Source organism: Streptacidiphilus sp. EB103A (assembly GCF_041261405.1).
Lineage (GTDB): Bacteria > Actinomycetota > Actinomycetes > Streptomycetales > Streptomycetaceae > Streptacidiphilus.
On sequence record NZ_JBGCAQ010000015.1, the window covers coordinates 1 to 57,671 of the forward strand.

48 protein-coding genes, 2 tRNA genes and 1 riboswitch (1 of these 51 running past the window's edge) are annotated in these 57,671 nt (G+C 71.0%); of the genes, 25 read left to right on the forward strand and 25 right to left on the reverse strand.

What is annotated here, in order from left to right; genetic code table 11:
* The 3 genes from cydC to ABH941_RS24140 form a co-directional block, all read left to right on the forward strand.
* On the forward strand, positions 1 to 1,896 hold a 1,896-nt coding region (gene cydC / locus ABH941_RS24130), incomplete at its 5' end, for a thiol reductant ABC exporter subunit CydC (RefSeq protein ID WP_370131550.1).
* Positions 1,897 to 1,938: 42 nt separating this feature from the next.
* Positions 1,939 to 2,205 carry a hypothetical protein gene (locus tag ABH941_RS24135; protein WP_370131551.1) on the forward strand — a complete coding sequence of 89 codons (267 nt, stop codon included), beginning with the start codon at positions 1,939 to 1,941 and terminating at the stop codon, positions 2,203 to 2,205.
* A 127-nt stretch (positions 2,206 to 2,332) separates the two neighbouring features.
* Positions 2,333 to 2,728, forward strand: coding sequence for a hypothetical protein (locus ABH941_RS24140; RefSeq protein ID WP_370131552.1), 396 nt, complete (start codon positions 2,333 to 2,335; stop codon positions 2,726 to 2,728).
* A 60-nt stretch (positions 2,729 to 2,788) separates the two neighbouring features.
* Here ABH941_RS24140 and ABH941_RS24145 read toward each other — a convergent pair whose 3' ends face one another.
* Entirely contained in the window at positions 2,789 to 3,610 is an 822-nt protein-coding gene (locus ABH941_RS24145; RefSeq protein WP_370131553.1) for an HAD family hydrolase, read from the reverse strand.
* The gene (locus ABH941_RS24150) at positions 3,540 to 4,082 is read right to left on the reverse strand and encodes a BTAD domain-containing putative transcriptional regulator (protein ID WP_370131554.1); all 543 of its coding nucleotides are present in this window, start codon (positions 4,080 to 4,082) and stop codon (positions 3,540 to 3,542) included. The genes ABH941_RS24145 and ABH941_RS24150 overlap by 71 nt, the downstream gene beginning before the upstream one ends.
* A gap of 98 nt (positions 4,083 to 4,180) precedes the next feature.
* Between ABH941_RS24150 and ABH941_RS24155 the strand changes: the two genes are divergently transcribed.
* The gene (locus tag ABH941_RS24155; protein WP_370131555.1) at positions 4,181 to 4,372 is read left to right on the forward strand and encodes a hypothetical protein; all 192 of its coding nucleotides are present in this window, start codon (positions 4,181 to 4,183) and stop codon (positions 4,370 to 4,372) included.
* Here the strand turns inward: ABH941_RS24155 and ABH941_RS24160 are convergent.
* Positions 4,362 to 5,252: an LLM class flavin-dependent oxidoreductase gene (locus ABH941_RS24160; protein ID WP_370131556.1), complete on the reverse strand. Its 891-nt coding sequence runs from the start codon at positions 5,250 to 5,252 to the stop codon at positions 4,362 to 4,364. The genes ABH941_RS24155 and ABH941_RS24160 overlap by 11 nt on opposite strands.
* 163 nt (positions 5,253 to 5,415) lie before the next feature.
* Here ABH941_RS24160 and ABH941_RS24165 point away from each other — a divergent pair, with 163 nt between their 5' ends.
* A complete protein-coding gene (locus tag ABH941_RS24165) occupies positions 5,416 to 6,252 on the forward strand; it encodes a heavy metal-binding domain-containing protein (protein WP_370131557.1) in 837 nt (278 codons plus the stop codon).
* A 47-nt stretch (positions 6,253 to 6,299) separates the two neighbouring features.
* Here the strand turns inward: ABH941_RS24165 and ABH941_RS24170 are convergent, their stop codons facing one another.
* Positions 6,300 to 6,707, reverse strand: coding sequence for a winged helix-turn-helix transcriptional regulator (locus ABH941_RS24170; RefSeq protein WP_370131558.1), 408 nt, complete (start codon positions 6,705 to 6,707; stop codon positions 6,300 to 6,302).
* A 163-nt stretch (positions 6,708 to 6,870) separates the two neighbouring features.
* Here ABH941_RS24170 and ABH941_RS24175 point away from each other — a divergent pair, with 163 nt between their 5' ends.
* The 10 genes from ABH941_RS24175 to ABH941_RS24220 all read left to right on the forward strand — a co-directional run bounded on the left by ABH941_RS24175 (position 6,871) and on the right by ABH941_RS24220 (position 17,086).
* Positions 6,871 to 7,746, forward strand: a complete 876-nt coding sequence (locus ABH941_RS24175) for an SDR family oxidoreductase (protein ID WP_370131559.1) — start codon at positions 6,871 to 6,873, stop codon at positions 7,744 to 7,746.
* A 126-nt stretch (positions 7,747 to 7,872) separates the two neighbouring features.
* Positions 7,873 to 9,462, forward strand: coding sequence for a hypothetical protein (locus tag ABH941_RS24180; protein WP_370131560.1), 1,590 nt, complete (start codon positions 7,873 to 7,875; stop codon positions 9,460 to 9,462).
* Between the two features lie 357 nt (positions 9,463 to 9,819).
* Positions 9,820 to 10,533: a hypothetical protein gene (locus ABH941_RS24185; protein WP_370131561.1), complete on the forward strand. Its 714-nt coding sequence runs from the start codon at positions 9,820 to 9,822 to the stop codon at positions 10,531 to 10,533.
* Positions 10,534 to 10,811: 278 nt separating this feature from the next.
* Positions 10,812 to 11,648, forward strand: a complete 837-nt coding sequence (locus ABH941_RS24190) for a hypothetical protein (RefSeq protein WP_370131562.1) — start codon at positions 10,812 to 10,814, stop codon at positions 11,646 to 11,648.
* A complete protein-coding gene (locus ABH941_RS24195) occupies positions 11,645 to 12,484 on the forward strand; it encodes a hypothetical protein (protein ID WP_370131563.1) in 840 nt (279 codons plus the stop codon). The genes ABH941_RS24190 and ABH941_RS24195 overlap by 4 nt, the downstream gene beginning before the upstream one ends.
* Complete coding sequence (locus tag ABH941_RS24200; RefSeq protein WP_370131564.1) at positions 12,481 to 13,356, forward strand: hypothetical protein; 876 nt, start codon at positions 12,481 to 12,483, stop codon at positions 13,354 to 13,356. The genes ABH941_RS24195 and ABH941_RS24200 overlap by 4 nt, the downstream gene beginning before the upstream one ends.
* 152 nt (positions 13,357 to 13,508) lie before the next feature.
* A complete protein-coding gene (locus ABH941_RS24205) occupies positions 13,509 to 14,483 on the forward strand; it encodes an ATP-binding cassette domain-containing protein (RefSeq protein ID WP_370131566.1) in 975 nt (324 codons plus the stop codon).
* Positions 14,476 to 15,414, forward strand: a complete 939-nt coding sequence (locus ABH941_RS24210; RefSeq protein WP_370131567.1) for an ABC transporter permease — start codon at positions 14,476 to 14,478, stop codon at positions 15,412 to 15,414. Before ABH941_RS24205 ends, ABH941_RS24210 begins: the two co-directional genes overlap by 8 nt.
* A 9-nt stretch (positions 15,415 to 15,423) precedes the next feature.
* The gene (locus ABH941_RS24215) at positions 15,424 to 16,347 is read left to right on the forward strand and encodes an ABC transporter ATP-binding protein (protein WP_370131568.1); all 924 of its coding nucleotides are present in this window, start codon (positions 15,424 to 15,426) and stop codon (positions 16,345 to 16,347) included.
* Positions 16,348 to 16,369: 22 nt separating this feature from the next.
* Complete coding sequence (locus ABH941_RS24220) at positions 16,370 to 17,086, forward strand: ABC transporter permease subunit (RefSeq protein ID WP_370131569.1); 717 nt, start codon at positions 16,370 to 16,372, stop codon at positions 17,084 to 17,086.
* 116 nt (positions 17,087 to 17,202) lie between these two features.
* Here the strand turns inward: ABH941_RS24220 and ABH941_RS24225 are convergent, their stop codons facing one another.
* From ABH941_RS24225 to serS, 5 genes are all read right to left on the reverse strand, one after another.
* Positions 17,203 to 18,456, reverse strand: coding sequence for a CynX/NimT family MFS transporter (locus tag ABH941_RS24225; protein ID WP_370131570.1), 1,254 nt, complete (start codon positions 18,454 to 18,456; stop codon positions 17,203 to 17,205).
* A 32-nt stretch (positions 18,457 to 18,488) separates the two neighbouring features.
* A complete protein-coding gene (locus tag ABH941_RS24230) occupies positions 18,489 to 19,199 on the reverse strand; it encodes a FadR/GntR family transcriptional regulator (protein WP_370131571.1) in 711 nt (236 codons plus the stop codon).
* A 97-nt stretch (positions 19,200 to 19,296) separates the two neighbouring features.
* Complete coding sequence (locus ABH941_RS24235; RefSeq protein WP_370131572.1) at positions 19,297 to 20,034, reverse strand: SDR family oxidoreductase; 738 nt, start codon at positions 20,032 to 20,034, stop codon at positions 19,297 to 19,299.
* A gap of 137 nt (positions 20,035 to 20,171) precedes the next feature.
* On the reverse strand, positions 20,172 to 21,002 hold the full coding sequence (locus tag ABH941_RS24240; protein WP_370131573.1) for an HAD family hydrolase: 831 nt from the start codon (positions 21,000 to 21,002) through the stop codon (positions 20,172 to 20,174).
* Positions 20,999 to 22,276, reverse strand: coding sequence for a serine--tRNA ligase (gene serS / locus ABH941_RS24245; protein WP_370131574.1), 1,278 nt, complete (start codon positions 22,274 to 22,276; stop codon positions 20,999 to 21,001). Before serS ends, ABH941_RS24240 begins: the two co-directional genes overlap by 4 nt.
* Positions 22,277 to 22,484: 208 nt before the next feature.
* Here serS and ABH941_RS24250 point away from each other — a divergent pair, with 208 nt between their 5' ends.
* Positions 22,485 to 23,306 (forward strand): polysaccharide deacetylase family protein, encoded by an 822-nt coding sequence (locus ABH941_RS24250; protein ID WP_370131575.1) that lies wholly within the window; start codon positions 22,485 to 22,487, stop codon positions 23,304 to 23,306.
* Positions 23,307 to 23,785: 479 nt separating this feature from the next.
* Here ABH941_RS24250 and pheA read toward each other — a convergent pair whose 3' ends face one another.
* From pheA to ABH941_RS24290, 8 genes are all read right to left on the reverse strand, one after another.
* Complete coding sequence (gene pheA / locus ABH941_RS24255) at positions 23,786 to 24,718, reverse strand: prephenate dehydratase (protein WP_134002813.1); 933 nt, start codon at positions 24,716 to 24,718, stop codon at positions 23,786 to 23,788.
* A 106-nt stretch (positions 24,719 to 24,824) separates the two neighbouring features.
* The gene (locus ABH941_RS24260) at positions 24,825 to 27,677 is read right to left on the reverse strand and encodes a PKD domain-containing protein (protein ID WP_370131576.1); all 2,853 of its coding nucleotides are present in this window, start codon (positions 27,675 to 27,677) and stop codon (positions 24,825 to 24,827) included.
* A 136-nt stretch (positions 27,678 to 27,813) separates the two neighbouring features.
* On the reverse strand, positions 27,814 to 29,094 hold the full coding sequence (gene efeB, locus ABH941_RS24265; RefSeq protein WP_370131577.1) for an iron uptake transporter deferrochelatase/peroxidase subunit: 1,281 nt from the start codon (positions 29,092 to 29,094) through the stop codon (positions 27,814 to 27,816).
* Position 29,095: 1 nt separating this feature from the next.
* Positions 29,096 to 31,156, reverse strand: a complete 2,061-nt coding sequence (locus ABH941_RS24270) for a copper resistance CopC/CopD family protein (protein WP_370131578.1) — start codon at positions 31,154 to 31,156, stop codon at positions 29,096 to 29,098.
* Positions 31,157 to 31,161: 5 nt separating this feature from the next.
* On the reverse strand, positions 31,162 to 31,638 hold the full coding sequence (locus ABH941_RS24275) for a copper chaperone PCu(A)C (RefSeq protein ID WP_370131579.1): 477 nt from the start codon (positions 31,636 to 31,638) through the stop codon (positions 31,162 to 31,164).
* Entirely contained in the window at positions 31,635 to 32,312 is a 678-nt protein-coding gene (locus tag ABH941_RS24280) for an SCO family protein (RefSeq protein WP_370131581.1), read from the reverse strand. The genes ABH941_RS24275 and ABH941_RS24280 overlap by 4 nt, the downstream gene beginning before the upstream one ends.
* Before the next feature lie 122 nt (positions 32,313 to 32,434).
* Positions 32,435 to 33,154 carry a YcnI family protein gene (locus ABH941_RS24285; RefSeq protein ID WP_370131582.1) on the reverse strand — a complete coding sequence of 240 codons (720 nt, stop codon included), beginning with the start codon at positions 33,152 to 33,154 and terminating at the stop codon, positions 32,435 to 32,437.
* A gap of 101 nt (positions 33,155 to 33,255) precedes the next feature.
* A complete protein-coding gene (locus ABH941_RS24290; protein ID WP_370131583.1) occupies positions 33,256 to 34,134 on the reverse strand; it encodes a hypothetical protein in 879 nt (292 codons plus the stop codon).
* Between the two features lie 243 nt (positions 34,135 to 34,377).
* Between ABH941_RS24290 and ABH941_RS24295 the strand changes: the two genes are divergently transcribed.
* The gene (locus tag ABH941_RS24295) at positions 34,378 to 35,061 is read left to right on the forward strand and encodes an ATP-binding protein (protein ID WP_370131584.1); all 684 of its coding nucleotides are present in this window, start codon (positions 34,378 to 34,380) and stop codon (positions 35,059 to 35,061) included.
* 64 nt (positions 35,062 to 35,125) lie between these two features.
* Positions 35,126 to 35,887 (forward strand): MerR family transcriptional regulator, encoded by a 762-nt coding sequence (locus ABH941_RS24300; RefSeq protein ID WP_370131585.1) that lies wholly within the window; start codon positions 35,126 to 35,128, stop codon positions 35,885 to 35,887.
* A 178-nt stretch (positions 35,888 to 36,065) separates the two neighbouring features.
* Here ABH941_RS24300 and ABH941_RS24305 read toward each other — a convergent pair whose 3' ends face one another.
* From ABH941_RS24305 to ABH941_RS24320, 4 genes are all read right to left on the reverse strand, one after another.
* Complete coding sequence (locus ABH941_RS24305) at positions 36,066 to 37,064, reverse strand: helix-turn-helix domain-containing protein (RefSeq protein WP_370131586.1); 999 nt, start codon at positions 37,062 to 37,064, stop codon at positions 36,066 to 36,068.
* Positions 37,064 to 38,557, reverse strand: coding sequence for an aminopeptidase P family protein (locus ABH941_RS24310; protein WP_370131587.1), 1,494 nt, complete (start codon positions 38,555 to 38,557; stop codon positions 37,064 to 37,066). Before ABH941_RS24310 ends, ABH941_RS24305 begins: the two co-directional genes overlap by 1 nt.
* Before the next feature lie 106 nt (positions 38,558 to 38,663).
* Entirely contained in the window at positions 38,664 to 40,256 is a 1,593-nt protein-coding gene (locus tag ABH941_RS24315) for a PP2C family protein-serine/threonine phosphatase (RefSeq protein WP_370131588.1), read from the reverse strand.
* 228 nt (positions 40,257 to 40,484) lie between these two features.
* Complete coding sequence (locus tag ABH941_RS24320; RefSeq protein ID WP_370131589.1) at positions 40,485 to 41,309, reverse strand: glycosyltransferase family 2 protein; 825 nt, start codon at positions 41,307 to 41,309, stop codon at positions 40,485 to 40,487.
* Positions 41,310 to 41,713: 404 nt separating this feature from the next.
* On the opposite strand from ABH941_RS24320, the gene ABH941_RS24325 reads away from it, so the two are divergent.
* Positions 41,714 to 42,412 (forward strand): bifunctional DNA primase/polymerase, encoded by a 699-nt coding sequence (locus ABH941_RS24325; RefSeq protein WP_370131590.1) that lies wholly within the window; start codon positions 41,714 to 41,716, stop codon positions 42,410 to 42,412.
* Between the two features lie 262 nt (positions 42,413 to 42,674).
* Here the strand turns inward: ABH941_RS24325 and ABH941_RS24330 are convergent, their stop codons facing one another.
* From ABH941_RS24330 to ABH941_RS24345, 4 genes are all read right to left on the reverse strand, one after another.
* Positions 42,675 to 43,673 carry a DUF5926 family protein gene (locus tag ABH941_RS24330; RefSeq protein ID WP_370131591.1) on the reverse strand — a complete coding sequence of 333 codons (999 nt, stop codon included), beginning with the start codon at positions 43,671 to 43,673 and terminating at the stop codon, positions 42,675 to 42,677.
* Positions 43,674 to 43,832: 159 nt separating this feature from the next.
* A complete protein-coding gene (locus tag ABH941_RS24335) occupies positions 43,833 to 44,405 on the reverse strand; it encodes an ATP-binding protein (protein ID WP_370131592.1) in 573 nt (190 codons plus the stop codon).
* Positions 44,406 to 44,665: 260 nt separating this feature from the next.
* Entirely contained in the window at positions 44,666 to 45,532 is an 867-nt protein-coding gene (locus tag ABH941_RS24340; protein WP_370131803.1) for a glycerophosphodiester phosphodiesterase family protein, read from the reverse strand.
* A gap of 135 nt (positions 45,533 to 45,667) precedes the next feature.
* A complete protein-coding gene (locus ABH941_RS24345; RefSeq protein ID WP_370131593.1) occupies positions 45,668 to 47,044 on the reverse strand; it encodes a cytosine permease in 1,377 nt (458 codons plus the stop codon).
* Positions 47,037 to 47,152: riboswitch (TPP riboswitch) on the reverse strand. Its footprint overlaps the gene before it by 8 nt.
* A gap of 206 nt (positions 47,153 to 47,358) precedes the next feature.
* On the opposite strand from ABH941_RS24345, the gene ABH941_RS24350 reads away from it, so the two are divergent.
* The 6 genes from ABH941_RS24350 to ABH941_RS24375 form a co-directional block, all read left to right on the forward strand.
* Complete coding sequence (locus ABH941_RS24350) at positions 47,359 to 49,110, forward strand: S1C family serine protease (RefSeq protein ID WP_370131594.1); 1,752 nt, start codon at positions 47,359 to 47,361, stop codon at positions 49,108 to 49,110.
* 167 nt (positions 49,111 to 49,277) lie between these two features.
* Positions 49,278 to 49,366 (forward strand) — tRNA-Ser (locus ABH941_RS24355).
* Between the two features lie 798 nt (positions 49,367 to 50,164).
* Positions 50,165 to 52,726 carry a PKD domain-containing protein gene (locus ABH941_RS24360; RefSeq protein ID WP_370131595.1) on the forward strand — a complete coding sequence of 854 codons (2,562 nt, stop codon included), beginning with the start codon at positions 50,165 to 50,167 and terminating at the stop codon, positions 52,724 to 52,726.
* Positions 52,727 to 53,016: 290 nt separating this feature from the next.
* Positions 53,017 to 53,105: transfer RNA gene (locus ABH941_RS24365), tRNA-Ser, on the forward strand.
* A 535-nt stretch (positions 53,106 to 53,640) separates the two neighbouring features.
* Positions 53,641 to 54,123, forward strand: a complete 483-nt coding sequence (locus ABH941_RS24370; protein ID WP_370131596.1) for a hypothetical protein — start codon at positions 53,641 to 53,643, stop codon at positions 54,121 to 54,123.
* A gap of 369 nt (positions 54,124 to 54,492) precedes the next feature.
* A protein-coding gene (locus ABH941_RS24375; protein ID WP_370131597.1) for an N-acetylmuramoyl-L-alanine amidase crosses the window boundary here: on the forward strand, positions 54,493 to 57,671 show its 5' portion. The gene runs 82 nt beyond the window's last position; 3,179 of the gene's 3,261 nt are visible here — the first part of the coding sequence; the start codon lies at positions 54,493 to 54,495; the stop codon falls past the right edge of the window.

Genomic DNA, 57,671 nt, shown 5'->3' on the forward strand with positions numbered 1-57,671 from the left:
CCACTCCCGGGCCCGGCGGCCCACCTCCCCGACCCCCGCGTCCGCGTTGTGGGGGGCCCCCCCCCCCCCGCCCCCCCCCCCCCCCCGGCCCGCCCCCGCCCCACTGCACAACCCGCGCCGCAGGCAAACCCCAACCACCACCCCCTCACCCGCATCCGCAAAGCCGCCCACCGCAAGGGCCAGTCCCCCCGCACCGCCCTGGCGGTAACCCTCTCCGCCCTCGCCCTCCTCAGCGCCACCGCGCTGATGGGTACCTCGGGCTGGCTGATCGACCGCGCCTCCCAGCAGCCGCCGATCCTCTACCTGATGGTCGCCATCACCGCGGTACGCACCTTCGGGACCGCCCGCGGCGCCCTCCGCTACGCGGAACGCCTCGTCAGCCACGACAACGTGCTGCGCTCGCTCGGAGAGCTCCGCACCACCGTCTACCGCCGCCTCGAACGCCTCAGCCCCGACGGCGCCGGCGGGCGCCTCCGCGGTGACCTGCTCTCCCGCATGGTCGCCGACGTCGACGCGGTCCAGGACTACGTCCTCCGCTTCCGCCTCCCCGCCGCCGCGGCCACCGTCAGCGCCGTCGTCACGGTGACCACCCTCGCCCTGATCCTCCCCGCCGCCGGAGCGATCCTCGCCGTAGGCCTGCTCCTCACGGGCGTCGCCGTCCCCGTCCTGACGGTCCGTCTGTCCTCCCGGGCCGAACAACTCCACGCACCCGCCAAGGGACGACTTGCCGCCGAGGTCGTCGACGTCCTCGACGGCACCGCCGAACTGACCGTCAGCGGCGCGCTCCCCCACCGTCTGGACGGTCTTCGGGCCACCGACGCCCAGCTCACAGCCCTGGCCCGGCGCTCTGCCGCCGGGGCCGGCCTGGGCACCGGCCTCAGCACCGCGCTGACCGGTCTCACCGCCACCGCCTGCGCCGCCGCCGGCGTTGCTGCGGTGTCCGCCGGAACCCTGCACGGCGTCTGGCTGGCCGTGATCGTCCTGACCCCGCTGGCCGCCTTCGAGGCCGTCACCGGACTGCCCGTCGCCGCCCAGATCCGCCGCCGCAGCGAGCGGTCCGCAGCCCGGGTCCTGGAACTGGTCGACGCCCCCGAACCAGTACGCGAACCCACCGTGCCGGCGGATCTCCCCACCAGCCCCCTCCCGCTCCGAACCAACGACCTGACCGCCCACTGGCCCGGCTCGTCCACCACAGCACCCGCCCTCTCCGACATCACCCTGGAACTCCACGAAGGCCACCGCATCGCCGTCGTCGGCCCCAGCGGCTCCGGCAAGACCACCCTCGCCCACGTCCTGCTCCGCTTCCTGGATCCCGCCTCCGGAACGGTCACTCTCAACACCACCGACATCACCACCCTCGACAGCGACACCGTCCGCACCGCCGTGGGCATCTGCGCCCAGGACGCGCACATCTTCGACAGCTCGCTCCGCGAGAACCTCCGGCTGGCCCGCCCCGACTGCACCGAGGCCGACCTCTGGGAGGCCCTGGCGGCCGCCCGCCTCGCCGACTGGATCCGGGACGACCTCCCCGAGGGCCTCGACACCATGGTGGGGGAGCACGGCGCCCGCCTCTCCGGCGGCCAGCGCCAGCGACTCGCCCTGGCCCGAGCGCTGCTCGCGGACTTCCCGGTGCTGCTCCTGGACGAACCCGCCGAGCATCTGGACCTCCCCACCGCCGACGCCCTCACCGCCGACCTGCTGACCGCGACCGAGGGCCGGACCACCCTGCTGATCACCCATCGGCTGGCCGGTCTGGACGCCGTCGACGAGATCCTGGTGCTGGACCGCGGCCGCATCGTCCAACGCGGCACCTGGTCCGAGCTGGTCGCCGCCGACGGCCCGTTCCGCCGCAGCTGGGAGGACGAGCGCCAGGCCGACACGCTCCTGCTGGTCTAATCAAGCGACCCCCCCTGAACCGTCGCAAAATACCCTGGCCCCATGGAGCACCTCCCGCCCGCCCTCGGCCTGGACGCCCTCGTCACCGAGGTGTCCGAACGGCTCCACGCCGTGGCCGCCGTCAACGACCGGATGCGGGAGCTGCTGGAGGCCGTGGTCTCGGTCAGCTCGGGTCTGGACCTGCACACCACCCTGCGGCGCATCGCCGGCGCGGCCGCGGACCTCGCGGACGCGGAGTACGCCGCGGTCGGCGTGGTGCCAGGGCCGGACGGCAGGGGCACGCTGCTCTGCTGGACGGCCCAGCTGTAGCGGGGGAAGCGAGTGACGGGGGAGTGCTGTGAGTCGCACGTGATTGCTAGCCGGCGCATGGCTGGCTGACAGGGCCTCGTGGTGGGCTGATGTTTCGTCCGCATAAGTAACTGAGGAGCCAACAGCGATGACCACTGCCCTGAGTAGCACCCTCAAGCGCCGGGTCGCCCCGGCCGCGGCGATCCTGGTCGCAGGTGGCCTGCTGCTGACCGCATGCGGATCCAGCTCTTCCTCGTCCGCGACCACCACCACACCCACCAGCGGCGCCAGCTGTAGCCGTCCCTCGGGGATGGCCTCCGGCGGGGCGATGCGGTCGGGTGGCGCCATGCCCTCGGGGATGCCGTCCGGCGGCGCGATGGCGTCGGGCGGAGCCAGGCCGTCCGGGATGCCGACCGGCGCCCGTCCCAGCGGCAGCGCCGGCTTCGGCGGCGGCCAGGGAGGCGGCGGCTGTGGCGGCTTCGGCGGTGGCGGCCAGGGCGGCGCCCCCAGCGGCGCTGCTCCCAGCGGCGCGCCCACCAACTAACCACAGCGGGAACTGCATCCGGGCCCGGGACTTCGGTCCCGGGCCCTCAGCTCGGGGCCCTCAGTCCACGAAGCCGATCAGTGTCTCGATGACCTCGGCGACCCCGTCCTGGTCATGGTCCCCGGCCCGCAGCGGGCAGCTGGCCAGCACCGCGGGGTGGGCGTTCGCCATGGCGTACCCGCGGCCGGCCCAGGCCAGCATCGGCAGATCGTTCGGCATGTCGCCGAAGGCCACGACCTCCGCGGCGGCGATGCCGCGCTCGGCGCACCAGCGCGCCAGGGTGGTGGCCTTGGTCACCCCCTTCGCGCCGATCTCCAGCAGCGGGCTGGACCGGGTGATCTCCGCCAGGTCCCCGGCCGCGCCGCAGGCCCGGCGCAGCATCTCGTCCGGGTCCATCCCCGGCACCTGCGCCAGCACCTTGAACACGGTGGGCCCCTCGGGTCCGGCCAGCAGCTCCTCGGCGGAGGCGATCCGGTTCGCCGGGTTCCAATCGAGCACCGAGCGGTAGCCGGGCTCACGGACGAACCCGCCCGGGTACTCGAACGCGAAAGCCGCCTCCGGCAGCTCCGCCCGCAGCGCGGTCACCACGGCGAGCGAGTCCTCCGGCAGCAGCGGTGAGGTCTCCACCAGCTCCTTGCGCCGGACGTCGTACACCGCGCCGCCGTTGGAGCAGATGGCGACGCCGTGCCTGCCGGTGTGCTCGGCCAGCGACTCCAGCCAGCGCGGTGGCCGACCGGTGACGAACACGATGAAGACGCCGGCGTCCTCGGCGAGGGTGAGCGCGGCCTGGGTGCGGGCGGACACGGTGCCGTCACTGCGCAGCAGGGTGCCGTCCAGGTCGGTGGCGATCAGGCGGGGGCGAGTGGCGGGGGTGGCTGTCACCTCCCCATCTTCGCTCAGCGCCGATCGTCGAATGCCGGTGGGCCGCACCCCCGGCGGGAGCGCGGCCCACGGAGTCCGGGTCCTCCATCACCGCCGGAACTTCGCGCAGAGCGTGGAGCGCCGCCACCGCGCCGACTGCCAGCATGCACGCACCGATCATGGTGCTGACGTGGATCCCTGTTCCACGTGAAACATGGTTCGTAGGCCCCCGGAGGACCGCGAGGTGGGCCGCGGCGAGCTCGGGGCCAGGGTCGGCGCCGAGGGCGTCGGCGAGGGCGTCGGCGAGGGCCTCGCGGGCATCAGCGAACGCGGAGAGGGCTTCCGCCTGCTGCCCGCTGCCGTGCCGGGCCCGTATCAGCGGGTCGAGCGGGACCGGGGTCCCCTCGGCGTCCCACGCAGGAGTCTGCGTCCGCAGCGGATGAGGGCCTCGCCGTACTACGTCCTCAGTAGACCCAAAGGTCCGCAGTTGCACGACGACGAGAGATTCCAGCTCAGCGAGGGTTGAAGGGTACCCACAACGGATGGGGGGAGCCCGCAGCGGCGTCCTTCCCCGACCCAAAGGAAAACCCCATGAAGGCTCTGCTCTCCTCCAAGCCGGTGCTCTGGTTCCTGTTCCTGTTCAACCTCGTCGTCGCCGTGGCGGCCCCCTTCGCCGTCCACGGCACCCAGGGTGTGATGACCGCCGTCGGCATGGGCGTCGTCTCCCTCGGCGCGGGCAGCGCCCTGCTCCGCGGCCGCCCCGCCCGTCGCGTCACCGGTTGAGCTGGGCGAGGCCCTCGGTGGCGATCTGCTCGAACACGGCGAGGTCGTTGTCGAAGACGGAGTCGGGTACGGGCCAGTGGATGACGATCTCGTCGATGCCCAGGGCCTGGTAGGTGCCGGCGTAGTCCACGAAGGCGTCGAGGGACCGCAGTGGCTGCTCGGCGGTGGAGCCCTGGAGCAGCACCTTCCGCAGCGACGCGTAGTCGCGGCCGTGGGCCTCGCACGCGGCGCGGAGCCTGGCCAGCTGGGTCTGGATCACGGCGGGGGCCTCGTCCACCGGGACGTCGGCCGGGCCGCGGGGGTCCCCGTAGCTGACCCAGCCCTGGCCGTACTCGGCGGCGAGCTTCAGCCCGCGCGGGCCGGTGGCGGCCACGTAGAAGGGGACCCGGGGCTGCTGCACACAGCCGGGGATGTTGCGGGCCTCGACGGCGGAGTAGTAAGTCCCCTTCCTGGTGGTGGAGTCCTGCGTCAGCAGCTCGTCCAGCAGCGGCAGGAACTCGTCGAACCGGTCCGCCCGCTCCCTGGCCGTCCACGGCTCCTGCCCCATCGCCGTTGCGTCGAAGCCGGTCCCGCCCACCCCGATGCCAACGGTCAGCCGGCCGCCCGAGATGTCGTCGACCGTCAGCAGCTCCTTCGCCAGCGTCACCGGATGCCGGAAATTGGGAGAGGTGACGAGTGTGCCCAAACGCAGTCGCTCGGTCGTGGTGGCTGCCGCGGTCAGGGTCGGCACCGCCCCGAACCACGGCTCGTCCCGGAACGACCGCCACGACAGGTGGTCATAGGTGTACGCCGCGTGGAACCCCAGCTCCTCGGCCCGCCGCCAGACCCTCCGCCCCTCGGACCAGCGGTGGATCGGCAGAATCACAGTGCTCAGTCGCATACCGCCGACCCTACGCGGTGGGCCAGCTCCGTGATGTCATCGTCTTGTCGCGCCACATCCGGGCTGCGAAAGTGGTGGCTGGGCCGGGCGGGCAGGCGGGGGACCGATGGCGGATTCGGCAGGGCAGACACGGCCGCCGGTAGAAACCGGATCCTGGGCGGCGTTGCTTCCGCCGCGCGGGTTCGCCGCCGTCCGTGCGGCCGACTTCGAGCCGGTCGGTCGGGTGCGCGGGACGGGGTCGTACCACGTCGAACTCAGCGGTGAGACCTGGAACTGGCACACACATGACTGCCGCTCCTCCCCGGCCTCGACGGGCCCGGTGTCCGTCAGGCTGTCCGGGGCCGGCGCGACCAGTGCCGTTCTGGTGGAGGTGCTGGAGGGTGCGCGGCACCGAGCGCTGGAGCGGCTGCGCGCCGCCTGCGTCGGACTCGGCGGGCACGGTGTGGTGGGCGTGCGGGTGGGGATCGCACCGTCCGAAGTGAAACTGCTGGGCATGGATTTAACGGTCAGTGGCACTGCCGTGCGGGCACGCGGTGTGGCCGCTGCCGACGCTCGCCCCTTCGTCTCGCATCTGGCCGGCGCTGACTTCGCCAAGCTCGTCCTGGCCGGCTGGGTGCCGGTGGACCTGCTCGTCGGACGGTCCATCGGGGTGCGCCACGAGGACACAGGCAGCTGGAACCAGATGCAGTCTGCCACCAACCAGGAAATGGACGGCTGGACGGCCCTGCTCGGCGGCGTGCGCGCCGACGCCCGCGCCCGGCTCGAGCAGCAAGCTGCTGAGCAGGGCGGCGACGGGCTCCTGCTGGACAGCAACAAGGTCACCGTGTGGGAGCAGACCTGTCGGGCCAAGCGCCAGTCACCAGGTCGAACCGAGCCTGCGGACCGGGTCGCTCAATGCACACTCATCGGCACCTCGATCGCCCGCTTCGCCAGTGGGCCGGTCCGGGTGCGTCCGCTCGCCGTGATCCCACTCAACGATGGACCGGCGCAGCGAATCTGAGGTGGAGCCCGGTCTGCGGACCCTGGACGGTTCCGCAGGGAAGGGTGTCAGGCCCGGCCCGGGGCGGGGGACTCGCCGTCGTAGGCCAGCCGGGCGGTCTCGACGGTGTCGAGATGGTCGGCGGACCATTCCGCGAGTGACGCGAACAAGGGGGCCAGGCTGCGGCCCAGTTCGCTGATCTCGTACTCCACCCGAGGCGGCACCTCGGGGTGGTAGGTGCGCAGGACGAGGCCGTCGCGTTCCAGCTGGCGCAGCCGCTGGGTCAGCACCTTGGGCGTGATCGTGCCGATGTGCCGTTGCAGTTCGACGAAGCGCAGGCGGCCCTCGTGGTGGAGGCTCCAGAGGATCGGCGTGGTCCAGCGGCTGAAGACCAGGTCGACCACCGGGCTGATGGGGCAGGCCTGTCGGGTGCCGGCCGGGGCCTGCGCCGTCCTCCCGGTTGCACGGTCGCTCATCCGGATCCGCATCCCTTCGGCATAGCCGCTTTCCTCTAGGTACCTACTATGCCAACGATGTTAGCTTCGTTCCAGTCGCCGCGGGAAGCCCTCGCGGGGAGGCCAATTCCGCTTTCTCAGGCGTGAGTTGACGTATCGAAACGAAGACACAGGGGTGTTGGACATGATCGTGGTCACCGGAGCGACCGGTAACGTCGGACGACCGCTGGTGCAGGCACTCGCGGCGGCCGGTGAGCAGCTAACGGCGGTGTCCCGGGGAATCCCGGGCGGCGCGGCGCCGGAGGGGGTCCGGCACCGGCGGGCGGACCTGACCGACGCCGAGAGCCTGCGGCCGGTCCTGGACGGCGCCGACGCGCTGTTCCTGCACGACGGCGGCGGTGGTGCGCAGGGATTCAGCGTGCCGGACATCCTGGACGTCGCCAAGGCCGGCGGGGTCGGACGCATCGTGCTGCTGTCCTCCCAGGGCGTCGGCACCCGACCGGAGTCGGCCTCCCACGGGGTGGTCGGTCGGGCCAGGGAGGACGCGGTCCGGCAGTCGGGCCTGGAGTGGACGATCCTGCGGGCCGGCGGGTTCGACTCGAACGCCTTCGCCTGGGCGGAGTCGGTCCGGGCCGGACGGACCGTCAGCGCGCCGTTCGGCGACGTCGGCCTGCCGACCGTCGACCCGGACGACATCGCCGAGGTCGCCGCGGTGATGCTGCGCGGGCAGGGTCACGGCGGGCAGGGTCATGACGGGAAGGGGCATGACGGGAAGGTCTACGAGCTGACCGGCCCCGCGCTCAGCACGCCCCGACGGATGGCCGAGGCGATCGCCGCCGCGCTGGGCGAACCGGTGCGGTTCGTCGAGCAGAGCGTCGAGGAGGCCCGCGCGCAGCTGCTGCAGTTCATGCCCGAGCCCGTGGTCACCACCACGCTGCAGATCCTGGGCACCCCCACCCCCGCCGAACAGCGGATCAGTCCTGACGTCGAGCGGATCCTCGGCCGTCCGGCCGGCGCCTTCGCGGCCTGGGCGGAACGCAATATCGCGGCCTTCCGGTGACCGCCGGCCGTCCCTGCTCAAACAGGCTTGCGCGGCAAGGCAACCATTTCGCCTCCCGGAGCCACTTGGGGGTACGGCGCGCACCGCGCGGGCCGTACCCCGTCCGGGACGACCCAGGGAGCGCGCATGGCCGGCACACGAGGCAGGAACAACCGCAAGGTGTGGCGTCGCGGGACCCTGGTGGTCCTGCCGCTCGCGGCGGTGGCGACCGCGGTGGGGGTGTCCGTGCACGCCGCCTCCGGGGGCGCGTCGCATGAACGGGCGGTGGGCAACGTGGCAGGAGTCGCTGGGGCAAGCGGCGCCGCCGCGGGGTCATCCACGTCGTCATCGTCAAAGACGTCGGCTTCAGCTTCGGCCTCGAAGTCCGCGGCAGCCGCCAAGTCGGCCTCGGCGTCTGCCTCCGCCCGCGCTTCGGCCGCCGCCGCGGCCAAGCCCGCCGTCTCCGCTGCCACGCCGCTCGCCCAGCGGCTCAGCACCACCTCGCTGACGCTCTCCAGCCCGCTGCACTACCTGGAGCAGGGCTACAACGAGATGCCCCAGTGGACCCGGGTCGCCGTCGCCGCCGCGCCCGGCGGCAAGGTCCAGGTCGCCTGGCCGGCGGCCGACGGCATCCATGTCACCCCGCTCGGGTCGACGCTGAACCGCAGCGGCGCGGACACCGTGGTCGCCGGGGCCCAGGAGGTCGGCGGGCTGGTCGCCCACGACGACGGCTTCGCGCTGCTCACCAGGGTCGCGGACAGCAACAAGTGGAACGACACGGCCGCCGCCCTGATCCGCTACCGCAACGGCGCGCGGGTGTTCACCGACAAGCTCACCGGAACGGCGAGCAACGACACCTCACCCGTCCTCGACGGCCAACTCGCCTGGAACGGCACCGAGTACGGCGCCTACTTCGTCGTGCACGGCGCGGGCGGATTCGCCGACGGACACTTCGGCGACAAACTGGTCTACACGGGTGCCACCGGATCCCGGCTGAGCGGCGGCTGGGACTGGGGCTGCAGCCACAACGAGGGCATCGCCCTCTACCCGGAGAAGTCCGGCCCGTTCACCTCGGTCTGCCTGGACGACTGGCGCTCCGGACTCTTCGTCAGCACCGGGATCGGCGCCCCGGACGTGGCGCCGGTGCTGGGGCGGGAGCAGTGCTGGGCGGGCTACTGCGGCGGAGCCTTCCCGGACGGCACCGGCACCGTCGTCAAGTCCGCCGCCGGCCGCTACGCCGTCGCCGTCGCCTCGCGCGGGGCCGCCTCGGCCCAGAAGAACGCCGCCGACTCCAGCGGCCGCGGCTGGACGGTGACCCCGCGCTGGAGCACCCACCAGGTCGCTGTGGACTTCCTCAGCGACTCCTCCACCCCCAGCGGGAAGACCGTCTACCTGACCGCCGACCCGAGCACCGACCATGTCAACGTCCGCATCGCGCCCTACGGCGGGAGCCGGCTGCTGGTCACCTGGGAGTCCGTGTCCGGAGCCTCGTGCGCCAGCGGCACCTGCACCGGCCGCTTCAGTGGCACGCACCTGGAGCTGATCGACTACTCCGGCCGGGTGCTGACCCCCGCGGTGGTGGTCCCCGAGCACATCTCCGGCGACATCGCGGTGCTGCCGGGCGGCGACCTCGCCTGGGCCTCGGTCTCGGCCACCCCGAACTACTCCACGGCGCTCGGGGCCTCGCCCACCACCACGACGCTCTCCGTCGCCAGGCTGCAGTTGGTCGGCAGCTGAGCCGGGCTGAATTCCGGCGGGCCGCATAAGGGGCGGAAGGGGTTATTCCACTACGCAATTCCCATGGCGCAGCGGTATTGCGTATCAATTACATAACCGAGTTGTGCGGCAGGTATGAGCATGGACATCATGGCTGTTCGTGCCCCTGCCGAGCGTGTCCTGACGGTGGTGGAGCGCTCGGCCTCCCCAGGGTGGGAATGAGGCGAATCACCATTCTGCGGGGTTGTCGTGGGGGAAAACGAAGACGTGTCCGGTGTGCCCCAGGGCGGTTACTATCCGCCCGTTCCACCGCCGCCGGTGGGATTTGTCGCGCCTCCGGCCGATGACAGCGGGCCGGGCCCGCGCAGGGGACGCCGGGTGGCTTTGGCTGTCGCCTGCTGGCTGGTGATCGCGGCGGGTACGGCCACCGGGGTGGTGCTGGTGGGCGACGGCGGCGGGACGACGCAGGCCGCCGCGGCGGCGCTGCCCAGCGCCAGCGCCTCGCCCTCGGCGGTGGCGACCACCTCCGCGCCGGCCGTGCTGCCCACGCCGACGGCCGCGCCCAGCCCCAGCTCCACCGTGAAGGGCTCGGTCAACGGGTCGACGCACAGCGGCGACCTGCGTTTCTTCCTGCTGCCCGTACCCAGCGACGCCGAGGCCTACGGCAATGCCGACGGCGACACGATGTCCGTCGCCGACATCGCCAAGACCCTGGGCAACCCCACCACCAGCAAGAAGATCCTCAACGAGTACGGCTGCTCCGGCGGCGCGTACCGCAGCTACCGCAGCAACGACGGCACGGTCACGGTGAACACCCAGCTGATGCACTTCGACAGCTCCGGCCACGCCGGTGACTGGGTGTCAGGGCTGACCTTCGGCAAGGGCAAGGAGTTCAGCGTCTCCGGGATCACCAACGGCAGGGGCATCGCCTTCGACCCGACCACTGACGGTGACAACGGCCAACTGCTCGGAATCTCCCATGTGGGCGACGTCGAGTACGAGATCACGATCGTCGGGACCGGGAAGCTGGACCACGCGCTGCTGACCCCGCTGATGAAGCTCGAGGAGCAGCGGCTCAGCACCGGCCACTGAGGCGCCGCCGCGCCTGCCCGAACTCCCTTCCCCGACCGTCCCGTGGAGGACCGTTGACCACCGAAGCAGCCGACCCGGCGGCCCCTGAGCCCGCGGAGGCGGTGCCCCCAGCGCCCAAGGATCAGCCAGAACCCGTACTGCCTGCAGCAACTGACGCACCATCGGACACCGAGCCCGAGCCCGAGTCTGTTCTCGAGCCCGAGCCCGAGCCTGCGACCGAGCCCGCAGCTGCAGCCGAGCTCGTGCCTGAACCCGAGTCCGAGCCCGAGTCCGACGCTGTGCCTGAGCCTGCGCTCGCGGCCACCGCTGCCCCCGCACCCGCCGCAGTCGAGGCCGCCGCAGTCGAGGCCGACGCACCCGCGGCGGTCCCCGCCGTGGACGGGCCGCCTGCCGCGCGGAAACCCCGGCGTCGTGGAAGGACCGCGCTGATCATGGCGGTCGCCGTGGTCCTCGGCGCCGTCGGCGGCGCCGCGGTCGGCTACGCCGTACAGCAGAGCCGTCCGCCCACCCCGTTGCCCCCGCTCGCTGGCACCCAGCCGTCCTACCCGGCCGTCCACTCCTCCGCCGCGGCGCTCTCCGCGGCCGACGACGACCAGGTGAAGACCGACGGCGACCTCATCAAGCTCCTGGTTCCGGCACCCCACGGGGCGACGAAGCTGACGGGCAGCGACCAGATCGACAGTTGGATGGACGCCGCCGATTACGCGGAGTCGTACGAGAAGCCCGGCGGCGAGCTGAGCTGGCTGCTGGACCACTCCTTCCGCAGAGCCGCTTCGGCCGACTGGCAGGAGGGGACCGGCAGCATCACCTACACCACCGTGCGGTTGGTCCAGTTCGGCCACAGCGACGAGTCCAGTGCGCAGCGACAGACGACGGATCAGGAGGGCTACGCCCCGGACGCCACCGGCGGCACCGCCGTCTCCGTTCCGGGCACCGTCAGCGGTCAGGTCTACGCGGGGACCAAGAACACCGGTACGAACGGCTCCACCAACTACGAGGGCCGTGGATACGCCGTCCACGGTGACATCGCCGTGGAGGTCTTCGTCAATTCCGACCACCAGGTCAGTGCGAAGACAGTGCTGGCCCTCCTACAGAGTCAGCTGGAGCGGCTGTGACCACTGAATCCACCCAGCCGGGGCTCCCGGCGCAGCCCCCGGTCACTGCACCGGACCCCACCGCGCCGGACCCCACCGCACCGGACCGGAACCCCGCGGCGCGCAAGCCCGGCCGAGGCCGCTTGTTCGCCCTCGGAACGCTGCTCGTGCTCTCCGCCGTCGCCGTGGGCGGCGGTGTCGGCTTCGCCGTGCTTCAGGCGGAGAAGAAGCCCAAGGCGTCCGTGGCCACCGCATCGACCCGGCCCGCGCCCGCCGCATCGCCGGCCTACGGCGCCCTCGCCGACGGCAACCACTTCGGTTCGCTGCGCGATCTGCTGCTCCCGCTGCCCAGCGGAGACCTCCTGGGCCCCGACGATCCCGGCATCGGCAACGACACCGTGCTCGACGCCGCCCAGTTCCGCGCGATCTTCGACGAGGACATCGCCTCGGCGTCGGCCGGCGACCGCGCCAAGCTCGACCAGTACTTCAACGCCAGCTTCATCAAGGGCGACGCTGTGCGCACCTACCAGGTCTCCAACAGCCTCGTGGTGGAGCTCGAACTCCGCCAGGAGAACCAGCAGACCGCCGCGGCCGGCGCGAGCTGGGCGAAGGAGCTCGCCGACATCACCCAGGCGTACCGGGCGGGACCGGCCGTCCCCGGATTCCCCAAGGTGCACTGCTACCTGCCGCCGCTGCAGACCGGCGACAAACTCGACCACCTGGAGTGCGACGCCTCCGTGGGCGACCTCTACGTCCGGTTGTCGGCCTACGGCGTGGCGCCGTTGGACTCGTCCTCGGCGGTGGACCTGCTCCGCCAGCAGCTCGAACGCCTCGCGATCCCCGGAGCCCTGACATGAGCGACTTGACGGAATCAACTCCCGCGGGCGCCAAGGCCGACGCGCCGGTCGGTCCGCCGGTCGGCCCACCCTCCTTCGACACAGCCAACGTCTGGGCCGTGCCGCCGGAACTCCTGCCGTCGCGGCGCGACCGCACCTGGCTGCGCACCGCGCTGCGCTGGACCACCGCGGCGGTGGTCTGCGCGGCCGTGGGCACCGGTGCGGCCCTCGGGGTGGCGGCCCCGCGCCGCACCGACCTGCCGGGCCTGAAGACACCGGCGGACGGGCGCTATGTCTTTCCCGCGCTGAAGCTCCCCGCACTGCCGTCCGGATCGGTCGGCCCGCAGGAGGTAGCCACCGGGTCGGGGCAACAGCTGCATGTGGCCGATCTCCGGCAACTGCTGCTGCCCGCACCGGTCGACGCCAAGCGGGACCCCGCATATCCCGGTGCCACCGGCTGGTACCCGGTGGCCGACTTCAGCAAGAAGTTCACCAGCAGCGACAGTATGCAGTCCCGGTTCCAGGACTACGGTCTGCGCCACGTCGCCGCGACGGCCTGGACCGGTAGCGACGGGACCCGCACCGAGGTCTACCTGCTCGAGTTCCGCTCGCCCGGGAACGCGATCGCGTCCTTCGACGCCGACAAGGGCAGCATCCGTCCCCGCGGCCAGGCGGCACTCGCCCCGGACGACAACTTCACCCTGCCCGAGGGCCTCATCGCCGTGACCTCGGTCGCGGAGAACGCCGACGCGAGTCTGCGCCCGGCCACCCGGATCGTGTGCCTGCAGTACGGCGAGATCGAGGCGGTCCTGGTGCTGACCGGTCCCCAGCCGATCAGCCCGGTGGTCGAGCAGCAGGAGGCGGACCTCCAGAGCGAACTGCTGCTCGGCTGAGTCACGACATGTCCAGCTCTGCCACGTACCCGGGGTGCGGCCCCCGCATCGTCCCCTAGGGGACGCACCCCCAGCGGTACGCCGGAAGAGTGGGGGAAGCCGCTGCCCCCAGACTGATGCGGCGCGGATCGCCGCCCCGATACGGTCCTCCTGTGTCTGTCATCATCACGGACAACCTCACCAAGAGGTTCCCCCGGGTCACCGCGCTGGATCGACTGACCGTCGATGTGCAGCCCGGAGTGGTCGGCCTGGTCGGAGCGAACGGCGCAGGCAAGTCCACACTCATCAAGATCCTGCTGGGGCTCGCCCCGGCCACCGAGGGCACGGCCCGGGTACTCGGGCTGGACGTCGCCACCGAGGGCGGCGCCATCCGGGAACGGGTCGGCTACATGCCCGAACACGACTGTCTGCCACCGGACGTCTCGGCCACCGAGTTCGTCGTCCACATGGCGCGGATGTCCGGCCTGCCGGCCTCCGCCGCCCGTGAACGGACCGCGGACACGCTGCGCCACGTCGGCCTCTACGAAGAGCGCTACCGCCCCATCGGCGGCTACTCCACCGGCATGAAGCAGCGGGTGAAGCTCGCCCAGGCGCTGGTGCACGACCCGCAGCTGGTGCTGCTGGACGAGCCCACCAACGGCCTCGACCCGGTCGGCCGGGACGACATGCTGGGCCTGATCCGGCGCGTCCACGCCGAGTTCGGCATCTCCGTGCTGGTCACCTCGCACCTGCTCGGAGAGCTGGAGCGGACCTGCGACCACGTCGTCGTCATCGACGGGGGCAAGCTGCTGCGCTCCTCCTCGACCGCCGACTTCACCCAGGTGACCCAACTGCTCGCGGTCGAGGTGACGGACAGGCAGTCCGATCCCGCCTTCGACGCGGACAAGGCCCTGCTGGAGCGCCTCAGCGCCGACGGGCTGACCGCCAGGGCCGACGGCGGCCGGGTGCTGCTGGTCGAGATCAAGGGCGACGAGACCTACGACCTGATCCGGGACGCCGTGGCCGACCTGGGGGTGGGCCTGGTGCGGATGGAACAGCGCCGGCACCACATCTCCGAGGTCTTCAGCTACGACGAGGCGGAGCCGGCCGTCCCGTCCGACCGCGAGGAGGACTCCGCCCATGTCTGAGCAGACCCCCACGCAGCTGCCGGTGCAGTCGTCCCCGACCCAGGCGGTCCCGCAGCCGGACCGCGCGGACGTCATCCACGACATCGGCTACCGCCACTACGACGGACCCCGCCTCGGCCGCTCCTACGCGACCCGCTCGCTCTACACCCTGAGCCTGCGCGGCAGCTTCGGCCTCGGACGGTCCGCCAAGTCCAAGATCCTGCCGATGGCGCTGCTCGCGGTGATGTGCCTGCCCGCGCTGATCATCGTCGCGGTCACCGTCTACACCAAGCTCTCCAAGTACCCCAACGCGGCCAGCTACCCGCACTACCTGGGGCTGATGCAGTTCGTCATCGCGGTGTTCGTCGCGGCCCAGGCGCCGGTGGCGCTCTCCCGCGACCTGCGCTTCATGACGCTGCCGCTGTACTTCTCCCGTCCGCTGACCTCACGGGACTACGTGCAGGCCAAGTTCGGCGCGATGGTCTCGGCGATCTTCGTGCTGACCGGCCTGCCGATGCTGATCCTCTGGATCGGCTCGATGCTGGCCTCGATGGACTTCGGCTACAACCTGGCGCACTTCGCCTACGGGCTGGTCGCCGCGGCCTTCTACTCGCTGGCCTACGCCGGGATCGCGATGGTGATCGCCTCGGTGACGCCCCGTCGGGGCTTCGGCGTGGCCGCCATCATCGCGGTGCTGCTGATCAGCGAGGCCGTGGCCGGGATCATCTACGGGGTCCTGCACTTCCACGGACATGTCTCCGGGGCCGGCTGGGCGCTGATGATCAGCCCCGACACCCTGGTCTCCTCGACCGTCGACTGGTTGTTCGGGCTCGGCAACGACAACAGCTTCAAGGTCCCCTCGAACTTCGGCGGCTTCGTCTTCCTCGCCGAGATCCTGGTGATCGCCGCCGCCTCGTTCGGACTGCTGGTCCGTCGCTACCGGAAGATCTGAGAGGCCGCCATGACCACCATCAGCATCGACCAGGTCTCCCGCTGGTTCGGCAATGTCGTCGCCGTCAACGACGTCAGCATGACCATCGGTCCCGGTGTCACCGGCCTGCTCGGCCCCAACGGCGCGGGCAAGTCCACCCTGATCCACATGATGAGCGGCTTCCTGCCGCCCTCCTCCGGGTCGGTCACCCTCGACGGCGTCCAGGTGTGGAAGAACCAGGAGGCATACCGGCAGATCGGGCTGGTCCCGGAGCGGGAGGCCATGTACGACTTCCTGACCGGCCATGAGTTCGTGCTCGCCAACGCCGAGCTGCACGGCCTGCCCGACCCGGGAGCGGCGGCCCAACGCGCCCTCGCCACCGTCGAGATGGAGTACGCGCAGGACCGTAAGGTCACCACCTACTCCAAGGGCATGAAGCAGCGCGTCAAGATGGCGTCCGCGCTGGTCCACGACCCCGACGTGCTGCTGCTCGACGAGCCCTTCAACGGCATGGACCCGCGCCAGCGGATGCACCTGATGGAGCTGCTGCGCCGGTTCGGGGCCGACGGCCGTACGGTGCTCTTCTCCTCGCACATCCTGGAGGAGGTCGAGCAGCTGGCCCGGCACATCGAGGTCGTCGTCGCCGGTCGGCACGCGGCCTCCGGCGACTTCCGCAAGATCCGCCGCCTGATGACGGACCGTCCGCACCGCTATCTGGTGCGCTCCAGCGACGACCGCAAGCTCGCGGCGGCGCTGATCGCGGACTCCTCCACGGCCGGCATCGAGCTGGACTGGGCCGAGAAGGCGCTGCGCATCCAGGCCATCGACTTCTACCGCTTCACGGAGCTGGTGCCCCGGGTCGCCAAGGAGGCAGGCATCCGCCTGCACACCGTCTCCCCAGCCGACGAGTCCCTGGAGAGCGTCTTCTCCTACCTCGTCACCTCCGCCCGATGAAGCCCGACAAGAAGGTGAACCAGTGAACATCACCGTCGCCCGGCTGACCGTACGCGGCCTGCTCGGCCGCCGCCGCGGCCTGCTGCTGCTCGCGGTGCCCGCGCTGCTGCTGATCCTGTCGGTGGTGATCCGGGCCGCCGCCGGCCAGGACGAGTCCACCACCGTCAGCATCCTGGGCACCCTCGCCCTGGGCACGCTGGTGCCACTGCTCGGCCTGATCGCCGGCACCGGGGCGATCGGCCCCGAGATCGACGACGGCTCGATCATCTACCTGCTGGCCAAGCCACTGCCCCGGTGGAAGATCATCACCACCAAGCTCGCCGTGGCCATCGGCTGCACCGTGGTCTTCGCCGCGGTCCCGACCTACATCGCCGGGGTCATCCTCTTCGGCAACTTCGAGAACCTGGCACTGGCCTACGGCGTCGGCGCGCTGATCGCGGGGGTCGCCTACAGCTCGATCTTCCTGCTCTTCGGCGTGATCACGCGGCACGCGGTGGTGGTCGGCCTGATGTACTCGCTCCTCTGGGAGAGCATCGTCGGCAACTTCGTCACCGGGGCGAAGACCCTGAGCGTCCAGCAGTGGGCCCTCTCGGTGGCCAAGCGGATCGCCGACCCCGGCGTGGTCAGCTCCTCGGTGCACCTGCCTACGGCGGTACCGCTACTCATCGTGGTGACGCTTGGTGCAACGGCGTTCGCGGCTGTGCGGCTGAGCCGGTTGACGCTGGCGTCGGAGGAATAGGCTCTACCGCCGTTTCGCGCACGCAGTTAAACAAGCAGAGCCCCGCGCCCCTGGACCTTTGCGACTGACCCAAAGTTGCAATTGCTAGGGGCGCGGGGAACTGCGCGACAAGCCAGCTACGGCCTGAGCGTATGAGCCCTACCCGCACCCAGTCCCGCCGTAAGCGCAACCCCGCAGCACGCGAGCAGTAGCACCAACGGCAGAGTCCATCCCCCGGTCAGCTGATGAAGGGCCCCGAACCCAACAGGGCCAGCCGCCGCAATGAAGTACCCCACCATCTGCGACATCCCAGAAAGCTGCGAAGCCACCGCCGCACCCCCCGAGCGCAGCACGATCAGCGCCATCGCCAGCCCGAACCCGCCCCCCTGCGCGATCCCGAGCAGCACCGCCCAGACCCACGCGCCGCCCACCGGCGCCAGCACCAGGCCGAGGATCCCGCTGGCGTTGCAGGAGACCATCAGCGCGACCAGCCCCCGCTGGCTCCGCATCCGGCCGGCCAGCGTCGGCACGACGAACGCGCCCCCGACCTGGATCAGGTTGCAGAAGGCGAAGACCGCACCCGCGGTCCCGCGGTCCATGCCCTGGTCGGTGAGGATCGTCGGCATCCACGCGATCAGGGTGTACGAGAGCAGCGACATCACGCCCATGTAGACGGCGAGCTGCCACGCCAGCGGATGCCGCCACAGGCCGGCCACTCGCTCCCCGACCGGCTGAGAAACCACATTCCCCGCCGGACGGCGAACCTGCGGAAGCCAGACCACTGCGGCGAACAGCGCCAGCACCGACCAGGACGCCAGCGACCCCTGCCAGCCGCCGAAGGCATGCTCCATGGGGACGGACAGTGCCGCGGCCAGCGTCGCACCGACGATCATCGAGGTGGTGTAGACGCCGGTCATGGTCGCCGCACGGTCCGGGAAGTCCCGCTTCACCAGACCGGGCATGGTCACGTTGAGCAGGGCGATGGCCGCGCCGATCACGACGCTGCCCGCGAACAGAGCCCACGCACCGGAGACCACCCGCAGCCCGACCCCCGCCGCCAGCAGCGCCAGCGCCCCGAGCACCACCCGCTCCGGGCCGACGCGCCGCACCAGCCTGGGGACGAACGGCGCGGTGACACCCATCAGCAGCACCGGCAGGGTGGTGAGCAGCCCGCCCGCCGTCGACGACAGTCCGTAACTGTTGCTGACGTCGGTGAGCAGCGGCGACACCGCGGAGAGCGCGGCGCGCATGTTCAGCGACACCAGCAGGATGCCGACCAGTGCCGTCGCCGGGTGGACGGCGATCCTGGCCGCCCGGGAGGGTGCGGGGACTGACGGGGCGTAGGGCGTCTGGTCAGACAGAGTCGGGGTGTCGAGGGTGGTGCGCGACATGGCGTTCTTTCCGGAGTTGCAGGTGGGATGGATCAGTTGTCGCCGAGCAGGCGGCCCACGGCCGCCATCGGCTCGGCGAGGAGCAGCCGGCAGGCCGCCTCGGCGGCGTCCGGGTCGCCGGACTCGACGGCGTCGATCAGCGCGCGGTGCGAGGCGAGGTCGACCTCGGGCATGTCCTGGTCCCCGGAGGAGGAGCGCATGGACTCCCGCACCGAGGCGCTGAAGTAGCGGTAGACCTCGGTCAGCGCCGGGTTGTGCGCGGACTCGACCATGGCGGTGTGGAACTCCAAGTCGTGTTCGACGCTGGCCTCGCGCCCGGACCGCTCCGGCTCGTTGCGCAGGATGGTCTCCTCGGCGTCCAGCGCGGCCCGCATCCGGGCCAGGTCCTCCGGGGTGTGCCGGAGCGAGGCGAAACGCGCGGCCTCGGTCTCCAGCGCGGCGCGGACCTCCAGTACGTCTCGCACCCCGGAGCGCTGCACTCCGTGCAGTACGGCGGCCGGGTCGCTGGTGCTGCGGACGAAGGTGCCCTCGCCCTGCCGCGACTGCAGCATCCCGGAGTGCACCAGCACCCGCACCGCCTCGCGCACGGTGTTGCGGCCGATCTGGAGCAGCGCGGCGAGCTCGTGCTCGGTGGGGATGCGGTCGCCGACCTGCCAGGCGCCGCTGCCGATCTGGGCCCGGAGCTGTTCGATGGCGGAGTCGACCAGAGAGGTGCGGCCCGCGGCGTGCAGGTTGCTGCTCATCGTTCGCCTGTCTCCTCCGGTCGTCCTACATCCTCTTGCCCAGTCATCCTACAACTGAATGCGGACGCCGCCGACCCATCTGCGCCCGCCGGTCAGGTCAGCCCCGGCCGAGCAGCGGCATCGCGCTGGCCATCACCGTCACGAACGGGATGTTGGCGGTCAGTGGCAGCGAGGCCATGTGCAGCACGGTGCGGGCGACGTCCGCCACGTCCATCGTCGGCTCGGCGGCGATGCGGCCGTCGGCCTGGAGGGTGCCGGTGGTCATCCGCTCGGTCATGTCGGTGGCGGCGTTGCCGATGTCGATCTGCCCACAGGCGATGTTGTGCCGGCGTCCGTCCAGGGCGAGGGACTTGGTCAGGCCGGTGATCGCATGCTTGGTCGCGGTGTAGGCGACGCTGTTGGGGCGGGGCGCCTGCGCGGAGACGGAGCCGTTGTTGATGATGCGTCCGCCCTGCGGGTCCTGAGCCATCATCAGCCGGTAGGCGCCCTGGGCGCAGAGGAACGAGCCGGTGAGGTTGGTGTCCACCACCCGGCGCCACTGCTCGTGGCTCAGCTCCTCCGGCGGGGCGGACAGCGCGGCGACTCCGGCGTTGTTGAACAGCAGGTCCAGCCGCCCGAAGTGCTCCTTCACCGCGGCGAAGAGTCCGTCGACGGACCCGGGATCCGTCACGTCGGTGGGCACCACCAGCACGTTGTCGCCTGCGGCGGTCTCCCGCAACGGCGCTTCGCGCCTCCCGGCGAGGGTCACCGCCCACTCTGCGTCGAGCAATGTCCGCGCAGTGGCGCGCCCAATTCCCGACCCTGCTCCGGTCACGACCGCGATACCCGTGTACATGGCCGCACCTTAACCGGTGGGTGGTCACCGCTGTGGGAGGGCGCTACCGCCGTAGACGGTTCTCGCGCAGTTCCCCGCGCCCCTGGGGGTTAGGGGCGCGGGGAACTGCGCGACAAGCCACCCACCAGCGGAAACGTTCACGCAGCCGGGAACAGCAGCTCCAGCACCACAGCAACCCCGTCCGCGTCGTTGCTCGACGTGACCTCGTCCGCCGCGGCGATCAACGCGGGATGCGCATTCGCCATGGCGACACCGTGCGCTGCCCAGGCGAACATCGGCAGATCGTTCGGCATATCGCCGAAGGCCAGCGCGCGGTCCCGCTTCACGCCCAGTCGGGACGCCGCCAGGGCCAGGCCGGTCGCCTTGGAGAGGCCCAGCGGCAGGACCTCGACGAATCCGGGGCCGGCCATCACCACGTCCACCAGCTGCCCGCCGACCTCCCGGACGACCTGCGTGAGCTCGTCGTCGGTCAGGGTCGGGTGCTGCAGGAAGAGCCTGGTGATCGGCTCGGCCCAGAACTCCGAGAGGTCGGTGATCGCCCGGACGTCCTCCTCGCCGGTGCCGGGCATGCGGTAGCCCGGGCCGGCCAGGACCTCGCCGTCCAGCCCCTCGCGGCCCACCGCGAGGCACACCGGGCCGGCCTCCGCCTCGATCTTGGCGAGAGCCACCTGCGCGAGCTTGCGGTCCAGGGTGATCGAGGTGAGCAGCTTGTGCGCGCCCGCGTCGTACACCTGGCCGCCCTGGCCGCAGACGGCCAGGCCGGTGTAGCCGATGGCGTCCAGCGTGGGCCGGGTCCACGCCGCGGAGCGGCCGGTGACCACGATGTGCTGGGCCCCGGCGGCGGAAGCCGCCGCCAGGGCCCGCCGGGTGCGCTCCGACACGGTGTGGTCGGAGCGCAGCAGCGTCCCGTCGAGGTCCGTCGCGATCAGGTCGTACGGACGGGAGGGCCTCCCGCTGGCGCCGCTCACTTGCCGACCGGCTCCAGCACGGAGCGTCCGCCGAGGTAGGGCCGGAGCGCCTCCGGGACCACCACCGAGCCGTCCGCCTGCTGGTGCGTCTCCAGGATCGCGACGATGGTGCGCGGCACCGCGCACAGCGTCCCGTTCAGCGTCGCCAGCGGACGGTTGCCGCCCTCGCCCCGCATCCGGATGTCCAGTCGGCGCGACTGGTACTCGGTGCAGTTGGAGGTGGAGGTGAGCTCGCGGTACTTGCCCTGGGTGGGGATCCAGGCCTCGATGTCGAACTTGCGGGTGGCCGAGGAGCCCAGGTCGCCGGAGGCCACGTCGATGACCCGGTAGGCCAGGCCGAGCTTGTCGAGGAACTGCTTCTCCCACTCCAGCAGGCGCTGGTGCTCGGCCTCGGCCTCCTCGGGGGAGGTGAAGACGAACATCTCGACCTTGTCGAACTGGTGCACCCGGATGATGCCGCGGGTGTCCTTGCCGTAGGTCCCGGCCTCGCGGCGGAAGCAGGGCGAGAAGCCGGCGTAGCGCAGCGGCAGCCGGTCCGCGTCGATGATCTCGTCCATGTGGTAGCCGGCCAGTGGCACCTCGGAGGTGCCGACCAGGTAGAAGTCGTCCTCCTCCAGCCGGAAGACGTTCTCCGCGGCCTGGCCGAGGAAGCCGGTGCCCTCCATGGCCCGCGGCTTGACCAGGGCGGGGGTCAGCATCGGGATGAAGCCGGCCTCGACCGCCTGGGCGATGGCCATGTTGACCAGGGCGAGCTCCAGCAGCGCGCCGACGCCGGTCAGGTAGTAGAAGCGCGAGCCCGAGACCTTGGCGGCGCGCTCGATGTCGATGGCGCCGAGGATCCGGCCCAGCTCCACGTGGTCGCGGGGCTCGAAGCCCTCCGCGGCGAAGTCGCGGGGGAGGCCGACCTCCTCCAGCGTGACGAAGTCCTCCTCGCCGCCGATCGGGGCGTCGGGGTGCAGCAGGTTGGCGAACAGCCCCTGCAGCCGCTTGGCCTCCTCGTCGGCCTCGGACTGCTCGGCGTTGGCCGCCTTCGCCTCGGCGGCGAGGGCGGATGCCTGCTTGAGCAGCTCGGCCTTCTCCTCGCCCTGGGCACTGCGGATCTGGTTGCCGATCAGCTTCTGGGCGTTGCGGAGTTCGTCGAAGCGGGAACCGGAGGACCTGCGCCGCTCATCAGCACTGAGGAGGGCGTCGACAAGGGCGACGTCCTCTCCTCGGGCACGCTGCGAGGCGCGCACACGGTCAGGGTCCTCACGGAGCAGGCGAAGGTCAATCACGGGGACGAGCCTACCGGTCCCGGACTACCGGTTGCCGCTCCTTATGCTGCGCAGGGTCCGTTCCATTGCGGGCGCCGGCGGGCGGCCTGTTCTGCGGTGGTTTGTCACGTATCTGTCCCGGCCTGTCACCAGGGCGGTACAGCGCTCCTCAACCGCTCGCCGTCCTGCGAGGCTGGGACCAGGCACCGGAACCACCCAGGGGGATCCCATGAGCAGGCGTACGAACATCCGAATAGCGCTGGCAGGTGCCATGGTCGCGGCGATGGCCGCCACGCTGGTGGGATGCGGGTCCGGTGGGCGGGTCCAGGCCGGCGAGAGCGCGGCGGGGGGCTCGGGGGCATCCGGTACCGCCGCGCAGCCCTCCGCCGCGCCGACGGCGAAGAGCACCTCGGGCGACAACGTTCCGCCCGGCGGGACGGCGGCGGTCAGCCCGCTGATCGAGTACACCACCGGGGCCACGGGCCATGTGGTCGCCCTCACCTTCGACGACGGCCCCAGCGCGGTGTGGACGCCGAGGATCCTGGCGCTGCTGGCCGAGTACCACGCCCATGCGACCTTCTGCGAGATCGGCCCCAACGCAACGGCCGCCCCGGCGGTGGTCAAGGCGATCCTGGCGGCGGGCGACCGGCTCTGCGACCACTCGGTGTCGCACAACGAGACCATGAGCACGTGGAGCGTGCAGCGGCAGACCTACGAGATCGCCGGCGCCAAGAAGATGATCGAGGACGCGGGCGGGCCGGGGACCCAGGTCGACTGGTTCCGTGCGCCCGGTGGTGACTTCTGCCCGCTGAACCGGCACATCTCCGTGGCGAACGGGCTGCGGCCGCTGGGCTGGACCGTGGACAGCGAGGACTGGAAGCGACCGGGGGTGCCCAGGATCCTCGCCACTATCCACAAGGAATTGGTGCCGGGGGCGATCATCCTGATGCACGACGGCGGCGGGGACCGCTCGCAGACGCTGGCCGCGCTGAGGCAACTGCTGCCGGAGCTCGTCAGCCAGGGCTACTCTTTCGAATTCCCCGTTAAATGATCACAGATTGACACTCTCTGTCCTAGTCTGACTGCAATGAGTGAGTCTGTGACAATGCGGCCACCTGGGGATAACCCGCTCCAGCCTGTGGATATCTCGGTGACTCCGGAGGATTCATTGATTTGTCCACAGTTGCCGAGGCCGTCCTGTGGACCGCCGAGGGGGTCAGTGATGCTACTCCGGACCGCTCCGGCGGGCGGCTAAACCTCAGCTTTGATGGCAGGGGTGTGATTTTTGACGAACCTCGGGCGGCGAAAAAGGAAACAGGACGCGCATATGCCGAAATGTCCGATTCACGAGACGGGGCCGCTGGAGCCGGGCTCAGAGGGATTTGTCGATTCATCCCCAGCCTGTGGATAACTCACCCTTCATCCACACCCGGCCTGGCCTGGGGAAAACACGCGGCGCCAGATGAAGGGTCGTCAACGCGGCCTCGCAAAAAGCTGATCCAAAGCGATCTAACATGATCACCGGGGCTGCTACTGCTCTCCGCGTCCGTCCAGGCAGCGGGAGAGCCAGTCGGCCGCGCGGCTGAACTCCTCGTCCGAGGTACCCGGGCGGACCTGCGGCGCGATCTCGTCGGCCCGCGGGTAGGAGCCGAGGAAGCGCACCTTGGGGCAGATCCGGTGCAGTCCCATCAGCGCCTCGCTGACCCTGCGGTCGGTGATGTGTCCCTCGGCGTCCACCGAGAAGCAGTACTGGCCCAGGCCCTCGCCGGTCGGCCGGGACTCGATCCGCATCAGGTTCACCCCGCGCACAGCCCATTCCTGCAGCAGCTCCAGCAGGGCGCCCGGGTGGTCGTCGGCGAGCCAGAACACCGCCGAGGTCTTGTCGGTCCCGGTGGGCGCCGCGGTGCGTCCGGGGCGGCCGACCAGGACGAAGCGGGTGGTCGCGGCCGCGGCGTCGTGGATGTCGCTGGCCAGCGGCTCCAGGCCGTACAGCGGGCCCGCGAACTCCCCGGCGAAGGCCCCGTCGAAGCGCCCCTCCTGCACCAGCCGGGCGGCGTCCGCGTTGGACGCCGCCGACTCCCAGTGCGCGGTCGGCAGGTTCTCCGCCAGCCAGCGGCGCACCTGCGGCTGGGCCACCGGATGCCCGCTGACCGTCTTCACGTCCGCGAGCGCCGTCCCGGGCCGCACCAGCAGCGCGAACGCGATCGGCAGCAGCACCTCGCGGTAGATCATCAGCGGCCGACCGGTCGCCAGCTCGTCCAGGGTGGCGGTGACCCCGCCCTCCACCGAGTTCTCGATCGGCACCAGCGCCGCCGCGGCCTCCCCGTTCCGCACCGCGTCCAGCGCCGCCGGCACCGACACCGAGGGCACCAGCTCCCGCGTCGCCGCCTCGGGCAGCGTACGCAGCGCGGCCTCGGTGAACGTGCCCTCGGGACCGAGGTAGGTGTAACGGGTCGCGGACAACCGGGGCCTCCGTGGGTGGGGTGCCGACCAACGGCCGGCGACAGTGGACCACAGCAACGTTAGTCACTGCGGCCCACCGGAGTCCCCCGGTCTCAGGGTGTGGTCGCTAGGAGGTCGGGCCGTAGTAGCCCTCGAGATCGACGATGGCGTCGACGGTGCCGGTGTAGTTGTAGACGGAGATGTAGCCGCTGCCGTCGACGGGGACGATCGCTTGGACCGGGCGGGTCCGGCCGGGGACCAGGTTGAGGTTGGACGCTCTGGGCCGGGCTCCACCGGCGAAGGCGGTGAGGTACGTCGCCTCGGTGCTACCGGTTCCGGTCAGATTGATCGTGACGGCTGCGACCCCAACGGGGATGCCCTGGGTCCCCACCACCTTGATGCGCAGTGTTGCGCCGCTGCCGAGGTGGTGGCTGCCCACCCGGGTGTCGGCGATGCGGCTCGGTGCCAGCGGGACGTACGTGGAGCTGGGGTCCGGCCTACCGCCGGAGCCGGATGCGAATCCGCCCGGGCCGATGAAGAACCCGGCGACATCGGCGATCAGATCGGTGTGCCCATTGCTGTTGTAGAGGGTGAAGCCGGCATATTGGTCGAGCCGTGACACCACGAGGTTGGAGCCGGTCTTGCCGCGGCTGTAGTTCAGGTCCGAGACGGTGGGCGGGCTGCCGGCAGGCATGGCGGCGACCCAGCCGTCCGCACTGGCATTGGTCGAAGTGACGTTCATGACGACAGCGGTGGCATACAACGGGACCCGGAAACTGCCGAGGGAGCCGATCAGGGTGCGGGACTGTCCTGACCCGAACGGGTAGGGCTGTGGATTCAGACAGCAGCTACGGGTGTCCAGGATGCGCTGGGGTGCGGCAAGGGCAATGTATGTGTCGCCGATACCGGCCGCCGAGCCGGCGGTGGTGTAGTAGCCCCGGAGGTCGGCGATGAGGTCGACGCTTCCGGAGGCGTTGTAGAGGTCGACATAGCCGTCGGCGCCGACCGGAACGGTGACCAGGTTGGGGTTGGTCTCCCCGGCCTTGAAGTTGAGGTTGGAACTGTTGGCGGGGCGGGCGGTGCCCTCGGGGTAGGCCTCGACCCAACTGCTGGAAGTGGCGTCGGCGTCCGTGAGGTTCATCGTGACGGCGGTGGCGCTGCCGTCGGAGGGAACGCCGTAGGAGCCGGTCACCTTGAGGCGCAGCACGCCGCCGGGCCCGACCTTGTGCTTGGCCGCTCCGGTGCCGGTGCGTGTGTCCAGGATGCGCGCGGCGGTGACCGGAACGAATCTCGTTCCCACCGCGAGTGCCTTGCTGAAGCTGACAGTTCGTCCGCCGGTGTCGCTCACGCTGCCGCTGACGGTGTAGGTACCCGGTGCTGAATAGGTATGCCTGCTGCTCGGATCGGCGAGGTCGAATGGGACAGCCGGGCTGCCGTCACCGAAGCTCACCTGTCCGGAGCTCATCGGCCAGGAGCCGGTCGTGGAGATGCTGAAGCCGGCGTTCAGGCCGTCGCTTCCCACGCTGGGCGTAGCCACGAGCGGACCGGCTGTCCTGACGATGACGGAGGACGCACTGGGGTAACTGCGCTTGGTGCCGTCCGAGAGGGTCGCCGTCACGTGTGGGTTGTAGGTGCCGACGGTGGCGTACGTATGCTCTGCCGTCGGAGTCGCGGATGTCGTCGGGGCGGTCCCGTCGCCGAAGTCGATGGAGTAGGAGGTGACTCCGGTTCCCCAGGAGTTGTGCACCGGAGCTGTGAGGGTCTCCAGGAGCGGTGCAGGTCCGGTGGCGACGGAGGCGGTGATGGGGCCGAGGGAGAACGGGTCGGTGAACTCCAGGGCGCCTCGGTCGACGTAGCCGGATCCGGTACCCGTGTTCGGTACGGTGGGGTCGTCGACGCGGGCTTTGCCGTGCAGGTCCGTGGCGGACTCGCCGGGGGCACCGGCGTCGCCGGAGTCGATCAGTGGTGAGCCCTCGGTGGGAATGACGGACGGTCCTGGGAGCGTGTCCACGTCGTGCCGGCCCTGGCCGGTGGCGGTGTGCATGGCCGCGCTGGACGCGTAGGTGGTGCCGCCCCAGTCGTAGTCGAGGTGGGACTTGTCTGCGGTGACGCTGTTGTAGTCCTCGGTGACGCCGCCGGTCGAGTCGGCGGAGACGTTGATCGCGGGTGGCCCGGACTGGTCCAGGCGCTTCGGCATCATCACGGTGTTCTCGACGGACCCGGAGGTACTGCCGGTGATCACCACTCCGCCACCCGAGGCCAGGGTGGTGTCGCCCGCGAGTTCGAGGTCCTGTACACCGTCGGCGCGCACCCCGGCTCCAGGCGCTTCGATGCCGTCGCTCGCGAGCACGATGTGCTGCGCGCCCGACCCGATGCTGATGCCGTCCCCCGCCGTGTACTCGGTAATCGAGTGGAGGATGCTCACATACGAGGAAGCGCCGTCGATGGTGATGGCGCCATCCGGCCCGGCACTACTACTCGGGAGCGAGGTGACGCTGCCTTGCTGCACGACCTGGTCGATGCCGATGTGCTGTGCGTTGACCAGGCTGATGGAGGTGTTCGCGCCGGGATGCAGGTTGAGGTTTCGCAGATTCACGTACTGGGCGTTCCTGAACGTGATCATCGGTTGACCGGCTCGGGGGTCGGACGCGTTCATGGCAGCCAGCGAGACGGTGCCCCATGACGTCCATCCAGTGAAGGTGATAGGGGCGTTGGCCGTCCCGGACTTGCTGAGGACGACGGGGAACACCGGGCTTGCGGCGCCGATGTGCACAGTGTGGCCTGCGACTACGGCGTCGGCGGCGGCCTGCAGCGTGCAGTAAGGGGCGGTCATTGTTCCGGTGCCGCTGTCCGTGCATGCTGAGCCGCTGCTCACGTACAGGTCGGTGACCGACCCGTCGGCGTGGGCGGTCGTGGCGCCGAGGCCGGTGAGGAACAGGGCGGCGGCGGTCGTGGCTATCAGTGCGCGTCTGCGCGGCATGCGAGTTTCCCCCCGGGCCGAGGGAGCGCGTGAGGGTGCGCTGCTGACCGCGGCCGGTGATTCGTGTGAGGCCTGTGTGGGGGCTGAGCGTAGCGCGTGAGATTGCCAGCAGGTCAAGGGGGTAATCGCGGTCGGGTCAGGACTCCAGGAGGGCCTGGCCGACATATCCCCCGCTGGTGGGCACACCGCCCGGGACGGCGTAGAGGCCGGTGGATTCGTGGCGGATGAAGACCGAGAGGGCGTCGCCGCGGGCGAGTTTGCGCTGGACCGGGACGAAGCCGGTGAGGGGGTCGGCCTGGAAGGCGGTGAAGAGCAGGCCGGCGTCGGGGGCGCCGTCGCTGCGGAAGCCGTCGTGGTAGGAGTAGCCGCGGCGGAGCATGGCGGCGCCCTGGTTGGCGTTCGGGGTGGCGACGCGGATATGGGCGTCGCCGGGGACGGCCAGGGAGCCGTCGGCGTTCTGCTTGTTGAGGTCGACCGCGGTGGTCTCGGTGCCGCCGGAGAGCGGGGCGCCGGAGGCCTTGCGGCGGCCGATGACCCGTTCCTGACGGTCCGTGGACTGCTGGTCCCAGGCGTCCAGCAGCATCCGGATCCGCCGGAACACGGCGTAGCTGCCGCCGGCCATCCACGCCGGGTCGCCCTTGGCGGGGACGAAGATCCGGGCGTCGAAGGTGGAGTCGGTGGGCTTGGGGTTGTTGGTGCCGTCGATCTGTCCCATCAGATTGCGTCCGGTACGCGGCTGCGCGGTCGCGCCGGGGGAGCGGCTGAAGCCGCTCATCTGCCAGCGGACCGTGGCGGCGCCTGCCGCCAGCCGCTGCAGGGTGCGCATGGCGTGATGGGTGACCAGGGCGTCGTCCGCGCAGACCTGGACCCAGAGGTCGCCGTCGCTGCGGCTGCGGTCCAGCGCGTCCTCGTGGAACGAGGGGAGCGGTGCGAGGGCTGCGGGGGCGGTGGCGGAGATCTTGGGGAAGACGGAGGCGCCGAAGCCGAAGGTGACGGTCAGTGAGGAGGGGCCCGCGTCCAGGGCCACGGCGTCGTCGGCGAGGCCGGGCGGGGTACGGCCCTCGGCCAGCGCCGCCGCCGCTGCCGACCAGCGCTTCATCAGCGCGACCAGGCCGGGGCGGGCCGTCCCCGGGGTGAGGTCGAAGGCGGTGGCGACCAGCCGGGCCTGCATCGGCTGGATGATCCCGGCCTGGTGGACGCCGTGGAAGGGGACGGTGTCCGCGCCGAGCGAGGTCAGCGGGGCTGTGGCCGAGGCGGCCGGGGCGCCGGCCAGTGCGTGCGCGCCGAGGCCGGCGCCCGCGCCGACGGCGAGGCCCGCGCCGACGGCGAGGCCCGCGGCGCCGGCCGTCCCGGCGGTGGCGAGCAGCCGCCGCCGGGACAGGCCGTGCGGGTTGTCGTCCTGGTCGTGCGTCGTCATCTCAGGAGCTCACGTTCATGGTCGCGGTCACGGTCGTCTCGTCGATGGCGTCCGAGCGGACGCTCACCGACAGCTGCCAGCTGCCCGCCATCGGCAGTTGCAGGGCCGAGGCGGCCCAGTGGCCGACGTCGAGCTTGGACAGCTTCACCGGCAGCGGACCGAGGCTCTTCGCCGGCAGGGTGAGGGTGACGTCCAGTTCGGGCTCGTCCGCGGGCTTGCCGCTGCTGTCGTAGACGTAGGCGTGCAGGACGTTGGTGCCGACCCGGGACGGGTCGACCTCGATGCTGACCTTGCCCTTGGCGTTGGCGCCGGGGCCGCCGGTGTCGAACGGCAGGGTGAGGTCGGCCGGTCCGCTGGTGATCTGCTGCACCTGGCCCGACGCCTGGGACTGTGCGGTGACGGAGCGTCCGGGCGGCGCGTTGGTGAGCAGGGTGGTGACGATCAGCACGACGACGGCGAAGGTCACCTCCAGCAGGACGGAGCGCAGCAGCATCCCCCGGGCCGGGCTGGCCTCGCGGGCCCGCTGCGCGGTCGCCGTGCGGCGGGCGGCGTCCTGGCGTTCGAGCTGGGCGCGGCGGACCGGGTCCGGTTCGTCGGACGCTTCGTCAGCGGGCTGCTCGGCGGGCTGCTCGGCGGGCACCGGGACGGGTTCCGGCTCTGCGGCGGGCTCCGCAGCCGGCTCCGGCTCGCTGCCGAGCAGCGCGGTCCAGCGCCGGGAGATCCACGCCGCGGCGAGGATCACCACCACCGCGCCGACCTTCACCAGCAGCAGTCGGCCATAGGTCGTCGAGGTCAGCGCGCCCCAGGAGCCCAGACCGCGCCAGGCCTGGTAGACGCCGGTGGCGACCAGCGCCGACACCGAACACAACGCCACGGTGGAGAACCGCCGCACCGAGGAGACCCCGATCCCGCCCTCCCGTCGCCCGACCACCACCCCTGCCTGAGGCGCTTCGCGCCGCACCTCTTTCTGTCGCCCGACCACCACCCCTGCCTGAGGCGCTTCGCGCCGCACCTGCTCACCCGCCGGGGTCCGCAGCCCGACCAGCACCGTGGTCAGGCCGCCGAGCCAGAACGCCATGGCGAGGATGTGCACCACGTCCAGCGGGACGGCGAGGCCGACCTGGATGCCGACCGAGGCGTGGTCGGCCAGTGCCCAGGTGCAGGCGAGGGCGATCGCGAGCACCGCGCCCGCCGCACCGAGGGTGGCCCGCAGCCGTCGTTCGGTGGCTTCGGTGGACCCGGTAGCGGGGTCGGTCTCGTCGGCCGGTCGGCCGACCCCGTTCTGGCCGCCCAGCATCGACAGGAACACGCCCGCCGCCGCGAGCAGCAGCATCCGCACCACCAGCATGGTGCCCAGGTGCTCGCCGAGGGTGCGCTGAATCACCGTCAGGTCGACGGCCTGCCCGATCCCGGTCGCGGCCTCGTACGGCCCGCGCAGCAGCAGTTGGGCGACCGTCGCCAGCAGCAGTCCCGCCCAGCCGCCCAGCATCAGCCGCTGTACCGAGCGCCGCCGCACCCCCGCCGGCCAGCACAGCAGCACCAGCGCCACCGAGCCGACCAGCAGCGCGTACGCGCCGTACTGCACCGTGCGCGAGCCGCCGTAGAGGGCGCCGACCAGGGTGGTGCCCTTGACCGGCTGCTCCCCGGCGACCGGGGTGGTGCTGGAGGTGTGCCCGTAGGAGAAGGTGAAGGCCCCGGAGACCGGGTGGGTGTCGGCGGAGATCGCGCGCCAGGCCACCGTGTAGGTGCCCTGGGCCAGGCCGGAGGCCAGGGCGACCCTGGCGGTGGTGTCGTCGCTGCCGTTGTGCCCGGTGGACCCGCTGTCCACGCGCTTGCCCGCCGGGTCGAACACCCGCATGTCGTCGGCGGCCAGCGTGACCTGCTCGCTGAAGTGCAGCACGACCTGCGTCGGCGCGGTCCGCACCACGGCGTTCTGGGCCGGGTCGCTGGACAGCAGCGCGGCGTGCGCGGACGCGGAGGTCGCCCCCGCCAGCATCAGCGCGAGCAGCAGCCCGAGCAGGGTGGCGAGGGAGGCGACGCGGGTCCGGGGGGCAGTCTGCATGGCCGTCACTTCGTCGTTGGAGGCTGGTAGGTCAGCGGCTGGACCGTGGCCTCGACCGTGACCGTTCCCGAGTACTGGAACGACAGCCGCAGCTCGATCTGCCGGCCCACCTTCGGCGCGGGGCTGAGGCCCATCAGCATCACATGGGTGCCGCCCCGGGCGAGCTGCGCAGTGCCGTGTGCGGGCACGTCCACGCCGTCTGTCTGCCGCATGGACGTCTCGGTGGACTGGTTGAGCGCCGCGCTCTGCACGGACGGGCTGCTCACGCCGGTCAGCCGGTCGGCGGTGCCGCCGGTGTTGCTGATGTCGAAGTAGGCCACGGCCATGTCCGGGGTCGCGGACAGCGGTATGTAGGCGTTGCTGACGCTGATCCGCGCGGGTGAGGCGGCCGTGGACGTGCCGCCGGAGGAGCCTCCGCAGGCCGTCAGCCCGAGGCTGCCCGCGAGCAGCGCGGCGCCGACGAGGGCTGCCCCGCGCCTCATGCCGTCACCCCTTTGATCAGCAGGGGCAGGTCGTGCAGGTAGGTCGCCGAGGTGGTGCCGCTGGTGTAGAGGATGTGCGCCTTGTTGTCGGTCGGCGTGTACGCCAGGACCTGGGCCCCGTGCACCGGTTCCTGGCCCTTGGTCGGGGCCTCCACCGCGACGCCGACCGACTTGGCCGCCGCGATGATGGTGCTGATGTCGCCGGTCAGCCCGATGAAGCCGCTGTTGAAGGAGTTCAGCCAGCTGCGCAGGGTGGCGGGGGTGTCCCTGGCCGGGTCGGTGGTCACGAAGACCACCTCGACCGACTTCTGCTGGGCCTTGGGCAGCTTGGAGATCGCCACCGCGATGTCGCCGATGGTGGTCGGGCAGACGTCCGGGCAGTGCGTGTAGCCGAAGTAGAGCAGCACCGCCTTGCCGGCGGTCTGCTTGGCGATGTCGAAGGGCTTGCCGCTGGTGTCGGTGAGGGTGGCGGCGGGCTTGTCGAAGGTGCGGCCGAGGTTGACGCCCTGGTAGGGGGAGTTGCTGCCCTGGCCGCTCAGCTGGTTCACGGCGCCGGAGTTGTCGCCGGAGGAGGAGCCGGACGAGCCGGAGGAGCTGCCGCAGGCGGCCAGCAGCAGGCCGGCGGAGGCGGCGACGGCGCCGGTGAGCAGGGAGCGGCGGCGGAGGTGCGGCATTCTGTGGTCCATTCATGCTGCGGGTCTGCAGGTCTGCGGGGTCTGCGGGGTCTGTTGCAGAGGTGCCGGTGCGCGGGGGCGGGCCCGGACGGTGGGGCCCGGGGGCCCGCCCCCGCGCGGGATCACTCGCGGCCGGTGCCGCGCGTCGTGCCGCCGCGGCGCCAGCCGAGGAAGCCGAAGCCGACGCCGAGCAGGCCGATGACCACACCGACGGCGGCGAGGACCCGGGCCGTGGTGTCGCTGCCGGCCTTGGCGGCCGTCGTCGCGGTGGTGGCGCTCGGCTGCGCGGAGGCCGAGGCACTGTCACTGCTGCCGGAGCCGGCCGCGCTGGTCAGGTGGAGCACCGGGGCCGGGTTGGCCGGCTCGGCCTGGCCCTCGACGGTCGGCTGGATCCAGCGGACGACCGAGCCGTCGCTGTAGGTCTGCAGCGCCTTGAAGGTGAGCGTGTTGGTGTCGGTGGGCAGCGGGCCCAGCGACAGCGCGAAGTCCTGGAACTGCCCGGGCTTGATCGTCCCGCCGCTCCAGGTGATCTCCGAGACGGCCTCGGTGACCTGGCCGTCGTCGGTGGTGAGCGGCTTGTTGAGCTTGGTCTTCTGCACGGTGACGGTCCAGCCCGGGACGGCCTCCGTGGCGACGGAGGCGATCGGGTGGTCGGTCGGCAGGTACAGCTGCACCTGGGTGGTGTTCGCGCTCGTCTCCTCGTTGGGGACGCGCACGTTCACCTCGGTGTAGCTGCCCTGGGCGGCGCTGCCGGGGTTGACGCTGACGTGCGCGGAGGCGGGCCCCGCGAGCAGCAGCAGGGCCGTCGCGGCCAGGCCGGTGACGATGACGGTGGAACGCATGATGGAACTCTCCGGTGGTGGAGGTACGGGGGCAGGGAGGCATGGCCGACCTGCCCTGCCCGTGCTGCCGGAGAGGTTCCTCGGGTCGTGTCGGGGTCGGGTCAGGCCGGGAGGGCGCACAGCGGCGGCCCGCGCCTGACGACCTGGTGGCGCAGCAGGACGCCGTACGGGCGGGTCCTGTGCTCCGGGGCGCGGCTGCGGCGGGCGGCTGCGGCGCCGCCGTCGGGGCTGCCGAGCCGGCCGTGCAGCAGCGCGGCGGCGAGGGCGAGCAGGGTGCGCAGCGGCGCGGTCCAGGTCTGTGCGAGGGTCTCGGCGACCTGGCCGGTCAGCCGCAGCAGCCGCCAGAGCGCCACCTCGCCGCGGCGGAGCCACCAGCCGGCGGTGAGCGCGGCGAGGAGGTGGCCCAGCAGCATCAGCGGGCTGAGGCCCAGCGGTCCGCTGTGGGTCCAGAACGAGGACAGCTGCGGAGTGCCGCTGATGACCAGGTGCGGATCGATGCCTGCCTGCGCGACCAGCTGCGCGGCGGTGGTGCCGCGGGGCAGCGCGGCCGCGGCCGACCCCGCCGGGCCGCAGAGCAGCTTGGCGGCGAGCGCGGCGAGGGTGCTGCCGGCACCGGACGAGCTGCCCATGCCGTCCATCCCGGCCATGCCGTCCATGCCACTCATGCCGGACATGCCATTCATATGGCCCATGGCCGCCTGGTGGAACAGCAGGTGCAGGGCGAGCTGGCCGACCGCCAGGGCCCCGACGATCGACGGCAGCCGCCGTTCCCGTCCGGCCAGCGCGGCGGCGATCGCCCACACGGCGAGGCCGCCGAGCAGCAGCGCGGCCACGGGGATGCCTCCGCCGCCGGCGAGGCAGTGCCCGACCGCGGACACCAGGACGCAGACCACCGCGAAGGGCAGCGCCCTCAGCATGCGGAGGTCCAGTGCGGCGGCGCGGTCCGGCGTGGTCACCGGGGCGGCTGGGAACACAGACATGACGTCGGCCAGTCTCTCACCGCGCCCCGGGCCGCCCGCGTCTGGGTGCCGGGTACGCCGTCGCGGCAGGGGAGCGTGCGCCCGCGTACCCGTCCACGGACACGCCGCCGCGGTGCTCCGCCGTGCGCGCTCCGCTTCCGTACGTCCGCTAAGGGAGTGACAAGTTCCCGCCGTGACGATTGATTCCCCTGACGGTCGGTTATAGGTAGTGATATGTGGAGCCGCAGCCAGGAGGAGCCTGCCGTGGACATCTGGTGGTCTCTACACCTTCGGCGTGAGCCGGCGAGCGTTCCGCTCGCCCGCCGCATCCTTCTGGGGACCATGGCTTCGGCCGGTGTCGATCCCGACATCTCGCACGAGGTCGGCGTCGCCCTGACCGAAGCCTGTGCCAACGCTGTGGAGCATGCCGCGCATCTGACGGACACCGGCGAGGACAGCGGATTCCAGGTCACCGCGACCATCGAGGACGGCTGTCTGCGGGTCGAGATCACCGATACCGGCCCCGGCTTCTCGGCTGACCCAGGCTGCTCCTCACCCGCCCCCGGAACGACGCCGGCCGAAATCCCGGCGACGACCCGGATCCGTCCCTGCGCCCCGGCCCGCAGCCACCGCAGCCGCCGCCACGGTGCGTTGGCGCCCGCGTCGGCGCGTCCCCGGCCGGTCCCGGTCCCGGTCCTCGGGGCGGACCTCGCAGCGGACCTCGCAGCGGACCTCGGAGCGGACCTCGGACTCGGCACGGACGCGGCGGCCTTCGCCGACGCCGGTCACGAGCTGCCGGACCTCTGCGCCGAGAACGGTCGCGGCCTGTTCCTGATCCGGGCGCTGATGGACCACGTCCAGTTCCGCAACCACCCCCGCAGCGGCGCCGTGGTCTCCTTCGACAAGATGCTGAAGTACCGCGACCGCCCGCTGCTGCACGCCTCCTGAGCGCTGCCGGCTTGACCCTCACGCGACGTCAGGAACCAGGCTGGTCAGCGGAAGGGAGAGAGCCATGAGCTACTCGGTGGGCCAGGTCGCCGGTTTCGCCAGGACCACGGTGCGCACCCTGCACCACTACGACGAGATCAAGCTGCTGTCGCCGAGCGGTCGCACGGCGTCCGGCTACCGCCGCTACGACGACGCCGACCTGGACCGGTTGCAGCAGATCCTGTTCTACCGCGAGCTCGGGTTCTCCCTCGAAGAGATCGCCACGATCCTGGACGACCGCGACATCGCCCCCTCCGAGCATCTGCGGCGTCAGCACGCGCTGCTCACCGGGCGGATCGAGCGGCTCCAGCGGATGGCGGCGGCCGTTGAGGAAGCATTGGAGGCACGCACCATGGGAATCAGGCTGACCCCCGAGGAGAAGTTCGAGATCTTCGGCGAGGGCTACCAGGAGTACGAGGACGAGGCGCAGGAACGGTGGGGCGGGACCGACGCCTGGGAGCAGTCCCGGCAGCGGACGGCCGAGCTCACCAAGGACGACTGGATCCGGATCAAGGCCGAGGGCGACGGGATCATGCGGCGCATCTCGGCGGCGGTGCGGGGTGGCGTGGCCGCCGACAGCGGGGTGGCGATGGACATCGCGGAGGAGCACCGGCAGCACGTCTGCCGCAACTTCTACGACTGCAGCTATGCCATGCAGCGGGGGCTGGCGGAGATGTTCGTCGCGGACGAGCGGTTCCAGGCCACGTACGAGGAGTTGGCCGAAGGGGCGGCCCGGTGGTTCCGCGATGCCGTCTTGGCCAACGCGGAACGGGGTGAGCGTCGGTAGGGGCTCCACGTCTGCGGTGGTTGCTCTTCGCGCACGCCTTTGAATCAAGCAGAGCCCCGCGCCCCTGAGATGCTGCAACTGGCTCAGTTGCACTTGCTAGGGGCGCGGGGAACTGCGCTGCCAACCATGCACCTTCGTAGAGGGTTGATCGCGCAGTTCCCCGCGCCCCCTAAAAGAACTACGCCGCCGTCCCGAAGGAGCGCCGGTACCCGGTAGGGGTGGTCCGCATGGCGCGGGCGAAGTGGTGGCGGTAGGTGGCGGGGCTGTCGAAGCCGACTGCTGTGGCGATCTCCTCGACGGTCCCGTCCCCGGCTTCCAGCAGGGGGAGGCTGGCCGCCACCCGTTGGGCGATCACCCAGCGAATCGGGCTGGTGCCGTTGCGGCGGGTGAAGTGCCGCAGGTACGACCGCTCCGACATCCGCGCGGCGCGCGCCAGCACCGGCACGGTCAGCGGCTGCGCCAGCCGGTCGAGCGCCCAGGCCATGCTGCGGGCCACGCCGTCGTCCTCCCCCGCCACCGGCCGTACCGCCGCCTCGATGAACTGGGCCTGCCCGCCCTCCCGGTGCGGCGGCACCACGAAGCGGCGGGCGACGGTGTTGGCGACCTTCGCGCCGTGGTCGCCGCGCACCAGGTACAGGCACAGGTCGATGCCGGCCGCGCTGCCCGCGCTGGTGAGCACGCTGCCGTTGTCGACATAGAGGACGTCGGGATCGACCTCCACCTCCGGGTAACGCTCGGCGAGCAGCGCGGCGTAGCGCCAGTGCGTGGTGGCCCGCCGACCGTCCAGCAGCCCGGCGGCGGCGAGGGCGAAGGCGCCGGAGCAGATCGACACCAGCCGGGCCCCGCCCGCATGGGCCGCGCGCAGCGCGGCGACCAGCGCGGGTGACACCTCGCCCCGGGCGTCGGGGACGCCGGGCACGATCACGGTGTCCGCGCCGGCGAGCACGTCCAGGCCGTGGTCGGCCTTCAGGCTGAACCCGCCGACCGCCCGCAGCTCCCGTCCCGGTTCCTCGGCGCAGACCCGCAGCTCGTACCAGGGCAGCTCGCCCAGCTCAGGCCGGTGCAGCCCGAACACCTCGACCACGACGCCGAGTTCGAAGGGGGCCATGCCGTCGAAGGCGAGCACGGCGACGGTGTGCGCGGTCTCGGACGGCGGGCGGGCGGCGATGGTCAGCATCAGCCCTTGAGCTCCGCCATCCAGCTCTCGACCTCGGCCGAGGTGCGCGGGAGGGAGGCCGAGAGGTTGCGGCTGCCGTCGGCGGTGACCAGGATGTCGTCCTCGATCCGCACGCCGATGCCGCGGTACTCCTCGGGCACCGTCAGGTCGTCGGCCTGGAAGTACAGGCCGGGCTCGACGGTGAGGACCATGCCCGGCTCCAGCAGGCAGTCGACGTAGGTCTCGGTGCGCGCCTGGGCGCAGTCGTGGACGTCCAGGCCGAGCATGTGGCCGGTGCCGTGCAGGGTCCAGCGGCGCTGCAGGGCGAGTTCCAGGACGCGTTCCAGCGGCCCCTCGACCAGGCCCCACTCGATCAGGCGCTCGGCCAGCACCCGCTGGCTGGCCTCGTGGAAGTCGCGGTAGCGGGCGCCCGGCTTCACCGCGGCGATGCCGGCCTCCTGGGCGTCGTACACCGCGTCGTAGATCTTCCGCTGGAGCTCGTCGAAGCGGCCACTGATCGGCAGGGTGCGGGTGACGTCGGCGGTGTAGAGGGTGTGCGTCTCCACGCCGGCGTCGAGCAGCAGCAGCTCGCCGGGGCGGACCTCGCCGTCGTTGCGGACCCAGTGCAGGGTGGTGGCGTGGGCGCCGGCCGCGCAGATGGAGCCGTAGCCGATGTCGTTGCCCTCGACCCGGGCCCGGCGGTAGAAGGTGCCCTCGATCCACCGCTCGGAGCTGGCCACGGCCTGGGCCAGCTCGCGGACCACGTCGGTGAAGCCCTTGGCGGTGGCGTCGCAGGCGGCCTGCAGCTGGGCGACCTCCCACTCGTCCTTGACCAGGCGCAGCTCGCTGAGGAAGACCCGCAGCTCCTCGTCGCCGTGCCGGGTGGTGTGCTCGGCGAGCGCGGCCTCCAGCGCGGCGTCGTAGGAGCGGACGATCCGGGTGGTGCCCGGCCTCTCCTCGGCTGCGAGCGTCAGCTCGGCGACGGCCTGGCGGACGTCGCGGGTGGGCAGGCCGAGCAGGGCCTCGGCCTCGGCCAGGCTGTGCCGGCGGCCGACCCACAGCTCGCCCTGGCCGTCGAGCCAGAACTCGCCGTTCTCACGGTTGGAGCGCGGCAGCAGGTAGGCGGTGGCGTCGTGGCCGCCCTCGCCGCGGGGCTCCAGCACCAGCACGGCGTCCTGGCTCTGGTCGCCGGTGAGGTGGACGTACTCGGTGGCGGCCCGGAACGGGTACTCGGTGTCGTTGGCGCGGGTCCGCAGACCCCCGGCCGGGACCACCAGGCGGTCGCCGGGGAAGCGGGCCGACAGCGCGGCGCGGCGCTTGGCCGCGTAGGCGGACTGCTCGACGGGGACGAGGTCGCGCAGCTCGGTGTCGGCCCAGCCGGCCTTCATGACCTCGGCGAGCTCGTCCGAGAGCGCCGGGTAGAGGCCGTTCTTCCGCCCCTTGATCGGCTGGTCCTGCGCCTCGTCGACAGCCTCTGGTGCCTCGGTCGTGGTCGGCTCGGTCGCGTCGTTCACCTGCGTCGCCTCCTGCTCGTACGGGACCACCCGCGGACGGGGGGGTCCCTACGATCCTAGGACCTGCGAACAGATGGCCGAAAGGGTCGGAAGCCCTCTTCGTCCCTTACTCGAAGCCCGCCGCCAGCAGCACGATGTCGTCCGCCCCGGCCGGGCCGTCGGCGCCGTCCAGGCAGGTGCTGAGCAGGTACGCGCAGAAGCGGTCCGGGTCGTGCCGGGCCTCGCGGGGGGCCGCAGCCGCGGCCGAGCGCAGTTTGGCCTGTCCGGCGTGCAGCGAGGTGCCGCAGCGGCGGGCCAGGCCCTCGGTGTAGAGCAGCAGCAGGTCGCCGCGGTCCGCCCGGAGCTCCACGCCAGGGGCCTCCCAGCAGCTCAGCATGCCCAGCGGGGCGGAGAGCGAGGTCTCCACGAAGCTGGCGCCGAAGGAGGTCACCAGCAGCGGCGGGCACTGCCCGGCGCCGGCGATGGACAGCTGCCGGGTGCGCGGGTCGAGGTAGGCGTAGAGCGCGGTCGCGGTGCGGGCCGGCTCGGTGGTCTTGAGCAGCAGCTCCAGGTCGCCGAGGACGGAGACCGGGTCCTCGCCCTCCAGGACTGCGTAGGCGCGCAGGGCGGCGCGGATCCGGCCCATCGCGGCGGCGCAGTCGGGGCCGCCGCCGTTGACGCTGCCGACGCTCAGGGCGAGGCTGCCGTCCGGCAGGGCCAACGCGTCGTACCAGTCGCTGCCCGCGGAGAGGTCCAGCCCGGCCGGCAGGCAGCGGGCGGCGAGCTGGATGCCGGGCACCCGGGGGAGCCGGTCCGGCAGCAGGCCCCGGCGCAGCGCCTCGGTGGTGCGGCGGAGCCGGTCGCGCTCGATCTCCTTGGCGATCAGGCGGGAGGCGGCGGAGCAGTAGAGCGCGGCCAGGCGCTGCTGGCTCTCGGTGGGGACGGCGGCGTACCGCTGGGTGACCCCGGCCCGGCGGGCCTCCGTGTCGAGCGTGTCCAGAACGCCGGGTGCGCCGGGTGCTCCAGGTGCGACAGGTGCAGGTGCGCCAGGTGCGGCTGAGAAGAACCAGATGGCCGCGCCGAAGGGCTCACCGCCCTCACCGGGGGCCGCGAGCGGGAGGGCGAAGGAGGCGTCGATGCCCAGCTGACCGGCCACTTCGCGGAAGCGGTCACCGACTGCCCCGGCGCTCCCCCGGGCCGCGGCGGCCTCGGCGCCGAGGAGCCCCCAGGCCATGGCCTGGCTCGCACCCGCGAGCAGGCCCGAGTAGGGGCCGCTGTCACGCGGGACGGTCTCCAGCGCGCCGAGGGCCGGACGGTCCAGGCCGTAGCCGATGGTGGTGCCGGGGGAGTCGATGGTGCCGAAAGCGGCGAGGCCGTCGGGACCGTCGGTGCCGTCGGCGTTGTGGACCGGGGGGTCGGCGAGCAGCAGCATGCCGCGCTGGGCGCCGAGGATGGCGGCGCCGGCCTTGAGGGCTCCGCGCAGGGTCTCCTCCAGGCCGGAGGCGGCGGTCAGCCGCTCGGTCAGCTGGTAGAGGGTGGTGAGCTCGGACTGCTCGGTACCGGCGTCGGCTTGGGTTGTGGTAGAGCCGGACGTGGTGGGGCCGGACGCGCCTGCGGCCTGGTCGACGGAGCTGGTCGGGGCGGGGACGGCGGGCGCCTGCCCGTCGAGGCTGCGGTCGTCGAGGGTGCGGCCGGTACGGGGTGAGGGGGAGTCAGCCATGGTGTGCGCCCTTCGCTGCGGGTGCGGGCTGCAAGGGGGACGCACCGAGGGGAAATACAGAGCGTGAAGTGATTTGTCCGAAATAACTAATTTTGCACCCCCGTGTCATGCCGTGAGGCAATTAGTGACTTACTTCTACACACACCGATCGGGTGATGTCCAGGACTGTGAGGTGCCAGGTGATTGGTGTCTTTGCCCGAATACCTGGCCGAAAAACATCGCTCTTCGTCATCGGTGCACGGAGAGGGTCCGTCCGACCTCGCGCCACTGCCCGAACTCCCGCAGCCGGGCCCGCAGTCCCCCGCGGCGCGGCCGGTGGGACCAGTCGACCGGGACCTCGACCACGCGGAATCCGTGCCGCATCAAGTCGATGATCAGACCGGCAGTTGCCCCCGCGCCGCCGGACAGCGGTTCGGCGGCGGTAAAGGCATCCCTGGTCAGACACAGTTCGGCCGCGATGGGGGAGCCGGCCGAGAAGCCGGTGGCCCGCTCGATGCCCCGGCGCGCACGGCGCGCCGCAGCGCCCGCCTCCGGCGCCGCGCTCCCGGCCCGGGCCAGCACCGCGTCGGCCTCGCCGGCCTGGACCGGTTCCAGCAGCCGTACCGCCTCGGCGGCGCCGGACATCACGTCGGGTTGCAGGAAGAGCAGATGGCGCGGCCCGGACCGACCCGATCCGGCCACCCCTGTCTTCGCGGCATCCGTCCCGACGCCCTCCAAGCCCTCCGTGCCCTCCATGGCTTCCAGGGCGGTGACCCTCGCCACGCCGCGCAGCAGCGCCTCGGTCCGGTCGGCCCGCGCCCCCAAGCGGAGCACCTCGGCCCCGGAGTCCTCGGCGACCCGCGCGGTGGAGTCGGTCGACCCGGTGTCGACCACCACGACCAGGTCCACGCCCGGCAGCCGCCGCGCCGTGATCACCGTCAGGGCGATCCGTGACGCTTCGTCATGCGCCGCGATCACCACCGCGACCGAGCGGTTCGAGGGAGTTCTCCCGCCATCGAGCTCGTCATTGAGCTTGCCGCCGTGCGGGCCGTCCGGCGTCGGTTGTGCGTCCATGTCCGGATCGTACGAGCACGAGGGGTCGGCCGCTGCCCTTCCGGGCCCTTCTGAACATGCCAATGTGCCAACGGCAGGGAGAAGCCGGGTGACCCGATCGGTGGAACCATCGCCGGTTCGCCCGCGTCATTCCGGACGATGCGTCAATCTCGTGAGTGAACGTGTTCGTGAGGCCCTCCGGCGGGCCGCCCGGGGAAGCAGCCCGAAAACATCCCGCAAGCCGTAGCGGGAATGCTGAGGCAACATCCGGGTTCCGGGGTACAAGCCTGGCAGGGGCGGCGGAACAATCGCCACCCTGCGCCACCCCCCGCCAGGTTCCGCAGAGCGCGTCGGGCGTGGTGCGCTTCTCGTTGCGCGAGATCACGTACCGATCCTTGACTGGTCACGGAAAGGAACGAGTGCTCATGCGCGGGGTTCTCAGCACGATCCGCCCTCGGAACCTGCTTGCACGAGGGCTCGCACGGGCGCTTTCCGCCGGTCGGCGCAGGGAGCGGTCACTGCTCCTGTCCGCGGCCACGACCTGCTCGCAGGAGTGGGGCTGGCCGGTGCTGCCGGGTGCCGCCACGGGCTGGGAGGGCTGTGCCTGCCCGCGCCCCGACTGCCCCACTCCGGGAGCGCACCCCTACGATCCGCCGCTACTGGCTGCGACCACCGACAGCAGGATGGTGCGCTGGTGGTGGCGACGGCATCCGGACGCACCGCTGGTGCTGGCGACCGGCGGTCCGGTCTCGGCGGTGAGCCTGCCCGCCTCGGCCGGGGCGCGGGTGCTGGAGTACTTCGACGCGCTGCGGATCCGGACCGGTCCGGTGATCGCCACGCCCACCAGGTACGTTCTGCTCGTCGCGCCGTACACCATGCAGGAGTTGGCGGAGCTGCTGATCGCCCAGGAGTGGGTGCCCACCAGTCTGCGCTACCACGGCAGCGGCGGGTACGTGGTGCTGCCGCCGTCCAGGACCGGGGCGGGGGTGCTGCGTTGGGCCCGGGAGCCGGTACCGGATCCGGGGGCCGACGGGACGCCGTGGCTACCCTCGGTGAGTGATCTGATGGGGGCTCTGGTCGCGGCCAGTGCGGCGGTCCCCGACGGGGCGCGGCTGGCGTACTGAGCGGGCCGCGCATCGGCAGGCCGACGGCCGGGCAGCCGAAAAGACAATGCCCGGCCGCTGGCGACGGGGGATGCACCAGCGACCGAGCTGTTTAAACCGTAACAAGTTTTGGCCCCCAAGCAAATTCCCCCGGGGGAGTCAGAAGCGGTGTTTCTGCCTCCACCTGGGGAATTGTGATGCACATCACTGCCAAAAGGGCACGGGTCGACTTTTGCTGTCGCCGAACGTGCCCGATCGAGCGCAATGCGTAAACAGTCCGTTGTCAGCCGAGGGTGACCTGACGGTTCACCAGGCCGGCGCGCGCCCGGCGCTCCTGACCCGTGAGCGGCGCACTATCGGCGAGTGCGCCGGCAAGGCGCTCGGCAAAAGCGGCGGCCGGCTTCTCGCAGTCCTCCGCCGTCATCTCCGACGGCAGGTCCCACACCGGCACGGTCAGTCCGTGCGCCCGGAACGAGCCGACCAGCTTGGTCCCCTCGCCCAGTCCCGCGTCGTCCTTCGCGGCGAGCCGCGCCAGTGCGTCGAGCAGCCGGTCCTCCGCATGGGGCATCACCCAGCGCAGGTGGTTCTTGTCCGGCACCGAGCACCAGTACGCGGTCTCCACCGAGGCCAGCCGCACGGTCGGGATGATGGTGGCGTTCGCGCTCTCCAGCGAGGCGGCGACCTCGCCGACCGCCGCGTCGGCGTCGTCCAGCCAGAACTCGAAGCCGCTGTGCAGGGTCGGCTCGAACGCGGCCGAGGTGTCGACCAGTTCCTGCAGCCGCGGCGCGTCCGCGGCCGGCCGGCGCGGCGGCACCGGCGTGCCCGGCTCGACGGACAGCGCCTGGAGCAGCGCGTCGCCGAGGTCGCGGCTGATGTCGCCGGAGGAGCCGTGGGTCTGCAGACCCAGCAGCACGCTGCCGTCCTGACGGCGCATCGCGGGCCAGGCCATCGGCAGCACCGTCGCCAGGGTCACCGCGGGGACCTCGCCGTTGGCGCCCTTCAGCGCCGCCGCGTTCAGCGTCAGCGGCACCGTGGCCGCCGGGACGAGCTCGCGCAGCGCCACCCAGTCGCCCTCGCCGGGCAGCCCCTCGAACGGACGCTGCACCAGTTCCTGGACGGCGTGCGAGGCTTCGCGGCCGTGGCAGGCCTTGTAGCGGCGGCCCGAACCGCAGGGGCAGGCCTCGCGCGCGCCGACGACGGGGATCTCCCCCGCGGCTGCTGCGCTGGCTGCGGTGTTCGACCCGGCGCGGGCGGGCGCCTTCTGCGGAGGCTTCTTGGCCATGGTGCGGTATCTCCCGGTGCGGCGGCTGCTTGTTCCGCACCGAGCCTAGTGGTGCCGCGGGTCCCCGCCGGTCACCCCGCGGTGCCTCGCGGGCCGCCGCACCACTGACGCGGTGTCAGCCCGTTTGATGCGGTGCCGCCCGTTCGGGGCCGCCTCGCCTCACCCCGTCGTGACGCCGTCGCGCCTGGCATGGCGGGCCCGCACCGGGAGCACCGCCCACACGGTCACCTCGCCCGGGGCGTCCCTGACCCCCCAGTCGCTCGCCAACTGGCCGACGATGCCCAGGCCGCGGCCGCCTCGCGCGGTCAGCGAGGGGCTGCCCCGGCGCGGCCGGGTCGGCCCGCCGCCGTCGGTGACCTCGACGGTGAGCAGTCCGTCGCTGTGCAGTTCCCAGCCGACGACCACCCGTCCGCAGTCAGCCTGACCCTGGCCCTGTCCCAGCCAGGCGGCCTGGGCGTGCGCCCGTGCCGTCGGGTGGTCGGTGTTCGAGCCAGGGTGGACGCCGTCGTGGGAGGAGGCCGGGACCGGCTCCAGGGGCCTGGCGTGCCTGCAGGCATTGCTCAGAAGCTCGGAGAGTATGAGCACCGCGTCGTCGATGACGACGTCGGGCAGATGCTGCGCGGCGAGGTCCTTTCGCAGTCGACGCCGTGCAGTGCTCACGCTCTCGGGACCATGGGGCACGGCCATGGTCGCCGAAGAAGTCGGCACATCACGCGCTACCACCAGCGCCACCCCCGGACCTCCTCCTCAGCTGTCAGCCAGGGTGTGAATGCCCGTTGCAAGCACGGCGGAAACGAGAACAGAAGCACCTCGGCATGCCGAGAAAGCAGCTGAAGTCGGAGTCGCGCCACCCATTTTACTAAGCGTAGTCAGGTCGTCACTGAGTGTTTATCGGGGGTGGTGAAGAATGGTGAACCGGGTGAATTTCCGGCCATTCCACTGCGCCCGCGCACGCCTGCCGAAGCAGGCTCCCGGCTCCGCCATAGTCCGTACTAGCGACCCAACTGGTCAAGTACCCGGCGCGGATGATTGGTGATGATGGTGTCCACGCCGAGCCGCAGACACAGCTCGACATCCGCCGGATCGTCCACCGTCCACACATGCACCCGGTGCCCGGCGCGGTGCAGTACGGCGACGTAGCCGGGGTTGGCGCGGACCAGGTCGATGCCGGGTCCGGCGATCCGCGCCCCGTGCGGGAGGGTGCCGTCACGGAACCGCAGCGGCACCCGCTCCATCAGGAAGACCGTGGGGATGGCGGGGGCGAGCTCCCGCACCCGGCGCAGCGAGAGCTGACTGAAGCTCATGATCCGCACCGGGGTGCGCTCGCCGTCCGCCGGGGTGACCAGATCGAAGCGGTGCAGCAGCTCCAGGAGTTTGCGCTCCACGAGACCCGCGTAGCGGGTGGGGTGCTTGGTCTCGATCGCGAGTTCGATGCGGCGGCCGCAGGCGGTGGCGAATTCCAGCAGCCGCTCCAGGGTCAGCACCGAGGTGTGCTCGGCGTCGGCCCAGTCCGCCTCGTCGCCGTCCTCCATGTCGCCGGCCGCTCCGGCCGCTCCGGCCGCTCCGGCCGCGCCGGTTGTGACGCTTTCGCGCCCGGCCTTCCAGGAGCCGAAGTCCAGCTCCGACAGCTGGGCCAGTTCCAGCGTCGACACCACCCCCCGTCCGTTGGAGGTCCGGTCCACCCGGCGGTCGTGCACGCACACCAGGTGGCCGTCGGCGGTCAGCCGCACGTCGCACTCCAGGGCGTCGGCCCCCTCGTCCACGGCCAGTTTGTACGCGGCCAGCGTGTGTTCGGCGAGGGTGCCGGAGGCGCCGCGGTGGGCGACCACGCGGGTGCTCGTGCGATTGGGCAGCACCAGCTGCCGATGGGCGTTCGACTGGGGAGCGTTCGACACGCCACAAGCCTAAAACGGACCCCCGTCAGGCCCCGGCAGCGGCAGATGAATTCTGCCGGTGCGACCGGTTAACGTCCCCGTTCGCATCCCCGGCGGAGCTCACAGCCCCCGGCGGAGCAGCGGTGTCAGCGCCCAGGTGATCAGGGCCGGGACGACGAAGGAGAACAGCGAGGCCGAGGTCCACACCTGCGGGTGGATGTGCAGGGCGTTCTGGGCGTGGGCCCAGAAGGAGGGCCAGCTGCCGGCCCAGCCGGTCAGCTGCGCCGGGGCGATCAGCTGGTAGACCGCGAAGCCCACCGCCCACGGCAGCAGCGTCAGCCACCGCGTCGGTGCGGTCTCGGTCAGGTCCCAGCCTCCTTCGCCTCGCCCCGCCCCGAAGTAGAAGTCCACCGCCAGCACCGCCGACAGCGGCACGAAGACCGCGCCGATCAGTCCCAGGAAGGACACGTACCCGCTGAAGTCGGTCACCAGCAGAGCCAGCACGGTGACCACCGCGCCGAGTCCGACGGTGAGAATCCGGCGGTCCACCCGGGGCAGCAGGTTCTGCACCGACATCGCCGTCGAGTAGACGTTGGCGAAGGACTGGTCCGCCTCGCGCAGCACCAGCACGGCGAAGAACAGCCAGCCGGCGGTGATGCCCATGAAGGTGCTGAAGATCTTGTTCGGGTCGCCGCCGACCTGCAGCAGCGCCAGCAGCCCCACCACGTAGCACCACACCTGGGAGACCGTGTAGCCGCTGAACGCGCCCCAGAAGGAACTGCGGGTGCTCCTGGCGTGCCGGGTGTAGTCGGCGGCCAGCGGGACGAAGGAGATGGAGACGGCGATCACTGAGTCGACGGCGGGCAGGAAGCCGGTCCAGTTGCCCGGGGACGGGTCGTGCACCCCGTGCCGCAGCAGCTCCACCGTGAAGAACAGCATCGCCACGCCGACCGCGACGGCGACGTACTTGCGCAGCACCGCGATGGCGCCGAGCGGACGGATCGTCATCGCGGTGGTCAGCACTCCGGCCAGCACCACGTACAGCCAGTGCGGTCCGCCGCCGAAGAGGGCGTCGGCGCCCATCGCGATCACGGTCAGCTCGAACACGCCCCAGCCGAGGCACTGCACGATGTTGAGCACCGTCGGCAGGTAGGACAGCCGGGTGCCGAACAGCCCGCGAAGGATCGCCATGGCGGGCGCCCCGGCCCTGGTCCCGATGACGGCGGCGATGCCGAGCATCACCGAGCCGATCACGGTGCCGACGACGATCGCGGTGAGGGAGGCAGCGAGGGAGAGGTCCTTGCCGTTGAAGACCAGCACGGTCGCGGCGCTCTGGAAGCCGATCAGGCTGACGCCGAGGTTGGTCCAGAACGCCGCCTGGTCGCGGAAGCCCAGGGTGCGCGGGGGTGAGGTGTCCAGCACCAGCGGCGCTTCGACGCGCGGGGACCCCACCGCCCGGTCGAGGACAGGGGAGGGGGAAGGCGAAACGGACGTCACGAGGCTCAGCTCCCTACGCCGGCATTACCCGGTCAGGTTCAGGCGGTCGGCGCCCCGTGTTCGGCGCCCTCTCAGCCTGGATGGGTCCAAGCTCCCGCGTATGTGTTCGAGGCCATGCTAGGGGCAGCCGGGCAGCGAGCCAAGGATGAATGTCCGATGAGCTGTAGATGAGCTGTGAGCGGATGGCGTAAGAAAGCTCTCAGATCGGTGCGCTATAGATGCGGCCAAGGGAAGCGCCAAGCTGGCCCTTACGATGCCCTGACAGTGGGTGGGCAAAGCTTTGGGACGCGAAGTCCCGCAGGAGGAGGTCATTCGTGAGCACCGAGCACGAGGGTGGGGCTGTCCCCACCGGTGGGGAACCGGTGGAACCCTCCCTCGACGCGCAGTCGAACGGGGTGCCGCGCGACGCAGCGCCCGCAGCTGCTCCCGCTGCGGACGACACCGTCGTGCAGGCGGCCCAGGCGGCCCAGGCGGCCCAGTCTGCCCCGGCGGTCCAGCCCGCTCCGCCCCAGGCTTCGCAGCCTGAAGCCACGGCCGTACTCCCGTACGGCTCGGTCGAGCCGCCGGCCGACCCCACGCTCGCGGACTTCCCGCCGCCGGCCCCGGCCCCGCCGCAGCCGCCCATAGCGGACCCCGTGGCACCCCCGGTACCCCCGGCCCCGGTGGCCTCTGCTCCCGACGGCGCGGTGTACTCGGAGGCGGCGTACCCGGAGGCTGTGCACCCGGAGGCCGCGTTCACGGAGGCAGCGTTCCAGAAGCAGTCCCACCCGGCCGCGCCGCCGGTCCCGACCGCGCCACCGCTGGGAGCCCCCGTCCCCGGCGCCGAGGCGACCTCGGTCCAGCCCCCGTTCGACCCGGCCTACGGCGCCCCGCAGGGCGGTCAGCCCCCGTACGGCGGCCAGCCCGGCATGCCCTTCTACGGCGGCTACGGCCAGCCCGTTCCGCCCCGCAAGAAGCGCCGCGGCGCGCTGCTCGCCCTGCTGGCGATCACCGCGATCATCGCGGGCGGCATCGGCGGCGGGATCGGCGCCGCGATCGAGAACAACGACAGCTCCAACGGTTCCACCACGGTCACCAGCAGCGTGGACCCCAAGGCGCTCAGCCGCGCCCCCGAGAGCATCGCCGGAGTCGCCGCCAAGGCGCTGCCCAGCGTGGTGACCATCTCGGCCAGCAACTCGCAGGAGTCGGGCACCGGCACGGGCTTCGTCTACGACACCCAGGGCCACATCCTGACGAACAACCACGTCGTGGCGCCTTCGGAGAACGGCGGCAAGCTGTCGGTGAAGTTCTCCGACGGCAGCAGCTACCCGGCCACCATCGTGGGCCGCGCCTCCGGCTACGACGTCGCGGTGATCAAGCTGACCGGGACCCCGAAGAAGCCGCTGGTGCCGCTGGCGCTCGGCAACTCCGACCAGGTGGCGGTGGGCGACACCACCATCGCGATCGGCGCGCCCTTCGGCCTCTCGGGCACCGTCACCTCCGGCATCGTCAGCGCCAAGAACCGCCCGGTCGCCTCCGGCGACTCGACCGGCGCGCAGACCTCCTACATGAACGCGCTGCAGACCGACGCGTCGATCAACCCGGGCAACTCCGGAGGCCCGCTGATGAACGCCTCGGGCCAGGTCATCGGCATCGACTCGGCGATCCAGTCGACCGGCAGCAGCACGACGACCGGCACCCAGTCCGGCAGCATCGGCCTGGGCTTCGCCATCCCGATCAACCAGGCCAAGTGGGTCGCGGACCAGCTGATCAAGACCGGTACCCCGGTCTACCCGATCATCGGCATCCTCCGCGACGACTCCTACACCGGCGAGGGCGCGAAGATCGCCTCCTCCGCGGTCCAGGGCAGCGCCCCGGTCACCGCCGGCGGCCCCGCCGACAAGGCCGGCCTCAAGGCGGGCGACATCATCACCTCGCTCGACGGCGTCCAGATCGACAGCGGTCCGACCCTGGTCAGCGAGATCTGGTCGCACCACCCGGGCGACGTCGTCACCGTCACCTACACCCGCAACGGCCAGAGCCACACCACCAGCGTCACCCTCGGCTCCCGCACCGGCGACCAGTAACCCGCCCGACCCGACACCCTCCGGCCCCACCCGGCCCCGTACGGCAACCAGCACCTCCGCCGTACGGGGCTATTGCTGCCCGAGCACACCCCCGAACATGAGAAGATCCCTGAGCGCGGACAACCACCCGGGGGGCTCGCCCCCCTTCGTGCTGCCCACCCGCGCAAGGAGAGCTGCCCGAGCGGCCTAAGGGAACAGTCTTGAAAACTGTCGTCACGGGGAACCGTGACCGAGGGTTCGAATCCCTCGCTCTCCGCAGGTAGAGAAGTGCAGGTCAGAGCCAGTGTCGAAGTTTGTCGACGCTGGCTGTTTTCGATTCTTAACGTACGCCTATTCGATTCTGAAGGCCCGGGGCAGCTCTCTGTGGACCAGGCGTGGACCAGATCGGCTGCTTGGCGCCGCATCCTCGGACGTGTCCGCGGGTCACCGCCTGTTACCACCCGGTGACGGGAACAGTTGGGGCGGCTGTCGTGCCGTCATCTGCAGAACGGCGTGGGTGCCGGGCTCTCGGCACGGACAGGGTTTTGCCTCATGAACTGACAACAAGACCTACCTCCATCGACGATCCGTCAGTGGAGTCGTGCTCTCGACGGGCCTTCGACCCAGTCGCCGGGCGGCCAGATCTCGCGGTCTCGTGGCGGGATGGTCGGCCCCATTTCAGCTGGCTCCGACCGCTTACCGACTGTATCCCCCTCCACAGCGCCCCCGTTCGTATCGAGTCCAGCGGTGGGTAGTAACATGCGCGCGCACTCGTGACTTCACGAGTGCCTGTCGGTAAGGGGTAGTTCAGATGAGTTATCGACTATTGTCCGGCGGGATAGCCGTGGCGCTAGCCGTAGCATGCGCGGTACCCGGGATCGCGCAGACCTCGTCCGCGGCCCCGAAGACGTCTCGGACTGCCTCAGCCTCCTTGTCGGCTACGGCCTCGGCGGCAACTCCCACGGCGTCAGCAGGCTCGTCGAAGGCGCCGCTTTCTGCCGCCGCCAAGCCTGAGGCCAACGCCTTTCGCACTGTCGACGGCCGCCAGACGGCCGTCCCACAGGTCAGCACTGCCGTGAGCGGGACGCCGCGTCCCACGCCGTCCGGGCCAGTGCTGTTCGTGGACGGGGCGTCCGGCTCGGGCTGCTCGGACACCGCAAGCGGCACCGGTACGCAGGCCGTACCGTTCTGCACGCTGCAGGCTGCGGCGAACACTGTAGTCGCGGGCGACACGGTTCTGGTAACGCCGGGCGTATACGCCGGCTTCACCTTGAGCGCGCAGGGCACCGCGGCCGCGCCGATCGTCTTCGAGTCGAGCATCGTGCCCAGCAACGCGTACTACAGCCAGCCGATCGTCCTCGAGAGCCCGCTCAACGCGGGTAGCACATCGAGCCCCGCCCATGCGATCGACGTGGAGAACTCGAGCTACATCGACCTCGAGAACTTCCGCATCGCGGAACTCGCGACGAGTGACGCGCTGCTGATCAACGCTTCGCACCACGTCACGGTGGACGAGTTCATGGACTGGGTGGGCTACCTTGCCTCCCACCCCCAGCAGGCGCCCGACATCCACGTCGCCGGCGACTCCAGCTACGTGACCGTCACGCGGGCGAGTGAGTTCAACGCCAACGGACACCCCTACATTCAGGTGGACGCCGGCGGCTCGAACGACACCATCGCCGACAACGCCTTCTGGGGCGACTACGGCACCGTTGTCGCCGTCGCGGGCACACCGAACGCCGAGATCACCGGCAACACCTTCCTGATGAGCTACTCGACCGCGATCTCGCTGACCGGGAGCTCACCGAACTCGACCGTTGAGGACAACGTCGTGTCCTTCAACGGGTTCTACGGCACCGGAACCCCGTCGATTGCGATCGGAACCGGCTCCGTCTCCGGCACCACCCTCGACTACAACGTGGTCGAGCCCACCTCGTCCTCCTCCTACCAGTGGGGTACCGCCACCTACGCCAAGGCCGTGGCACTGCACAGCGCCAGCGGGCAGGGCGCGCACGAGATCAACGCCACCCCGGATGTGTACGTCGGCAGCAATGTCCTCATGCTGGGCTACGACTCGGTCGGCATCGACGCGGCCAACGCCGCGGCGCCCGGCGAGCAGGCCACCGACATCAACGGGAAGTCCTGCGTCGACGACCCCTCCTACCCGGTGACGGGAGCGGGCTCCCCCGCGTACTGTTCGCGTGGCTCGTTCCAGTACCAGGACCCGCTGGGCGCGTTGGTGACCGCGACCGCGACCGGCAGCATGAGCGTGAAGGCAGACGCCACCAAGAGCCACGGACTCAACGCCATCACGAGCTACTCCTTCAACTTCGGCGACGGCAGCGCTCCACTGGTGAACACCACCGGCCAGGCCACGCACACCTACACGCACTCGGGCGGGTACTCCGTCACCGTCACCGTCACCGACTCGACCGGCGCGACGAACACCAGCGCTGCGGCCCCGGTGACTACACTCGGCGCCGACTTCACCGCGGAGGCACCGGTTCGCGTACTCGACACCCGCAACGGCACCGGCTCCGGCGCCCGGCCGGTGCCGGCCGGTGGCTCCGTCACCTTCCCCCTCCCCGCCAGCGCCGCCTCGCACGGCAACTGGCTCCACGCGGTCGCGCTCAACGTCACCGTCACGGACCCCACCGGAAGCGGCTACGTCGGGGTCAGCGGAGGCACATCAAGCCTCAACTACAAGGCTGGCCAGACCGTCGCGGCGATGGTGATCGCGCAGGTATGGAACAACAACGGGACAATGTCGGCCACGCTCTACACCTCCGGCGCGGGCACGGTCGAGGTGATCGCCGACCTGGCCGGCTTCTTCGCGACCGACTCGACCAACGGCTACCAGCCGATCAGCCCGGCACGGGTAATGGACACCCGTAACGGCACCGGCGGCTCGACCGGCCTGCTGACCTCCGTCCAGCCGGACGTGCTGACCGTCGCGGGCGCGGACCAGGGCATCATCCCGACCACCGGGGTCGCCGCGGTCGCAGTGAACCTGACGGTGACCCAGACAACCGGCAGCGGCCAGGTCACCGCATACCCGGACGGCACGACCGAACCCGGCACGTCGAACATCAACTACCGCCCTGGGCAGACCCTGTCCAACTTCGCCATCATCCCGGTGGGCCAGGACGGCAAAATCGACTTCGCCGATTCGGCCGCTGGCAAGACCGATCTGATCGTCGATGTCGTCGGCTACTTCGAGTCCGCCGGCGGCAGTGGCTTCGTCGTCGCCGACCCGTACCGCGACATCGACACCCGCAGCGGGAACCCCGCGGTGGACTGCAACAGCGCCAAGGGTGCCCTCGCGCCCAACCGCGTGCTGACCGCGAACGTGGTGTGCCCGACCGCCGCTTTCCCGTCCACCACGGACCTGGGAAACGTGACCGCCGTCGTGGTGAACAACACGGTGACTGCCGGCACCTCCCCCAGCTACCTCCGCGTCTATCCCGCGGGAGCTACCCCGCCGACCACGTCCAACGTCAACTGGCAATACGCGAATCAGACGGTCGCCAACGTCACCTTCGCGGGAACCGGCAGGGCAGGCGAGATCTCCTTCGCCAACAACAGGGGCACGGTACAACTCATCGTGGACGTCTACGGCTACTTCTCGAACAGCTGAAGCAACAGTCTGTGCCACCGGCGTCATACGAGCCCCGGTGGCACAGACCTGCACGCCAGTTCACCGCACCGCGGCTACCTTGCCCACGACGGAACCGATCACCGAAGTGAAGTTCCGGATGCACGCTTACGCGGAACGGGTCCGGGCTCGTTTGGCCCCCGACCGATTTGGTGGACAGTTCGGTCGGCGGGAGTAGGTGTCAAGTTGTGCCAGGTGGTGCCAGCTGGAGTGGACCAGCTGTGGACCAGGTGCCACGACAATGTGGCTGAGTGGGCTGATATCCGCAGCTGGGAGGGCGTGTGGGTCTGGTTTGTCCTGCGGTCTTGAAAACTGTCGTCACGGGGAACCGTGACCGAGGGTTCGAATCCCTCGCTCTCCGCAGGTCAGAACACGCAGGCCGGGGCGGGTCTCGGGGATTTTCCGATACCCGCCCTTTTCGCTTTCTGTCCCATGTGTGTTCGCCCCGTCCCATGGTCGACCAGTTTTCGTGGACCACCGGTGGACCAGATTTCGGCGGCGTTGCCGCTCCGGGTCTCGCCGTCGCCGGCTGTCGGCCGCAGGGTCTCGCGGCGACTGAAGATCCATGAGGGGCCACCGGCCATCACAGATGAGACATCGGTTCAGTCACTGATCTGGGCCGGTTCGAGAGAAGGCTCCCACCACCCTTCGCCTCGGCGCTACCCGCTGTCCTGCCAGATCCGTGACTGGGCGTTTTCGGTGAGGGTTGGTGCGGCGGTTGAAGGGTGAGGTGCTCAGCACGATGGAGTGCGGGGAGCGATGGGTGAGGTGTCGGTGGATCGCGGGCGTGCCGGTGACGCGCAGTGTGCAGCCCCGGAGGGTCCTGGCGGGCGGCGCAGCGCCTTTCTTCCCGGCCGCGGTGGTCTGATCAAGCGGATGAATTTAACTGAACGTAGTTGATCAGCTACCTGTTGTCCTGGAGTCTGATGGGCCGGAGATCGGATGAGGGCCCGATCCTCTTGACCGAGGGAGACATCCTGATGCACCTGACGCGTCCCGTGCAGTTCCTGTCGCGCGCTTTGCGGGCGTGCGCCGCCTTTGGGGTGAGCGCGGTCATGATGGTCGGCGTCGCGCCGAACGCACAGGTCGCGCGGGCGGACGAGCTCCGTTCGTCGGCTCCGGCCTGCCCGCTCACGTCGCATCTGGTGTCGCCGCAGTTGGAGAAGGCGCTCGACTGCTGGCAGCGGCTGCTCGTGGGCAAGACCATCGTCGAGAACGGCCGGCCCGTGGGGCCGGACCAGATCAGCGCCTCGGACCTGCCCCAGGAGAACGCCCGCGTCGTTGGCCCGGACACCCCCGTCTCCGTCGACTATGTGCCGAACAGGCTGAACATCACGACGAACGCGCAGGGGTTGATCGACAAGGTGACCCTGGGCTGACGGGGCGCCGGAGCCGCGATCCGGGGAGGAACGAGAATCGGCGCTGCGACCCGGATCTCGGTCGCGCCGGGTCGCCCAGGAACCGGATCCCGAGCCGGCGCCGGCCGCCGCGCAACCCGACGCCCCGAGCCGCCCTGCATGCCACAGGCCGACCGTCTGCCGGGACACCCTCGGCGGCCGGGCGCCCCGGACCGGGGCGGCGGGGCGGCGAGGGCGTGTGAGAAGTGAAGTCGATCAAGATTCCACAACGATTGCCGAGGTTTCCTGCAGGAATGCCTGCCGTTCGCATGCCTCCGGCTCGGCTTGCTATAGCGTCTGCAGGCGTTTCACACACGAAGCACATAGAGCTCAAGGGCATCAGGGGTTGTGATGGTCAAGGGACAGCACGGCCGCAAACGATCACGGGTCTGGCCGGGCGCGACAGGGGCTCTCGTCGCTGCCTGCCTGGTGGCCGGGGCTGTGGCGGAGGCGTCGCCGTTGGGGAGCAGCAGCGCGGCGGGGCAGGACGCCGGGTCGACGAACCGGCTGCAGGCCGAGTTCGCCTCGGCGGCGCAGGAGTTCCACGTGCCCGAACAGGTGCTGCTCGGCCTCTCCTACGAGCAGTCGCTGTGGGACAGCCACGAGGGCGCGTCGAGCACCACGGGCAACTACAACGTGATGGGCCTGACCAAGGTCGACAAGAGCGACCTGGCCACGCCGACCGGCAACAAGGGCGGTTACGAGGGCACCAGCGAGACCGACGCGGCCGGCGACGGCAAGAAGCGCCCGGTGCGCCGGTTCACCCTGCCCGCGAGCACCGCCGTGGACACCACCTCGCCCGCGCTGCACACGCTGGACGCCGCGGCCAAGCTGATCGGGCATTCGACCGGCGACCTGAAGACCAGTGCCGCCGAGAGTATCCGCGGCGGCGCGGCCCTGCTGGCCGAGTACGAGAAGCAGCTGAACGGCCGCTCGCTGCCGACCGACCCGAGTGCCTGGTTCTCAGCCGTCGCCGAGTTCTCGCACGCGAGCTCCACTGCCGCGGCCAAGCAGTACGCCACCCGCGTCTACCAGGTGATCCGCACCGGCATGAGCCGCAGCACCGCGGACGGCCAGGTGGTGACGCTGACCGCCGACCCCTCCGTCTCGACCAGCGGGACGGTCACCGACGCCGGCATCACCGACGCCTCGATCACCGGCTCCGGCTCCGGCGCCAGCAACAGCAACAGCAACAGCGCCGGCACCGGTACGGTCACCCAGGCCGCGTACACCACCTCCGCCAGCTACACCACCGAGTGCCCGTCCACGCTCAGCTGCACCTACACGCCGGCCGCGTACCAGCTGGATTCGACCACGGATCAGACCGACTACGGCAACTACGCGCTGGCGAACCGCCCGAGCGACGTGCGGATCGACTCGATCGTCGTCCATGACACCGAGAGCACCAAGGCCGCCGCCATCTCCGGCTTCCAGTCCGCCAGTTCGTACGTCAGCGCCCACTACGTGATCGGCCAGGACGGCTCGGTCACCCAGATGGTGCCGACCTCCGACATGGCCTGGCACTCGGCCAACAAGACCTACAACACCCACTCGATCGGCATCGAGCACGAGGGCTGGGCGCTCACCACCAACGGCAACTGGTACACACCCTCCGAGTACCAGTCCTCCGCCGCTCTGGTGAACTACCTGGCCAACCGCTTCGGCGTGCCGCTGGACCGTCAGCACATCATCGGCCACGACGAGGTGCCGGGCATCAACGACGCCGGTGTGCTGGCGCAGCACTGGGACCCGGGCACCTACTGGGACTGGGGCTACTACTTCACCCTGCTCGGCGCCCCGCTCAGCGGCAACGACCAGGCTGTGGTCGGCGGCACGGTGACCATCGCGCCGCCGTACTCCACCTCGTACGAGCCGAGCGTCTACGGCTGCAGCGCCAACCCGTGCCCCGGCCATCCCTCGAACTTCGTCTACCTCTACAAGGGGCCCGGCACCTCGTACGGCCTGATCACCGACCCGCTGTTCACCAGCAACAGCCGGACCACCGGCAGCCTGAACGCGGCGGACTGGACCGACAAGGCCGTCTACGGCCAGACCTTCGTGGTGGCGGCGATCTCCGGCAGCTGGACCGCGGTCTGGTACGACGGGCAGCAGGCCTGGTTCTACAATCCGGGCGGCAGCATGGCGTACGCCAACACGTACTCCACCGCCAAGCTCGTCACCCCGGCCGGTACCAGCGCGATCCACGCCTGGGGCGTGGCCTTCCCCGAGTCGTCCGCCTACCCGAGCTCGGGCTTCCAGCCGACCCAGCTGAGCTACACCCTGCAGCCGGGCCAGTCGTACCTCGCCAACGACCTGATCACCGGCGACTACTACGACTCCAACACCTACTACAGCGGCTACAGCAGCTGCACCGCCGCCGGCGGCTGCAAGGACTACACCGGGACGCTGCAGTACTACCCGATCCGCTACAACCACCGGATCGTCTTCGTGAAGTCCACCGACGTGAAACTGGTCGACCCGGTGACCCCGCCGACCAGCACGTTCGTGCCGGTCACCCCGCAGCGGCTGCTGGACACGCGCTCCGGGACCGGCGCGCCGCAGGCGAAGGTCGCCGCGGGCGGCTCGGTGGCGCTGCAGATCACCGGCAACGGGCCGGTTCCGTCCGGCAACGTCAGCGCGGTCGTGCTGAACGTGACGGCGGTCAATCCTTCGGCGGCCGGCTGGGTCGCGGTCTACCCCGACGGCACCAGCCTGCCCGGGGTCTCCAACCTCAACTTCACAGCGGGCGTGACCATATCCAACCTGGTCACCGTGAAGGTCGGTTCGGACGGCAAGGTGCGGCTGTACAACAAGAGCGGCTCGGTCGACCTGCTCGCCGACGTGGCCGGTTACTACACCACCGACGGCAGCGGCTCCCACTTCGTCGGCTACGGCCCGCAGCGGCTGCTGGACACGCGCTCCGGGACCGGCGCGCCGCAGGCGAAGGTCGCCGCGGGCGGCTCGGTGGCGCTGCAGATCACCGGCAACGGGTCGATTCCGTCGGCCAACGTCTCCTCGGTGGTGCTGAACGTGACGGCGGTGAAGCCTTCGGCGGGCGGTTGGGTCGCGGTCTACCCCGACGGCGCCAGCCTGCCGACGGTCTCCAACCTCAATTTCACGACGGGTGAGACCATCGCCAACCTGGTCACCGTGAAGGTGGGCTCGGACGGCAAGGTGCGGCTGTACAACAAGAGCGGCTCGGTCGACCTGCTCGCCGACGTGGCCGGCTACTACACGTCGGACAGCGGCGCGGTGTTCCACCCGGCCACGCCGGTACGGGTGATGGACACCCGCAACGGCACCGGTGTGCGCAGCGGGGCCGTCTCCGCAGGCGGCACGGTCACCCTCACGGTGGGCGCCAGCAACGGGGTTCCGCTGAACGCGAAGGCCGTGGTGCTGAACGTGACGGCAATCGCCCCGACAGCGGGCGGGTATGTGAACGTCTACCCCTACGGCAGCAGCCGGCCCGCGGTTTCGAACATCAACTTCAGTGCGGGGCAGACCATCCCCAACCTGGTGGTGGTCCCGGT

Excerpts from the sequence above, each read along its gene's own strand:
- ABH941_RS24135 (WP_370131551.1), top strand. The coding sequence starts at position 1,939 with ATGGAGCACCTCCCGCCCGCCCTCGGCCTGGACGCCCTCGTCACCGAG.
- ABH941_RS24140 (WP_370131552.1), top strand. The coding sequence starts at position 2,333 with ATGACCACTGCCCTGAGTAGCACCCTCAAGCGCCGGGTCGCCCCGGCC.
- ABH941_RS24155 (WP_370131555.1), top strand. The coding sequence starts at position 4,181 with ATGAAGGCTCTGCTCTCCTCCAAGCCGGTGCTCTGGTTCCTGTTCCTG.
- ABH941_RS24160 (WP_370131556.1), bottom strand. The coding sequence starts at position 5,252 with ATGCGACTGAGCACTGTGATTCTGCCGATCCACCGCTGGTCCGAGGGG.
- ABH941_RS24170 (WP_370131558.1), bottom strand. The coding sequence starts at position 6,707 with ATGAGCGACCGTGCAACCGGGAGGACGGCGCAGGCCCCGGCCGGCACC.
- ABH941_RS24175 (WP_370131559.1), top strand. The coding sequence starts at position 6,871 with ATGATCGTGGTCACCGGAGCGACCGGTAACGTCGGACGACCGCTGGTG.
- ABH941_RS24180 (WP_370131560.1), top strand. The coding sequence starts at position 7,873 with ATGGCCGGCACACGAGGCAGGAACAACCGCAAGGTGTGGCGTCGCGGG.
- ABH941_RS24200 (WP_370131564.1), top strand. The coding sequence starts at position 12,481 with ATGAGCGACTTGACGGAATCAACTCCCGCGGGCGCCAAGGCCGACGCG.
- ABH941_RS24210 (WP_370131567.1), top strand. The coding sequence starts at position 14,476 with ATGTCTGAGCAGACCCCCACGCAGCTGCCGGTGCAGTCGTCCCCGACC.
- ABH941_RS24215 (WP_370131568.1), top strand. The coding sequence starts at position 15,424 with ATGACCACCATCAGCATCGACCAGGTCTCCCGCTGGTTCGGCAATGTC.
- ABH941_RS24225 (WP_370131570.1), bottom strand. The coding sequence starts at position 18,456 with ATGTCGCGCACCACCCTCGACACCCCGACTCTGTCTGACCAGACGCCC.
- ABH941_RS24230 (WP_370131571.1), bottom strand. The coding sequence starts at position 19,199 with ATGAGCAGCAACCTGCACGCCGCGGGCCGCACCTCTCTGGTCGACTCC.
- ABH941_RS24235 (WP_370131572.1), bottom strand. The coding sequence starts at position 20,034 with ATGTACACGGGTATCGCGGTCGTGACCGGAGCAGGGTCGGGAATTGGG.
- ABH941_RS24250 (WP_370131575.1), top strand. The coding sequence starts at position 22,485 with ATGAGCAGGCGTACGAACATCCGAATAGCGCTGGCAGGTGCCATGGTC.
- ABH941_RS24260 (WP_370131576.1), bottom strand. The coding sequence starts at position 27,677 with ATGCCGCGCAGACGCGCACTGATAGCCACGACCGCCGCCGCCCTGTTC.
- efeB (WP_370131577.1), bottom strand. The coding sequence starts at position 29,094 with ATGACGACGCACGACCAGGACGACAACCCGCACGGCCTGTCCCGGCGG.
- ABH941_RS24270 (WP_370131578.1), bottom strand. The coding sequence starts at position 31,156 with ATGCAGACTGCCCCCCGGACCCGCGTCGCCTCCCTCGCCACCCTGCTC.
- ABH941_RS24275 (WP_370131579.1), bottom strand. The coding sequence starts at position 31,638 with ATGAGGCGCGGGGCAGCCCTCGTCGGCGCCGCGCTGCTCGCGGGCAGC.
- ABH941_RS24280 (WP_370131581.1), bottom strand. The coding sequence starts at position 32,312 with ATGCCGCACCTCCGCCGCCGCTCCCTGCTCACCGGCGCCGTCGCCGCC.
- ABH941_RS24285 (WP_370131582.1), bottom strand. The coding sequence starts at position 33,154 with ATGCGTTCCACCGTCATCGTCACCGGCCTGGCCGCGACGGCCCTGCTG.
- ABH941_RS24290 (WP_370131583.1), bottom strand. The coding sequence starts at position 34,134 with ATGTCTGTGTTCCCAGCCGCCCCGGTGACCACGCCGGACCGCGCCGCC.
- ABH941_RS24300 (WP_370131585.1), top strand. The coding sequence starts at position 35,126 with ATGAGCTACTCGGTGGGCCAGGTCGCCGGTTTCGCCAGGACCACGGTG.
- ABH941_RS24305 (WP_370131586.1), bottom strand. The coding sequence starts at position 37,064 with ATGCTGACCATCGCCGCCCGCCCGCCGTCCGAGACCGCGCACACCGTC.
- ABH941_RS24315 (WP_370131588.1), bottom strand. The coding sequence starts at position 40,256 with ATGGCTGACTCCCCCTCACCCCGTACCGGCCGCACCCTCGACGACCGC.
- ABH941_RS24320 (WP_370131589.1), bottom strand. The coding sequence starts at position 41,309 with ATGGACGCACAACCGACGCCGGACGGCCCGCACGGCGGCAAGCTCAAT.
- ABH941_RS24325 (WP_370131590.1), top strand. The coding sequence starts at position 41,714 with ATGCGCGGGGTTCTCAGCACGATCCGCCCTCGGAACCTGCTTGCACGA.
- ABH941_RS24330 (WP_370131591.1), bottom strand. The coding sequence starts at position 43,673 with ATGGCCAAGAAGCCTCCGCAGAAGGCGCCCGCCCGCGCCGGGTCGAAC.